The following is a 55,465-nucleotide window of genomic DNA, read 5'->3' as shown; positions in this document are numbered from 1 at the left end:
CGCCGGCCGTAATAACCGATCGCACCCAGCGCATAGCCATAGCCGCCGCCCGGCAGGCCGATCTGGCCGAGCGCGGCCGCCAGCACCATGCCCATCCAGACCGGCTGCTCGCCATGCTCGGCCCGCTGCAGCGCATGCGCCACGACGATCAGCGCGCGCTTGCCGTGCAGCCGCCTGGCCAGCGCCGTGATCGCCTGCGCCGACACGCCGGTGATCGCGGAGGCCCAGGCGGCATCCTTGGGCTGCCCGTCGGTCTCTCCCAGCAAATAGCGTTCGAAGACCGGCCATCCGACGGTATAGCGTTCCAGGAAATCGCGGTCGTGCAGCCCCGCGACGACGAGGCTATGGACCAGCGCCATCATCAGCGCCGTATCGGTGCCGGGGATGCTGGAGAGCCATTCGGCGCCCGCCTCATCGGGCAGATCGCCGCGCAGGGGGCCGACCAGCACGAAGTCGCAGCCGCGCTCATGGGCGCGCTGCATCGCGCCGCGCTCGACATGCTTGCTGCTGCCGCCGCCGGTGACCATGCTGTTCTTCAGCGCCATGCCGCCAAAGGCGAGCACGATCTCGCTATGCTCGGCGATCTGCTCCCAGGAGACGTTGCGCTTCACCAGATCCTCGTAGTCGCCGATGATATGCGGCACGAGGACGGAAGAGGCGCCCGAGGAATAGCTGTTGACCGACTTCACATAGCCGCCGGTCGAGGTGTTCAGGAACCGATGGACCTGGCTTTGCGCATGATGGAAGCGCCCGGCGCTGGACCAGCCATAGGACCCGCCGAAGATCGCGCCCGGGCCGAAATCGTCGCGCACCCGCCTGAGTTCGCCCGCGAGCTTGTCGAGCACGGCGCTCCACGACATCGGCACATATTCGTCGCGGCCGCGGCGCTCATCGGGTCCCGGCCCGTTCTCCAGCCAGCCCCGGCGCACCATAGGCTGCGCGATGCGGGCGCGGTGACGCAGCGCGCCCGGAAAATTCTGGATGATCTCGTTGGGATCGGGATCGCCGGCATGGGGCCTGACCTCCAGCTCGCCATCCTTCATCCGCGCCGAGAACACGCCCCAATGCGAAGTGTGCGGCCGGAAACCCTCTTCCAGCGGAGCCTCGGAGAGCGGGGCGGTCAACGTCGTCATCTCAGTGCTTCCAGCTGCCGGACAGGTGACGGGAGCCTAGGACATCTTCGCTGGGAGAACGAGGGCCGTGGCGAAAGGGGGGAATGCGTCTGGCGGTGGTCTGGGGGCGCCGTTTCTCTGCAGCCACGCCCCCATCTTCCCTTCTCCCACCCATCTCGGGCTTGCCCGAGATGGGCAACCCAAAGTGTCAAAGTCGGCAACAGCCGACTTTGATGCGGGAGAAGGGTTCTCCGCGCCCGTCGCGTCATGGTCGATCGCGTCGACCATCCACGTCTCCCCCGGCCCCACGGGCGCAGGTCCCGAAAGCGCCCCCTCTCTCCATTCGACACGTCACGGGATTGCGATAAGCCGCGCCGGACGTCATTCTTGGTGCCCATATCTGCCGAGGCGAGCATGATACGTGGAGTTCTCCTGGCTTCGACCTTGCTGCTGGCGCCGATGGCGCAGGCTGCGGGTCCCTATGGCAAGGTCGTCGTCGGAAACTGGTCGGGCGGCGCCTTCACCAACGACGCGACAGGCGCCTTCTCGCATTGCGCCGTGAATGCCGCCTACAAGAACGGCACGCGCATGCTCACCTCGATCACGGCCGATTTCAAATGGCTGCTCGGGTTCTCGCACGCCAGCTGGAAGCTCAAGCCGGGCGAGAGGCTGGCGCTGCAGCTCGTCTTCGATCGCACATCGCGCATCGACGTCACCGCGGATGTCAAAACGCCGGTCCTGATGACGATCGCGATGCCCGCGGATTCGCAACTGATCAACGCCTTCCGCCATGGCGGCTATCTGGAGCTGGTCGCGAATGACCGGCGCCTGGCCTTCGCCCTGACCTCGACTTCGGAGATGTTGCCCGCGCTCGTCGAATGCGCCCGCCAGAGCGCCAGCATTCGCGGGCCGGTGACTTCGTCGCCCGGCCAGAACGCGCCTCGGCCATCGGAGGCCGACGCGCAGGCTAGGGCGGAGAAGAAGGCGGTCCTCGAAAAGACCCGCGACCTGATCCGCGCCAAGGCGTTGGCCTGCATCGGGCGGGAGGGCGGCCCGATGCTCCTCACCGACGAGAAGGCCGAGGTCGTTGCCAAGGCTGCGATGATCTTCTGCAAGGCGGATGTCGATGCGCTGGTGCAGGCGACCATCGAGATCATCGAGCTCGACGGCGCACGCCCCGCCGACAGGGAGGCCATCCGCCGCGCCGCCGAGCAGCGCGTTCAGGATGTCGTCATGGCGCAGATCATCCGCTCGCGCGGCGAGATGCTCAATCGCCGGAACCAGCCGTCGCCGGCACCGTCCAGCGGGCCCACACCCTCCGTGTCGCCGACGCTTTAGAGCGTGCTGTCTATACTCGGAAACACACCGTCATCCCGGGCAAGCGAAGCGCAGACCCGGGATCCATCCTAGAGCGTTTTCGAGCGAAGTGGACACCGGTTCGCGTGAAGAAAACGCGTTAAAACAAAGAGCTAGAGCATTTTCGCGATTCGGAGAAACGCGGAAATGCTCTAGAGCGCCAGAGCCCTCCGATGGATCCCAGATCTGCGCCGCTTACGCGGCTTGTCCGGGATGACGCTTGGTTCCGAGAATAGCTCCAGCCGCAAGGTTGGCGCCCCCTACTCCGCCGCCAGCCGCGGCGGCGGCAGCTTGGCCATCGCCTTGGCGCTCGCTTCGCCCGGCGTGGCGTGTTCGTCGATGGCCTCCCAGGCGCTCTCATCCTCGGGCTTGCTGAAGAAGCGGCCGAAGATCCAGCTAGTCAGGCGCGAGAGATCATCCATCACCGCGTAGAAGGACGGCACGAAGACGAGCGAGAGCACGGTCGAGACGATCAGGCCGCCGATCACCGCGATCGCCATCGGCGCGCGGAATTCGCCGCCGTCGCCGACGCCATAGGCCGAGGGCATCATGCCCGCCGCCATCGCGATCGTCGTCATCACGATTGGCCGGGCGCGCTTGCGGCCGGCCTCCAGCAGCGCGGTGCGGCGGTCCTTGCCGCGCGCCATCTCCTCGACCGCGAAATCGACCAGCATGATCGCGTTCTTGGTGACGATGCCCATCAGCATGAGCAGGCCGATATAGACTGGCATCGAGACCGGCTTGTCGGTGGCGAGCAGGGCGATGACCACGCCGCCGAAGGAGAGCGGCAGCGAGAGCAGGATCGTGATCGGCTGGAAGACCGAGCCGAAGAGCAGGATCAGCACGGCCAGCACCAGCATCAGGCCGGTCGCCATCGCGGTGATGAAGCCCTGCACCACCTCGCCCTGGATCTCGGCGTCGCCGGTCGCGGCGATGCGTACGCCATCGGGCAGGCCGACTTGCCTGACGATCTCCTGGAAGGTGTCCTGCGCCGTGCCGAGCTCGAAGCCGCGCTTGAGATCGGCGCCGATCGCGGCCCGGCGGACGCGGTCATAGCGGTCGATCGAGCTCGGCCCCTCGCCGAAGCCGATCTCGGCCACCGCCGTCAGCGGGATCGAGACGCCGTTGGCATTGGTGACGCGCAGGGCCGCGATGTTGCGGATATCGGCGCGGGCGGCTTCGTCGAGCTGGACGCGGATCGGCACCAACCGGTCGCCGGCGTTGAACTTGGCGAGATTGGCCCCGACATCGCCGATGGTGGCGACGCGCACCGCCTCCGAGATCGATTCCGGCGTGACGCCGAGATTGGCGGCCTGTTCGAGCTTGGGCGTGACGCGCAGTTCCGGCCGGCTGAGCGAGCCGGAGGTCGCGACATTGAGATAGCCGTCGATCTTGCGCATGCGGCTTTCGATCCGCGCCACCGCCTCGTCGAGCGCAGCGCCGTCCTTGGACAGGATCGAGAAAGCCATTTCGCGCTCGCCGCGCTCATTGACATACCAGGCGCGGGTGTCGGGCACATCGGCGAGCTTCTGGGCGATGACGACCTTGAGGTCCTTCTGGCGCGCCTTGCGCTCGGCCTTGGGCAGGAGCTTGATCGTCACGGCGGCGCGGCGGACCTCGCGCTGGCCGGTCGGCGAGGAGCCGCCGAGCACGAAGACCTGCGTCACCTCCGGGATCGTGCGCAGGCGGTCGACGATCAGATCGGTCGCGACGCGGGTATCCTCCAGCGTCGAGCCCGGCGGCAGTTCGACCGAGGCGACGACACGCGAGGTGTCCTCGTCGGGAATGAAGCCGGTCGGCAACAGCGCGGTTGCCTTGATCGAGGCGAAGAGGAAGCCGAAGCCGATCAGCAGCGTGACATAGGCCATGTTGAGCGGCAGCTTGCGCCAGCGGCCCGAGCCATCGAAGCGCGGCAATAGCGGGATTTCACGCCGCGCCAGCGTGCCGCGCAGCAGGCCGACATAGGCCCCCATCACGACGCCGTCCTTGGCGTCAGCATGCTTCACCGGCTTCATCAGATAGGCCGCCATCATCGGCGTGATCAGGCGCGCGACCAGCAGCGAGAACAGCACCGCGACCGCGACAGTGAGGCCGAACTGGCGGAAATACTGGCCGGCCACGCCGCCCATGAACGAGACCGGCGCGAAGATCGCCACGATCGTCAGCGTGATCGCGATGACGGCGAGCCCGATCTCGTCGGCCGCCTCCATCGCGGCGCGATAGGGCGATTTGCCCATCTTCATATGCCGGACGATGTTCTCGATCTCGACGATGGCGTCATCGACCAGGATGCCGGTGACCAGCGTGATGCCGAGCAGGCTGACGAGGTTGAGCGAAAAGCCCATCAGCTCCATCGCCCAGAAGGTCGGGATGGCCGAGAGCGGCAGCGCGATCGCGGTGATCAGCGTGGCGCGCCAGTTGCGCAGGAACAGGAAGACGACGAGCACGGCCAGCGCCGCGCCCTCGATCAGCGTCTCCATCGCCGCCTTGTAGTTGCCGTAGGTATAGGCGACGGCGTCGTCGATCGGCTTGATCACGATGTCGGGGTAGCGCTTGTTGAGCTCGGCGATGCGCGCCGCGACGACATCCTTGACCGACAACTCGCTCGACCCCTTCGAGCGGAACACCGCGAAGGAGACGACCGGCCTCTTGTCGAGCCGGCCGAAGGAGCGCGGCTCGGAGTTCGAATCCTCGACGCGGCCGAGTTCCTTCAACCGCACCTCGCGGCCGCCGGTCAGCGTGATCTTGGATTCGGCGAGTTCCGCCACGGTGCGGGCGCTGGCGAGCGTGCGGATCGCCTGCTCCTGCCCGCCGACCTCGCCGCGCCCGCCGGCGAGATCGACATTGGTGGCGCGGATCTGGCGGTTGACCTCGCCCGCCGTGGTGCCCAGCGCCAGCAAGCGGTCGGGATCGAGCGAGATGCGGATCTCGCGATCGACCCCGCCAAAGCGGTCGATCCGGCCGACGCCCTTGAGGCCCTGCAATTCGCGCGCGACGACATCGTCGACATGCCAGGAGATCTGCTCCAGCGTCATGCCCGGCGAAGACGCGCCGAAGGTCATGATCGACTGGCCCTCGACATCGATGCGCTGGATGATCGGCTCATCGATCGTGCGCGGCAGGTCGGCCCTGATCTTGGCGATCGCGTCCTTGACGTCGTTGACGGCGCGGTCGGTGTTGGTTTCGAGCCGGAACTCGATCACCGAAACCGAGGAGCCGTCGGTCAGCGTCGACATCACATGCTTGACGCCGGTGATGTTGGCGACCGCGTCCTCGACGCGCTTGCTGACCTGGCTCTCCAGCTCGGCAGGCGCCGCGCCCGACTGGGTCACCGTGACCGAGACCAGCGGCACGTCGATATTGGGAAAGCGCGTCACCGGCAGCTTCGAGAAGGAGAGCAGCCCGAGCACGCAGAGCACGACGAAGAGCAGGATCGCGGGAACCGGCTTTCGGATCGACCAGGCGGAGAAATTGATATCCACGATCGTCTCCGTCAGTTCGTCGCGACCGGCGTGATGACGTCGCCGTCACGCACGAAGGTGCCGGCCCGCGCCACGACGCTCTCGCCGTCGGCAATGCCGGAGACGATCTCGGCGCGGCCGTCGCCGGCCAGGCCGAGCTGGACCTTCTTGGTCGTCACCTTGCCGTCGCTGACGCTCTGCACCGTCGCGCCCGAGCGGGCATAGGTGATCGCCGACAAGGGCAGCGTCACCGCGTTCTTGCGGCCGGTCTCGATCAAACCGCGCGCAAAGGAGCCGATCGCGACCGGCGGATTGCCCTTGAGCGCGACGCGCACGCGGCCGAGCCGCGACTGCTTGTCGACCTCGGGCGCGATCAGCCGGATCTCGCCTGCCAGGGCCACGCTCGCACCGGCCGGCGTCACCGCGACCGGCTGGCCGAGCTTGAGCCCCGGCAATTCGACCTCGGCGACATCCGCCTGAAGCTCGATCGCGCCATCGGCGATGATGCGGAACAGCGGGTCGGTCGCGGCCATGGCCACCATCGCGCCGAGCCTTGCATAGCGCTTGCTGATGATGCCCGCCGTCGGCGCCCTGATCTCGGTGCGGCCCAGCTTGACCTCGATGTCGCGCCCCTGCGCCTTGGCCAGGGCGAGATCGGCTGTCGAGATCGCCAGCGCCTGCCGGGACGAGTTCAACCGCGCGCTAGCCGAGCGGGCGGCCGCGTCGCGCTGGTCATAAGTCTCGTTGCTGGCATTGCCGCTCTCGCGCAGGGTCTTGGTGCGGTCGAAGGCGTTACGGGCCTGGACGAGATTGGCCTCGGCCTCGACGATCTGGGCGTTCGACTGGGCGATCGCGGCCTCGGCGCGGGCGATCTGCGCGTCGTTCTGGGCCTTCTGCACCTCCAGCGTCGTCCGCGACAGGCGCGCCAGAACCTGCCCGGCCGCGACCTTGTCGCCTTCCTCGGCCACCAACTCGACGACCTGCACGCCGTCGAGTTCCGGCGAGACCAGAACCTCGTCGCGCGCGATCATCGAGCCGGACACGACGACGCTCTGCACGATCTCGCTGATCTTCGCCTTGGTGATCGTGACGGACGGCCCGGCACCAGGCGCCGGCTGAGCCGGAATCTTCGCCTGTGCCTGTGCCTGCGCCTGCAGCGGCGCAGCCCAGCCGAGAGCGAATGCCAGCAGCGAAACGGGGAGAAGACGGGGCATCGGGCGGACCTTCACAGCGGAAGCGGGTTTGATCACGGCAGAAGTGGCAGTCATGGCCGGGCCTCGTCCGGCTCGGGCAGCAGCAGCACCTGCGCCAGCCCGCGCATGGCGGCAAACAGAGTGTCCGCCCCCGCAGCAGCATCGAATTGCGGATCGACGGCGCGCCGGCAGAAGAAGCCGTCGGCCATCATGAAGATCGCCTGCAGGAAGCGGGCATCGTCGAGATTGGCCGGCAATTCGCCGCTCGCTTTGGCCCCAGTGATGGCGGCGACGAGCCCGCCGATCACCGTCTCGTCGATATCGGCGCACATGCTGGCCATTGCGGGATTGCGCGCGGCTTCGGCCCAGATCTGCAGGGCGATGATCGCCTTCTCGCGCGGCTTCTGGATCATATGGCGCCGGCCGAGGTCCTCGAGCTGGTCGAGCACCGCGCCCTTGGCCGGGTCGAGCTGGGTGAAGTCGGCCGCGATCTGGGCCCGGTCGCGCTCGGCCATGCCGGCGATGATCGCGTCCTTGGAGGCGAAATAGCGATAGAGATTGCCCGGGCTCATGCCGGCCTCGACCGCGACGTCATGCATCGTCGCGGCATGGAAGCCAGCGCGCGCGAAGACGCTCTCGGCAGCGTCGAGAATACGGATATGGCGCTCCGTGAGGGAGCCGTCCGGGGGTGGGGCAGCGATTGATGTCACGTTATGTCGATCAAATGAGAATGAACGTTCATTCTCATTTGCCTAACGGCACCCGCAATGTCAAGCCTATTTACATCGACGGCGGCGATGGGCCGGCATCATGCCGTGATCGCCACTGCCGCATACCAGCCATGCCCATGCCCGGCATGGCTTACAATTTGCTTGCCTCGTCCCAATTGGAACCGCATTCTCCGGATATGGCATGGCGATGCGCATATCTTCCTCCCCTGACCGCGCGCCAGCGACCGAAAACCTCGCGATGAACGATCAGTCCCTTCGTTTCCGTGCCGCCCGCCCCACACGCTCGCCGCTCGCAGCCCGACGCACCCCGCCGGCTCCCAAACCGGTCCTCATCGTGCTGCATCAGGAGCATTCGACGCCCGGTCGCGTCGGCCGCCTGCTGCAGGCACGCGGCCATGCGCTCGACATCCGCAAGCCGCGCTATGGCGACCCGCTGCCGCAAACGATGCGCGGCCACGCCGGTGCGGTGATTTTTGGCGGGCCGATGGGGGCCAATGATTCCGACGATTTCATCAAGACCGAGATCGACTGGATCGGCACCTGCCTGAAGGAGGATGCGCCCTTCCTCGGCATCTGCCTCGGCGCCCAGATGATGGCGCGCCATCTCGGGGCCAGGGTCTATACCCATGGCGAGGGTCGCGCCGAAGTGGGCTATTACCGGCTCGACCAGACGCAGGCCGGGCACTGCCATGCGAATGAAGCCGGCTTCGCCTGGCCTGGAACCGTCTATCAATGGCATCGTGACGGCTTCGATTGTCCCAGCGGGGCCGAATGCCTCGCCACCGGCGGCGATTTTCCGGTGCAGGCGATCCGGGCCGGGAGCAAGGTCTACGGCATCCAGTTCCATCCCGAGGTCACCCCGGCGATGATGTGCCGCTGGTCGATCCGCGGCCATGAGCGCACGCTGATGCCCGGCGCGCAGTTGCGCCATCTGCATCTCGAAGGCTGGTATCAATACGACCCCGCCATTCGGGCCTGGCTCGACGGCTTCCTCGACCATTGGCTGAAACAGCCTGCAGAGACGGCGCCAGACCTGCCATGAATCGGAATGTCATCGTCCTCGGCGCCGGCATGGTCGGCGTCTCCTGCGCGCTCGCTTTGCAGAAACGCGGCTTCACCGTGACGCTGCTCGACCGGCGTGCGCCTGGCCAGGAGACCTCCTACGGCAATGCCGGCGTGCTGGCGCGCTCCTCGATCGTGCCGCTGAACAATCCCGGCCTCTGGTCGAAGCTGACGAGCTATCTCGGCAATACCCATCCGGCACTCAATCTCGACTGGCGCCGCGCGCTGACACGGCCCGGCTGGCTGCTGCGCTTCCTCTGGGAAGCGCGGCCCTCGCAGGCCGCCGCCCGCATCGCCGCCTTGGATTCGCTGACGGCAAGCACCGTCGCCCGCCACCGCGAATTGATGGCGGCGGCAGGCGTCTCGCACCGCCTGCGCGAGACCGGTACGCTGAAACTCTGGCGTGGTGAGGACGGCCACGCCGCGGCCCAGGCCGAGCATGATTTCCTGAAGCAGCACGGCATCGCCTCGGAAATCCTCGACCGCCAGGGTATCTCGGCGCTGGAGCCCGCGCTGAAGCCGATCTTCCCGGCCGGTTTGCTGACGCCCTCCAACGCCTCGGTCGATTCGCCCGGCGCCGTGACCGCCGCCTATGCCGCGCTCTTCGCCCAGCGTGGCGGCAGGATCGAGCAGGCCGAAATCCGCACGCTCAAGCGCAACGGCGATGGTTGGCAGGCTGAGACCGACAAGGGGCTCTACGAGGCCGATCTCGCCATCCTCGCGCTCGGGCCCTGGAGCGGCGACCTGCTCGCGCCGCTTGGGCTGAACTCCAGGCTCGATGTCGAGCGCGGCTATCACCGCCATCTGCGGCCCGAGGCTGGTGCCGCCCTGTCGAGACCGGTCTATGATGTCGACGGAGCCTATTTCATGGCGCCGATGGAGCAGGGTTATCGCGTCACCAGCGGCGTCGATCTCAGCCTGCGCGATGCGCCCGACAACCACCGCCAGATCGACCAGGCGACGGCGAGCGCCCGCGAGGCTTTTCCGTTTGAGGAGGTCGTCGGCGAGACCTGGCGCGGCTGCCGGCCGACCCTGCCGGATTCACTGCCGATGATCGGGGAAGCGCCGCGCCATCCCGGCCTCTGGCTCGCCTTCGGCAATCAGCATATCGGCTTCTCCACCGGCCCGATCACGGGCGAGATCATCGCCGCCCTGATCTGCGGCGAGACGCCCCCGGCTGACCCCAAGCCGTTCGCGCCGGGGCGGTATATTCGCTGATCCTGCGTGTCATCCCGCACGCGCTGCGGCACGCAGTGCCGCGACGCAGATGCGGGATCGCGCGACGAGAAGGCGCCTCCTTCTGATGACGGTCCCGTGTCTGCGCGGCGGCATTGCATGCCGCAGCGCGCACGGGATGACACACGTCATCAGACCTGGCGCGCCACCATCATCTTCTTCACTTCCGCAATCGCCTTCGCCGGGTTCAGGCCCTTCGGGCAGGCATTGGCGCAGTTCATGATGGTGTGGCAGCGATAGAGCCGGAAGGGGTCTTCCAGATTGTCGAGGCGCTCGCCGGTCGATTCGTCGCGGCTGTCGATCAGCCAGCGATAGGCCTGCAGCAGGGCGGCCGGGCCGAGATAACGGTCGCCGTTCCACCAATAGCTCGGGCAGGAGGTCGAGCAGCAGGCGCAGAGGATGCACTCATAGAGCCCGTCGAGCTTCTCGCGGTCGTCCTTGGCCTGCTTCCACTCCTTCTCCGGCGCCGGCGTCGTCGTCTTGAGCCAGGGCTCGATCGAAGCGTGCTGGGCGTAGAAGCGGGTCAGGTCAGGGACGAGGTCCTTGATCACAGGCATATGCGGCAGCGGGTAGATCGCGACCTTGCCCGCGCTCTTGCCGTGGCCTGAGCATTCGTCGATGCCGGTGGTGCAGGCGAGGCCGTTCTTGCCGTCCATGTTCATGGCGCAGGAACCGCAGATGCCCTCGCGGCAGGAGCGCCGGAAGGTCAGCGTCGGGTCGATCTTGGACTTGATCCAGATCAGCGCGTCCAGAACCATCGGCCCGCAATCCTCGCGGTCGACGAAATAGGTGTCGGTGCGCGGGTTCTCGCCGGTATCGGGGTTCCAGCGATAGACCTTGAACTCGGTCAGCTTCGCGGCCCCGGCCGGCTTCGGCCAGGCCTTGCCTTCGGTCAGGCGGGAGTTCTGCGGGAGATTGAATTCGGCCATTTTACCAAACAGTCCTCAATACACCCGCGCCTTGGGCTTGATGTACTCGATGTCGTTCGAGAGCGTGTAGGTGTGCACCGGGCGGTCGTCGAGCGTGACGCTGCGCTTCTCGTCGTCGATCCAGGACAGGGTGTGCTTCATCCAGTCCTTGTCGTCGCGGTTCGGATAATCCTCGCGGGCATGCGCGCCGCGGCTCTCCGGACGGTTCAGCGCCGAATCCATGGTGACGACCGCCTGGGTGATCAGATTGTCGAATTCCAGCGTCTCGACGAGATCGGAATTCCAGATCAGCGAACGGTCGGTGGTGGCGATGTCGGTGATGCCGCCCCAGACCTCGTGGATCAGCTTGTGGCCCTCTTCCAGCGTCTCGCCGGTGCGGTAGACCGCGCAGTTGTCCTGCATGGTCTTCTGCATGCGCCCGCGCAGTTCGGCAGTCGAGGTGCCGCCCGAGGCGTTGCGGTACTTGTCCAAGCGGATCAGCGCGAGATCGGCCGAGTTCTTCGGCAGTTCCGGCTGCTTCTCGCCCGCCGTCACGGTCTCGGCGCAGCGCAAGCCCGCGGCGCGGCCGAAGACGACGAGGTCGATCAGCGAGTTGGAGCCAAGACGGTTGGCGCCGTGCACGGAGACGCAGGCCGCCTCGCCGATCGCCATCAGGCCCGGCACCACCGTGTCGGGGTTGCCGTCGACCTTGGTCAGGACCTCGCCGTGGAAGTTCGTCGGGATGCCGCCCATGTTGTAATGCACCGTCGGCAGAACCGGAATCGGCTCGCGCGTCACATCCACGCCTGCGAAGATCTTGGCGCTCTCGGAGATGCCCGGCAGGCGCTCATGCAGGATCTTCGGGTCGAGATGGTCGAGATGCAGGTAGATGTGGTCCTTGTTCTTGCCGACGCCGCGCCCGCCACGGATCTCCATGGTCATCGAGCGTGAGACGACGTCGCGCGAGGCAAGGTCCTTGGCTGAAGGAGCGTAGCGCTCCATGAAGCGCTCGCCCTCGGAATTGGTCAGATAGCCGCCCTCGCCGCGCGCGCCCTCGGTGATCAGGCAGCCCGCGCCATAGATGCCGGTCGGGTGGAACTGCACGAACTCCATGTCCTGCAGGGGCAGGCCGGCGCGCAGCACCATGCCGCCGCCGTCGCCGGTGCAGGTATGGGCCGAGGTCGCCGAGAAATAGGCGCGGCCATAGCCGCCCGTCGCCAGGATCGTCTGCTGCGAACGGAAGCGATGGATCGTGCCGTCATCGAGCTTCAGCGCGATCACGCCACGGCAATGGCCGTCCTCGTCCATGATCAGGTCGATGGCGAAATATTCGATGAAGAACTCGGTGTTGTAGCGCAGCGCCTGGCCGTAGAGCGTGTGCAGCATGGCGTGGCCGGTGCGGTCGGCCGCGGCGCAGGTGCGCTGCGCCGGCGGGCCCTCGCCGAATTCGGTGGTCATGCCGCCGAAGGGGCGCTGATAGATCTTGCCGCTCTCGGTGCGCGAGAACGGCACGCCCCAATGCTCGAGCTCATAGACCGCGGCCGGCGCATTGCGCACGAGATATTCGATGGCGTCCTGGTCGCCGAGCCAGTCCGACCCCTTGACGGTGTCGTACATGTGCCACTGCCAGGTGTCCTTGCCCATATTGCCGAGCGAGGCGGCGACGCCGCCCTGGGCCGCGACGGTATGCGAGCGCGTCGGGAACACTTTTGAGATGCAGGCCGTGCGCAGGCCGGCCTGCGAGCAGCCGACGGTGGCGCGAAGGCCGGCGCCGCCGGCGCCCACCACGACGACGTCGAAGGTATGGTCGGTGATCGGATAGGCCTGACCGGCATAGGTCGCGGTCGAACGGGCTTTGGTGATCGCCATCGGATCAGCCTCCAAACGAGAGCTTCAGCACCGCGAAGACGCAAGCGGCGCCGATCGCGATCGCGAAGAAGGTGTTGGCCATCACGGCGGCGATCTTGAAGCCTTCGCCATGGATGTAATCCTCGATGACGACCTGCATGCCGAGCCGCATATGCACCACGCCCGAGACGACGAAGAGCAGCATCAGGATCGCGACCAGCGGATGCGACAGCGTCGCCATCGCAGCCGGATAGGGCTTGCCGAAGAGCGAGATCACGATGCCGAGGAAGATCACCGTCAGCACGACATTGGCCACCGCCGTGACGCGCTGGAGCCAGAAATGGCCGGTGCCGGATTTGGCGGAACCCAGACCACGAACGCGGCCGAGCGGGGTACGCATGGAGGAGTTGGGCTGCATGATGATGCTCCTCAGCGCAGGGCGTAGGCGAGGATCCAGACGAGCAGAGTGAGCCCGCCCGAAACGACGACGCTGTATTTCGCCATGTTCATCCGGGTCTGCGGCTCATAGCCATAGCCCATGTCCCAGACGAAATGCCTGAGGCCCCCGACCATGTGGTGCAGCAGCGCGAAGGAATAGCCGAACAGCACCAGCCGTCCGAGGATCGAGCCGGCGATCGCCTGGGCGGTCTCGAAGGCGGCAGGCCCCGAAGCGGCAGCGACCAGCCAGGCCGCAATCAGCACGGTGCCGGCATAGAGCGCGCAGCCGGTAACGCGATGCGCGATCGACATCGCCATGGTCCAGGACCAGCGGTAAATCTGCAGATGCGGCGAAAGCGGGCGCGCCGCCTGTTTGACCTCGGCCAAAATCACTCTCCGACTCTGCCGCCCATCAGCGGGCGTTTATCCATTTGGGATCGTTCTAGAGTGATTGGCTCTGTAACGAAACCGGTCCCGCGCTGCAATGCGGCATGCGGGATACGAAGTTACAGAAATCGAAATCTGTAACTTTTTACTCGGCGCGACGCGCCGCGACACTCCTAGCTCTCATTCCGGCGAGCCGCAAAGCCTACGCGCGAAACATGCGCCCACATGGACGCAAGGCCTCAGCGCGGCAGCAACGCCCAATAATCGAAATCGAGGATGATGCCGTCATCATACTGGTCGCCATGCCTGAGCGGAAACTCGCCGCAGGGCCGGTTCTTCGTCGCGATCAGGCGCAGCCGCAGCGCGCCGACATCGCTGCGGCCGGGCAATTCGGCGGCTTCCAGCACCTGGCTCCAGGCGAAGACGGTATCGCCGGCGAAGAGCGGCGAGACATGGCGCCCGCCATTGATCGCGGCGATGTGGAAGGCGTTGCCCAAGCCGTTGAAGGACAGGGCCCGCGCCAGGCTGATGACATGGCCGCCATAGATCAGACGCTTGCCGAAGCGGCTCTCGCGCGCGCCATAAGCGTCGAAATGCACCTTCGCGGTGTTCTGGTAGAGCCGGGTCGCGATCTGATGCTCGGCCTCCTCCACCGTCATGCCGTCGATATGGTCGATCTGCTCGCCGGCCGCATAAGCGCCCCAGCGGGAGGGCGAGCCCGCCAGCGCGTCGTCATAAGCCGCGAGCTCGATCGCCGGGCAGCCCTGGCCGAGCTCCTCCGGCAGCACCGCCTTAGGCAGCTCCGGCACCTGCTCGGCATGGGCCGGCGTACCCGGCTGGCGCTTGCGCACCAGGACCCAGCGCGCATAGCTCAGCACGATCTCGGCCTGCTGGTTGCGTCCGATGGAGCGGACATAGACGATGCCGGCGTCGCCGGCCGAGGTCTGCTTCAGCCCGATCACCTCCGAGGTGGTCGAGAGCGTATCGCCAGGAAAGACCGGCCTCAGGAAGCGCCCATCGGCATAGCCGAGATTGGCGATCGCGTTCAGCGAGATGTCGGGCACCGTCTTGCCGAAGACGATGTGGAAGACGAGCAGATCGTCGATGGGGGCGGTGGGATAGCCCAGCGCCCTGGCGAAGGCATCGGAGGATTGCACCGCGAAACGCGGGCCATAAAGCGCCGTGTAAAGCGAGACGTCGCCGGTCGTGATCGTGCGCGGCGTCGCATGCACGATGGTCTCGCCGAGGTTGAAATCCTCGAAGAAGCGGCCGGGATTGGTTTTCGCGACGGGCTCTGACATGGGGCTCACGCTTGAATGGGCTTGGCCGAGTGTGCGCTGCCGCATGGCGAGCCGTCCAGTCCCAAGCCGTCCGGGTGGGAGGGGTTAGTCTTAGGAGACGGTCATTTCGCCATTCCAGATCTGCGCGGCCATCTTCCCTTCTCCCCTCGCGGGAGAAGGCGGCGCGCAGCGCCGGATGAGGGGGCGCTGTGCCCTTTCCGGCTGGCGTCGCAAGGAAAAACGGCAATCGTCGAGCGCCCCCTCATCCGTCTCGGCTTCGCCGAGCCACCTTCTCCCGCGAGGGGAGAAGGGTTTTCCGCGCCCTTCACCGCTGCCGCAACGCTCGCAAAGGCAAAGGTTTCCACGCCATTGGTTCAGGGCCGACCCCTCACCCCACCAGCGCGCCAAGCTTCCCCAGATCCACATTCGCACCGCAGACCAGCACGCCGAGCCGCTCGCCCGGCGCAGGCTTGTAGGCCCCGCAGAGCAGCGCACCCAGCGCCGCCGCCCCGCCGGGCTCCACCGCCAGCCGGAAATCGCGCCAGAGCGTGCCCTGCGCCTGGGTGATCGCCTCGTCGGGCACCAGCACGACATGGTCGACCGTATCCTTGCAGACCTCATAGACCAGCGGGCCGACATTGCGTGCGCCGAGCGAATCGGCTGCGACCGAGGCGACCTTGACCTCGACCGGCCCCTTCGCCTCCAGCGCCGCCTGCAAGGCGCGCGAGCCGGCGGGTTCGACACCGACGACCTTGACCTTGCTGCCGGCGAACCAGGCGGCGATGCCCGAAATCAAACCGCCGCCGCCGACCGCGACCAGAACGGTGTCGAGATCGGGCTCCTGGAGCTGCCATTCGCGCCCGAGCGTGCCCTGGCCGGCGATGGTTTCCTTCGCTGCGAAGGGATGGATCTTGAGCGCGCCGGTTTCCGCGACGAAACGGTCGCAGGCGGCCTGCGCATCGTCATATTGCGCCCCGCCGATGACGACCTCGGCGCCAAAGCGGCGGATCGTCTCGATCTTGGCCGCAGGCGAGATCTCGGGCACGAAGATCGTCGCCTTGACGCCGCGCTCGCGCGCCGCATAGGCGACCGCCGCTCCGTGATTGCCGCCCGAGGCGGCCGCGACGCCAGCCGTCGGAACCGGCAGCGAGAGCAGGTTGTTGAAGGCGCCGCGCGTCTTGAACGAGCCGGCATGCTGCAGGCATTCGAGCTTCAGCGAGATCGCCGCCGGCGAGCCGAAAGCGCCGGCTCCGAGCCGCATCACCGGCGTGACGCGGGCATGGCCGGCAATGCGTTCTGCAGCCGCCTCGATCATCGGGCGCGGCACGGGGCGATCGGTCATGACGGAATCCTATGAAGGCAGGCGCTCCGGCGCAAAGCTCCAGATCGCGATGGGGAGCCCATGGCTATCGCGTCCCGGTGGATCGGGAAAGGGCGCTCCACGCCCGGCCAGGATGTGCTGGGCGACGACCAAAGCGGCAAGCGCATCGAGAGCGTCATCGGCGCCAGCACCTTTCGGCGGACGGGCCTCGACGATCACGGCCGGCAGCCCTGCCGTGATCAGGAGCGCCCGGCGCTCGGCCATGCCGAGGGGATTGATCACGCCCTTGATCTTCTTGGGCTGCGTCAGCGGCGCGCCGCGCATGGTGCGGAAGGCGAGCTCGGGATGGACTTCGAACAGGCGCTCCCGAAGCGCGGTCTCCGTCCTGAGCAGGGTGTCGATCTCGCGTATCCTGGGAAACAGATGGAAGCCCTGCTTGGAGACCTTTCGTGGCGGCTCGGAGGTTTCGAGCGCCAACCGGCAGGCCTCGCGATAATCCGCGCAATAGACGGCGGACCGCGCCGGAATCGAAAACACCGAGGATTGCCGCTCACCGAGCAGCGGCCTGACGAGACGCTCGGGCCCACGCCCCGCGCCGGCAACCCGGTCCGGCAGCCCGATCGGCATATCCACGGCCAGGAGCGCCGGTGGGTTTTTGCTGGCGAACAGATCGGCCAGATTCGAAACCACGCGCAGCGAGGGGGGCTCTTGGGCGGCGGTGTCGACAAGCGCCGCGATCCAGCCCGCCTTGCAGCCATCCACCCCCGCGATCCACGCCATCCGCGCGCCCTCCCGCATCCGCCTTTTGCAGAACTGACGTTGCATGTGCGTCGCGTCTAGTGTGCAGTGCAGCGAAGAGCGGCGACAATGCCGCCCGAGCTGGATGCGAAACAGCGATAACCGGCCTTTCGCGTGAGTCCCGCGTTAGATTTGAGAGAATGCCATGACCACAATCCGCCCACGCCGCAGCGTCCTCTACATGCCCGGCTCCAATGCCCGCGCGCTGGAGAAGGCCCGTGAGATCGCCGCCGACGCTCTGATCCTCGACCTCGAAGACGCCGTCGCGCCCGACGCCAAGGAGACAGCCCGCGCCCAGGTCTGCGCCGCCGTGAAGGCCGGCGGCTATGGCCGGCGCGAGCTCGTGATCCGCACCAACGGCCTCGACACGCCCTGGTTTGCCGCCGATCTGGCCGCCGCCGCAGAGGCCAGGCCCGACGCCATCCTGATTCCGAAAGTCTCCTCGCCCGAAACCTTGCAGCAGATAGGCACCTTGCTCGACGGCCTTTGGGCCGCCCCCGAGATCCGCATCTGGGCGATGATCGAGACGCCGCTCGCCATCCTCGATGCCGAGCGCATCGCACGCGCAGTGCAGGACCGCCGGACGCGGCTGGCCTGTTTCGTGATGGGCACCAACGATCTCGCCAAGGAGACACGCGCCCGCTTCGTGCCCGGCCGCGCGCCGATGCTGCCCTGGCTGACGACGGCGATCCTCGCCGCCCGCGCCTATGGCATCGACATCATCGACGGCGTCTATAACGACCTCAAGGACGAGGCCGGCTTCACGGCGGAATGCGAGCAGGGCCGCGATCTCGGCTTCGACGGCAAGACGCTGATCCATCCCGGGCAGGTCGCGACCGCCAACGCGGTCTTCGCGCCCGACGACGCCGAGCTCACCCGCGCCAGGACGATCATCGCCGCCTTCGACCAGCCGGAGAACGCCGACAAGGGCGCGATCCAGCTCGACGGCCGCATGGTCGAGCGGCTGCATGCCGAGATGGCCAAGCGCGTGGTGGCGCTGGGTGAGGCGATCGGGGCCTGATCCACACCGTCATGCTCGGGCTCGTCCCGAGCATCCACGTCTTGAACACCAAGCTCGATCAGCGAAGACGCGGATGGTCGCCACAAGGGCGACCATGACGGACGGAGGGATTACTTCTTCGCCGCCTTGGCGCGATCCATCGCCTCGAGGATGAGCTGCTTGGCCTTGGCGGCATCGCCCCAGCCGGTGAGCTTCACCCATTTGCCGGGCTCGAGATCCTTGTAGTGCTCGAAGAAGTGCTGGATCTGGTCGAGCGTGATCTTCGGCAGATCGGTGTAGTTGTGCACGTTCTCGTAGCGCTTGGTCAGCTTGGGCACCGGCACCGCGATGATCTTCTCGTCGCCGCCGGCCTCGTCCTCCATCATCATCACGCCGATCGGCCGCACGGCGATATAGGAGCCGGGGATCAGCGGACGGGTGTTGGCGACCAGCACGTCGCAAGGATCGCCATCCTCGGACAGCGTATGCGGGATGAAGCCGTAATTCCCGGGATAGCGCATCGGCGTATAGAGGAAACGGTCGACGAAGAGCGTACCGGCCTCCTTGTCCATCTCGTATTTGATCGGCTCCCCGCCGATGGCGACTTCGATGACGACGTTGACTTCGTCGGGAGGATTCTTGCCGATGGAAATGGCGTCGAGGCGCATAAGACTTGACCTGTGGCGATGGAAACTGGCGGGTCTTATGCGGGTTTGGACGCAAAAGTCCAAGTCGAGATTAAAAGCCGGGTCCGGCTCAGCTCACCTTGAGGCCGAGTTCGGCCAGCATCTGCCCGGCCTGCTGGCGTGAAATCGTCGCGCCCCGGAACAATGCGGCATCGCCGAGCCGCAAGCCGCCGAGATCCGCGCCGCGCAGATCGGCCCCCTCAAAACGGGCGCCGGTCAGGTTGGCGTCGCGCAGGCTGCAATCCTCCAGCACCGCTTCGCGAAAATCGGCTTTCCTGAGATCGGCCTGGCTGAAATCGAGCCGCTGCAGCCGCATCCTCCGGAAGGAGAAACCCGGCAGCTTCGCGGCAACCAATAGCGTCTCCTCGAAACTCGCGCCCAATGTCTTGGCTTCGGACAGATCCGCTCCCGTCAGCTTGCAGCTCCGGAAAGCCGCGGACGCCAGCAGCGAGCGCCGAAAGCTCGCATTGTTGAAGTCGCCGGCTTGAAAGACCGCTTCGGTCAGGGTGCAGCCGCTGAAATCGGCGAAAGCGCCCCGACAGCCCGACCAGCTGGAGCCGTCGAGGCGAGCGCCCTTGAAGCTGGTCCGGCGCAGCAGGCAGCGCTCAAACGCCCAGCCGATCAGGCTGAGGCCAGCGAGATCGGCGCCCTCGATATCGCAGCCGACGAGCAGCGCGCGCCCTTCCGCCGCCAGCGCCTCGACGGCCGAGCGGGTCAGCGTCACCTCGGCGATCGTTCGCGTGGGGGAGGGTGTGACCATGGCCCCATCCCTAGAATAGGATGCGAAAAAGTGGGAACCGGTTTTTCGCGTCGATCCTGCTCTCATTTGCACCGCGCGCCCGGCACTGGTATCGGGCGCGCTATGAAAATCGATCAGACCAGCTCCCGCGAGACTCGTCCTTGCTGAACCACCTGCGCCCCGACGAGGACCGCTATGCGCGCCGCATGGCCCGCATCGCGCGCTGGGACCGGCCGATAAGCGGCAAAGCCGACCGCCTGCGCGCCTGGGCCAATATGCTGCTGGTCGATCACGGCATCTTCCGGCTCGCCTATCTCAATGCCCATCGCGTCACGCCGCAGCTCTGGCGCGCGGCCCAGCCCGCGCCGGGCCAGATCGCGAAATTCGCTCGCGAAGGTGTCAAGACCATCGTCAATCTGCGCGGCGGGCGCGAGCACGGCTCCTGGCCATTGCAGCGCGAGGCCTGCGAGCGCCACGGCATCGCCCTCGTTGACTTCGTGCTGCGCTCGCGCGGCGCGCCCGAACGCGAGACCATCCTGGGCGCCAAGGCCTTCTTCGCCGGCCTGACGGAGCCTGCGCTGGTGCATTGCAAATCGGGCGCCGACCGCGCCGGCTTCTTCGCGGCGCTCTATCTGCTGATTCATGAGGAGCGGCCGCTTGAGGAAGCGACCCGCCAGCTCTCGCTGCGCTACGGCCATTTCCGTTTCGCCAAGACCGGGATTCTCGACGCTTTCTTCGAGGCTTATCGCCGCGAGGGACACGCCAAAGGTATGTCCTTCCTCGACTGGGTCGCGAAAGACTACGACCCCGAACGGCTGGAGCGCGAATTCAAGCCGGGCTTCCTGTCCTCGCTGATCGCCGACAGGCTGATCCGGCGGGAATAGCCGCGCCCAGAGCGTTGTCGAGCGAACTGGGAACCGGTTTTCGCAAGAGCAAAGCTCTCAACCTTTAAAATCGCTCATCCCCGTGCGACGGCAAATCCGTCCACGCCGAAGCGTGTCCAGGCGAACTGGACATGCGCCAGCATCCGCGCCAGCGAGACCAGGCCGATCGCCCCGAGCAGCGCCAGCGACAAGGTGCCGAACCAGGCCATGACGAGCCCGGCGGCCAGGAGCGCGACCGCGTTGGTGAGGACCTGGCGGCGCGGATAGCGCGAGAGCGAGGCGATCTCGTGCAAGGGCGTGACCAGCGCGATGCCGCCATAGAACAGCGCCATGATCGCGACGGTCTCGCCGACACCTTCCCATTGCGTGCCGTCCAGCAACACGGCATCGGCGCCGAGGGCGACGAGTGCGATGGCGGCAAACAGCCCCGCCGCCGCGGCCATCAGGCCAAGCGTCACGAAACGAACCCAGGATTGCCGGCTCTCGGCGGCGCACCCACGCAGGCTCGACAGCACGAGCGGCACCGAGACCGCGGAGAACATCTGGGTCGGCACCTCGAGCAGGCGCATCGCCAGCGCGACATGGGCTGCCAGCAGCGGGTTGCTTGCATAGGGCAAGGCGAGCAGCGGCGCCACCATGAAGCCGAAGGACAGGAGCGCGGAGGGCAGCAGGAAACGCGGCGCGGTGCGCCAACGGCTCGCCGATTCGCTCAGCTCAAGCCGCGACCAGGCCTCGCGCCGCACCAGACTCGCCAGCGCGGCGCGCCGACGCCAGACCAGATAGCAGGCCGAGACGACATGGCCGATCGCATCCGCAGCGAACAGCGCGATCGAGGTTGCGCCCAGCGGCCAGATCAGCAGGACCATCATGCCAGGCTGGACCAGCGCCTGAACGACATTGCTGTTGCCGATCGCGGCAAAATCCCCTTCCGCCGTTGCTTCCGAAGAGACCAGCCGGATCACCGCCCGCCCGGCGAGCGACACCAGAAACAAGGCCCCATAGGTCGCGACCACCCAGCCGGCCGCACCCGCCACGGCGATGGCCAGCGCGGCAATGGCCAGGAAGGCGACCCCTGCCGCAAGCGCCAGCCGGAACGCCCGCGCAAGCCTGTCCTGGTCGCTGCTCTGGAAGAACACCGCCTCGAAACGCAGCAGCGTCGCGATCGAGATGAAATTGGCGAGCGCCGAAAACAGCGCGAAATCGGCGAAAACCTGCGCCGGGCACAAGGCCGCAGCCGCAAGCAGGCCCCAGACGGAGAGAAAGCGCGCCTGGACGAAGCGCAGGGCCAGCATCAGCCCCGAGGCCAATCCGGCCCGGGAGGCGGCCGAACCCTCGGCCGCGATCTCCTCGGCAGGTGCAACCGGCGCCGACGGCGCGACGCCGACCGGGAACGCCGTCCGCTCGAGGATCAGGTGCGCGGCCATATCCACATCCATGCTCGGGATATCGGACAGGTCATCGCCGCTGGCTTCCCGGAGGTCACGACGAGAGGACGCAGCCGCCAGCGGATCAGTCGGTCTGATCACGGAACACAGCTCTGCCCGAGACACGGTGCGCCTTCATGGTTAACGAATTCTTATGCAGGCGAATGACCACGGAGCATGCCCCAGAGAGAACAGGGCTCTCTGTCAAGTCCATGGCCAAAGAATGGCGAAATTTGACGCTGCGTTAGGCAAAACCAGGCCGTTTTGTTTGGAAAACCTCCAGAAAACGAGCGCCGCCAAGCGAAATTTGGCAAAATCTCCCCTAGCGTCGCCACCGTACAGAAACAGAACGGTCGGGCCTGTCGCCATACCCAGGCCGAGCTCCCAAGCCTCCTTCGCAGCCGGCTCCGATGACCGTTTCAATCGATCCGATCGCGCTCGCCGCCGCGAATCGGCGCGGGAAGGCGGTTCTCGCGCGGGGAGAGCGGACAGACCCAGGCTTCGGAATAGGCGCAGGACGGATAATAGGCGAAATTGAAATCGAGGATCAGCCGGCCGTCCGGCGTCGCGCCGAGATCGGCGCTCTTGATCGTGTCGAGCAGATAGCGACCGCCAGTGAATGTGTCGCAGCCATTGCTGGCATCGCCGAAGGGCAGGAAGGTGCCGCCGCCATAGCCGGCGATCCAGTACAGCGTCAGCTCCCGGCCGAGCGGCCCCGCCAAACCGTCGGTCAGCGCATAGGGAACGAGCGTCATCAGCCCATCCTTGCCGGCCTCGACCGGAATCGTCTCGCGATCGAAGGCAGGTACGAGGCCAACCTCGAACCGCAGGGCCGGATCATAGGGAAAGCAGGCGATGCCGGTGAATTCGGCACGGCCCTTCGCCGTCAAGGGCGATTGCGGATGCTCGCGAAACAGCCTGTCGCGTGCCGCCCGCCACTGCTGCCAGCCGGCCTGCGGCGGCAGCGCCCTCACCGCCGCATAGAGATCGGCGATCTGCCGCCGCCAATCCTGCAGCGTGCTGAAGCGCGTGAAATCAGCAGCCAAAGCCATGGCGCGTGCAGTCATCGCAAATCCTCCCGGCAAATCCTCGCGGGCTTCACGTCTCCTGCAGGCAACGCCGACACGGCGCGCCCGTTCCATGAGACAGCCTTGCGCGAGGTTTAACCCCCTGGCGCTGCCAGAACCTGTCAGCGGCAGGGTGGGGCAGCACTTGGCTCCATGAGGGCTGTCACGAATCCGCGAGGCGGGTGTGAGCGCGCCGCCGAGTCCGCCTTGATCGCGCGGCTCCAATATTTTAAGCTTAAAATATTGGAGCTCTGGAATCGGGACTGAGATCATGTCGGAAGCGCCCCGCAGACTGTCCTATGGCAGCTATCTCCAGGTCGACCGGCTGCTCTCCTGCCAGGAGCCGGAAAGCCTGAAGACCGGCGCGCCGGCACATGACGAGATGCTCTTCATCATCGTCCACCAGGCCTATGAGCTCTGGTTCCGGCAGATCCTGCACGAGCTCGACCGGATCCAGGCTGATTTCGCGGCGCGCACGGTCGCCGACGAGCATCTCGGCCGCATCAATGCCGGGCTCAGCCGGATCCACGAGATCCTGAAGCTGCTGGTCGGGCAGCTCGACGTGCTGGAGACGATGACGCCGGCGGGCTTCCTCGAGTTCCGAGACCTGCTGACGCCGGCCTCCGGCTTCCAATCCGTGCAGTTCCGATTGATCGAGGCGCGGCTCGGCCTGCATGACGACGCCCGCATCCGCATCGACGAGCAGAGCATGCGCGAGCGACTCGCGCCGGAAGACCGCGACAAGCTGAGCGCGGACACAAATCCCTCGCTGCTCTCCCAGCTCGACGCCTGGCTGGCGCGCACGCCCTTCGTGGCGCTGGGCGACTACAGCTTTCGCGAGAGCTACCGGGCCGCGGTGATCGCCGCATTGCAGCGCGACGCCACCAGCATCAGCGCAGACCCCGCCTTGCCCGAGCCGCAGCGGCAGGCCGACGCGGCCGCGATCGAGCAGGCTCTCGCCCGCTTCCGGGCCCTGTTCGAGCCCGACGCCACGACCTCGACCTGGCGGATGTCGGCCCGCGCCATCGAAGCGGCCCTGTTCATCTCGCTCTATCGCGACATGCCGGTGCTGCAACTGCCCTTCCGGCTGCTGCAGGCGCTGATGGACATCGACGAGAGCCTGACGCTCTGGCGCCTGCGCCATGCCTTGATGGTCGAACGCATGATCGGCGTCAGGCCCGGCACCGGCGGCTCATCGGGCTCCGGCTATCTCAAGGCGACGGCGGAGAAGCACCGCATCTTCATCGATCTCTTCCACCTCTCGACCTATCTGCTCGGCCCGCGCGACCTGCCGGCCCTGCCCGACGCCTTGCGGCAGCGCATGGGCTTCAGCTACGGGGCGGCCTGATGGAGCGGACAGGCGACTGGACGCAGCATTTCTCGCGGTTTCGCGGCGCGGCTCCGCAGCGCATCAACCTCGCCGCGCACAGCCATCACGACTGGCCCGACGTCACCTTCGCAGCGCAGGGGATGGCGTGGCTGGATGCGGCACAGCGCGCCGGCGACAAATGGGATGTCGTCTTCGGCGAGGTCATTCCGGCAGTCCAGGCCGGCATCGCCCGGCATCTCGCCTTGCCCGATCCGGCGACGATCGCCTTTGCGCCCAACACGCATGAATTCCTGCGCCGCCTGCTCTCCTGCCTGCCGACGGGCAGACTGCCCCGCATATTGACCACCGGGGCGGAGTTCCACACCGCGCGGCGGCAACTCTCGCGGCTGGCCGAAGAGGGGCTGATCGTGCTGGACGACATCCCGGCCGAACCCTTGGCGAGCCTGCATGAGCGGCTCAAGGCGGCGATCGCAGCCGGCGGGCACGACCTGATCTATCTCAGCCAGGTCCTGTTCAATTCCGGCGCGACCAGCGGCGATCTCGCCGCTCTCGTCGGTGCCGTGCCCTCGCCCGAGACCTTCATCGCCATCGACGGCTATCACGGCTATCTCGCTTTGCCGACAAACCTCTCTGTCATCGTTGACCGAGCCTTCTACATCGCAGGCGGCTATAAATACGCCATGGCCGGCGAGGGCAGCTGCTTCATGCACTGCCCGCCGGGGTACGGCCCACGCCCGCGCGACACCGGCTGGTTTGCAGCCTTCGGGGCGCTCGCAGCGCCGGCCGGCAGCACCGTCGGTTACCCCACCGATGGCGGGCGCTTCCTCGGCGCGACCTTCGACCCCTCCGGCCTCTACCGCATGCGCGCCGTGCTCGACTGGATGCAGGCGGAGGCTCTCGACGCCGCGCGCATCCATGAGCATGCGATTGCCCTGATGCAGCGCTTCCTCGCCGGGCTCGATGCGCTGGACCTTCCCGGGCTCAGCCGCGACGCGATCATCACGCCGCTGCATGACCCCGCCGGTCACGGCAATTTCCTGGCCTTCAGGACGCCCGCCGCCGGCGCGTTTGAGGCCGCATTGGCGAAGCTCGATATCGCCACCGACCATCGCGGCAACGTGCTGCGTTTCGGCTTCGGCCTGGCGCTGTCGGAGAGCGACATCGACACCGCTCTGGAGCGAATGAAGGCGTTGCGGGGCTGAAGCAGGTCGGTCTCCCGTCAAACCGCGGCGTCATCACGACAACCGCGGCAGTTCACCCGCGATTCATCCTGAATCCAGGCTTCACCATATCGTTCAACCGCTGATTCACCGGCGCCGCGCGAGATCTCCCGCAACCTGGATTACGGGAGGTTCAATCGTGACCAGACGCCATACTCCGATCGCCCTGCTCTTCGCCGCGGCGATGCCGCTGCTCTTCGTCGCCTTCGCCGGCCGGCCGGCGCTGGCACGCGAACTCGTCGAGGCGCCCGATGCGCGCTACCTGCCCGGCACGATCGTGATCCGCACGGCCGAGCGCCGGCTCTATTTCGTCAACGCGCCGGGCACCGCGATCCGCTACCAGATCGCCGTCGGCAAGGCCGGCAAGCAATGGCGCGGCGTCAAATATGTCGAGGAATTGCAGGTCGATCCGGCCTGGAGCCCGCCCGCCTCGGTCAAGCGCGACAACCCGAACCTGCCCGACGTCATCCCCGGCGGCTCGCCGCGCAACCCGATGGGCGCGCGCGTCATCGGGCTCGGGCCGGGCGGCGAGTATGCGATCCACGGCACCAATATGCCCAGGACGATCGGCACCTTCGCCTCCTATGGCTGCTTTCGCATGCATAACGAGGATGTCGTCGATCTCTACCAGCGTGTCCGCATGGGCACGCCTGTCGTCGTCCTGCCCTGACACGCCTTACAGCGCGACCGGCGAGAGCAGCGGCTTGCCCGCGAAATAGGCCTCCAGATTGCCGACCAGCAGATCCTGCTGGGCAAGCTGCGCCGATTCCGCATTGGCGGCGATATGCGGCGTCAGCACGACGTTCTCGAGCACCTTGAGCCGGTCAGGCACCTGCGGCTCGTGCTCATAGACATCCAGCGCCGCGCCCGCGATCAGCTTCGTCTCCAGGGCCACGCACAGGGCCTCCTCATCGACCGCGATGCCGCGCGAGATGTTGATGAGATGGCCCTCCGGCCCCAGCGCGCGCAGCACCTGCGCGTTGATGGCGTGGCGGGTCTCGCTACTGGCGCGCACCGCGACGATCAGCACATCGGCCCAGTTCGCGAGCCCGAGCAGGCTGTCGTGATAGAGATAGGGCAGCTCCGGCCGCTGCGAGCGGTTGTGATAGCCGATCGTCATGTCGAAGGCGGCCGCGCGGCTGGCGATGCGGGCGCCGATGGCTCCCAGCCCGTAGATCCCGAGCTTGCGACCGGCCAAACCCGGCACATTGGGCATGCGCTCGACCGAATTGCCCTGCCAGCGCCCGGCCCGCACGAAACGCTCGGCGGCACCGATCTGGCGAGCGGAGGCCAGCAGCAGGCCCATGGCGAATTCGGCGACGCTCGTCGCATTGGCGTCGGCGGCGTTGCACAGCTTGATGCCGCGCGCCTTCGCACAGGCCTGGTCCACGCCCTCGATGCCGGTGCCGTAGCAGGAGATCAACCCGAGCTTCGGCAGCGCATCGATCAGCGCGGCGTCGGTCTTCAGCGATCCCATGGTGAGCAGCGCCTGCGCGGCCTCGGCGCCCTCCGGCAGGGCGTCAGGCATGGAACGCTCCATTGGGCCCAGCAGCACATAGCGCTCCTGCAGGCGCTCGACGAGGCGCGCGGGCATGCGCGGCGCCATCAGGATCGTCGGCTTCATCGGTCTGCAATCTCCGGTTCATGCGCCGAGTTCATGCGCATTGCATCGCAGCATTCCGGGGGCCGCACCTCAACCCGTCCTGGAGCGACAACGGACATATCGCCCACGCAGAGCGAGAGACCCCTGATTGATGCGGCGCAATATGGAAAAAGCCCTTCCACGGCTTTTTCGCCCCTCGCCTGCGACAAAAAAGCGCGTTAACGTTTGCCCGCTCGACATCAGACACACGCCAAGCGCGCAAGCGCCGGGCTCAGAAGGGGCTACAGATGGATCATCTCGCTGACGTCAAGAAATTCGCCAAGAAGCCGCTGAATGAGGCGGCATTTGCCGGAATGTCGAAATCCTACGCCCTCGTGATGGGCAAGGCCGATACGCGCTACGTCGCCTGCTCCGACCCCGCCGAGCTGGATCGCGTTCGCGAGAATTTCCTGAAGAAGAAGCTCGGCCTGAAGACCGCCGATCTCGATGCCTCGATCAAGGCGGCATGCGAGCACATGAAGGCCGACAAGACCAAGTCGCGCCTGACCTTCTACTATCTGCTGGCCGAGCATTACGGAAAGCTGGATCTCTTCGTGAAGAAGTGAAAAGACGGCAGTCGGAATTGGGCAGTCGGCAGTCGTGACACCCGACTGCCTATTGCCCACTGCCTACTGCCGATACAAATCCTCACGCGTCAATGGCAGGCCTGAAGCGCCCTTGCGGCGCTTGGAGACCAGCGTCTGGTTGACCAGTGCGCCGCCGCGCTCGAATGCCAGCGAGCAGCCGGCGAGATAAAGCAGCCACATCCGGGTGCGCTCGGGGCCGATCTCGGCCTCGGCCTCGGCCTTGCGGGCCTCCAGCCGCTCCCACCAGAGCCGCGTCGTGCGCTGGTAGTGCTCGCGCCAGCCCTCGACATCATGCACCTCGAAGCCGTTTCGCTCGAGATTGGCGATCGACATGCCGAGATGGTCGAGCTCGCCGCCGGGGAAGATGTAGCGCACCAGAGCGCGGTATTCCGCCGGCATCTTGTTGAAGGCCTTCTCGGTCTTTTTGGCGCGGCGCGAGATCGTGTGGTGCAGATACAAGCCGCGCGGGCGCAAGAGCCGGTTCACCGCCTTGAAATAGGCCGGGTGGTTGGCGATGCCGACATGCTCGAACATGCCGATCGACGAGATCTTGTCGAACTCGCCCTCCATCTGGGTGAAATCCTTGAGATGGAGCGTGACCTTCCCCTCGAGGCCGAGCCGCGCCACCTTCTCGCGCGCCAGGGCCAGCTGCTCCTCGGCCAGCGTCACGCCATGCGCCTCGACGCCATAATGCTGCGCGGCATGGCAGATCAGCGCGCCCCAGCCGCAGCCGATATCGAGCAGGCGGTCGCCGGGTTTCAGCCGCAGCTTGCGGCAGATCATGTCGAGCTTGTCGCGCTGGGCACGGTCGAGATCGCCATGATCCTCCGTGAAATAGGCGCAGGTGTAGACCATCTCCTCATCGAGGAAGAGCCGGTAGAAGGCGTTCGAGACGTCGTAGTGATAGGCGATATTGGCCTTGTTGGTGGCGGGCGCGCCATCGCGGGCGATCTCGTCGCCCTTGATATGGGCCACGGCGCTCGGCGCTTCGCCCGGCGCAAACAGGAAGCGGCGGACGACATCGAAGGCGGCCGCCTTCGAAATGCCGCGCGCCAACCGCCCGACCTTGCCCTCCGGCCGCGCCGCCGCGAGATCGAAGATCGAGCCGTTGAGCAGTAAAATCCGGTCGGTGACGTGGAGGTTCAGTAGCGTGTCGAGCTTGGGCTTGCGCAGCAGTGCAGCGACGACGCCGGGGTCGCGGATGGCGATGCCCAGCCCGCTCTCCGGCCAGTCAGCCGGCACATGCGAGCCGTCCCAGAGCCGGAAGCCGAGCTTGAGCCCGAGCTTCTGATGCGCCTCGGTCAAAAGCCGCCGCAACGCGGCGAGGCGCTTGTCGTCGCTGTTCATCCGAGAAATCCGTGACATATGGGCTTCGTCTTTGGCCGCAGCGGCGCGAATTGGCAACCATGCGTCGTGGGGACGCTGTCCGGTACGTCCTCAGAAATCACTCGCGATCCCCTTCACCTCCCAATCATTGTAGCGCGCCGGCTCCAAGCCGCCGCGGCCATTGATCTCCTTGTCCCCCGCGACTTCGGCCGCATGGGCGTCGATCTCGGCGCGCCGCGCCTCGGCTTCGGCAAGGGCGCGCTGCGCCGCCGGCGAAAGCGGCTTGGCAGGCGCGGCTTCCTGCGCGGTGGCGGGGAGCTGCTCGACGGGCTTTTCGGTCATTGGCGGCATCATCTCTTGCAGGCATCATCTCTTGCAGGATCGGCATCCACTTCACCACATAAGGCAGGAATCCGCATCGCGGGAGGGGCACCGCGCCTCTGGCTCGCATGATCGGCAAGGGAGTCATGATGAACTACGTCCGCACCTTCATGCTGATGGCTGGCCTCACCGCGCTTTTTGCTGTGGTCGGCTATCTGCTGGGCGGCCCGGGCGGCATGCTGGTGGCGCTCGCCATCGCGGCTGCGACCAATCTCTTCAGCTACTGGAATTCCGACAGGCTGGCGCTCGCCGCCCATAATGCGCAGGAGGTCGATGAAGCGAGCGCGCCCGAGCTCTATGGCATGGTCCGCGACCTCGCCGCCCGCGCCAACATGCCGATGCCGCGCGTTTATCTGATCCAGGAGGACCAGCCCAACGCCTTCGCCACCGGCCGCAATCCGCAGAACGCCGCCGTCGCCGCGACGACGGGCATCCTGCGCACGCTCACCTATGAGGAGCTGGCCGGCGTGATGGCGCATGAGCTCGCCCACATCAAGAACCACGACACGCTGACCATGACGATCACCGCGACCATGGCCGGCGCGATCTCCTCGCTCACCACCTTCGGCATGTTCTTCGGCTCGCGCGAGAACCGCCCCGGGCTCATCGTCCAGATCCTGATTTCGGTGCTCGCGCCGCTGGCCGCCATGGTGATCCAGATGGCGATCTCGCGTTCGCGCGAATACGAGGCCGACCGGCTCGGCGGCGAAATCGCCGGCAATCCGGTCTGGCTGGCGGACGCTCTGGCCAAGATCGCGGGCGGCGTCGCACATATTCCCAACGAGACGGCGGAGGCGAAGCCTGCTACGGCGCACATGTTCATCATCAATCCCCTGAGCGGACGCGGCATGGATTCTCTGTTTTCGACCCACCCCGACACCGGCAATCGCATCGCCGCACTGACGGAGCAGGCCCGCGTCATGGGTGTCGGCACAATGGGCGTCGGCGCCCCCAGTGGCTTCACCAGCCAGGCCAGCCAGAGCCCCTGGAACAGCGATCGCACACCCGGTCCCTGGGGCTGACATGGTCAAGCAAGCAGATCTGAACCCGGAACTGAACGAGACCACGGCGCAAACAAGCGAGCCCGTGCCGGGCCTGCCGGCGCGCCGCCTTGCTGCGACGCTGATCGACGAGGTGCTCAAGGCCCGGCTCGCGCTGGACGAGACCTATGAGCGGCTCGCGCCGACATTCGGGCTCGATGCCGCCGATGCCGCGCTGGCGCGCGCCATCGCGATCACCGCCTTCCGCCGCCTCGGCACGATCCAGCATGCGATCAATGCCAGGCTCGAACGCGGCAGCCCGCGCAATTCGGGCCCCTTCGAGCCGATCCTCGTCGCCGCGGCAGCCCAGATCCTCTTCCTCGACGTGCCCGACCATGCCGCCGTCGACCTTGCCATCCGCCATCTCCATGAGGATGCGCGCTCCTCGCGCTATGTCTCGCTCGGCAACGCTCTGCTGCGCCGGCTCGCCCGCGAACGCGACGCCATCCTCAGCGAGGCGCTCGACCCCTTCCTCGACACGCCGGAATGGCTCGCCGAGAGCTGGATCGAGAGCTATGGCGAGGAGACCGCCGCCGCCATCGCCGCCAGCCATCGCGACGAGCCGCCGCTCGACATCAGCGTCAAGGACGACGCGGCCGGCTGGGCCGGGAAGCTCGACGGACTCCTGCTGCCGACCGGCTCGGTTCGTCTGCGCGAACGCCAGAGCATCACCGGCCTGCCCGGCTTCGACGAAGGCGCCTGGTGGGTGCAGGACGCCGCAGCCGCCCTGCCGGTTCGCCTGCTGGCGCCCAAGCCCGGCGAGCGCATCGCCGACCTCTGCGCCGCGCCTGGCGGCAAGACCGCCCAGCTCGCCGCGGCAGGCGCCCATGTCACCGCCGTCGATCGTTCGGGGCCACGCCTGCGCCGCCTCAGGGCCAATCTGGAGCGGCTCGGGCTCTCCGCCGAGATCGTCACCAAGGACGCGGCACTCTGGCAGGCGGAGCCCTTCGACGCCGTTCTGCTCGATGCACCCTGCAGCGCCACCGGCACGATCCGCCGCCATCCCGACGTCGCCTGGACCAAGACGCCGGAAGACCGCGACAAGCTCTCCGCATTGCAGGCGCGCCTGCTGGAAGCCGCCGCGCGCCTGACCAAGCCCGGCGGACGCCTGATCTACTGCACCTGCTCGCTCGAACCGCAGGAAGGCGAACAGCAGATCGAGGTTTTCCTGGCGGAGAATCCTGATTTCGAGCGCTCGCCCATCACAACCGACGAGATCGGCGGTGTGGAAGGTGCGATCGACCGCCATGGCGATCTGCGGACCCTGCCGCATCAGCTGGAACATGACGGTCCACGTTTGTCGGGATGGGCGGGATTTTACGCATGCCGCCTGATCAGGCGAGAGCCGGATGACATCAAATAGATGCGCCAAGCGATTCTATTTATTGCCTGAATCCGCCTCTTATCAAAAGCTTAGAGCATAATGTCGGCCGAAGACCGGTTTCCACTTTTCGGCATCATGCTCTATGACGAAGCCGAGATTCGCATGGTGGGACGCCATGCGCGGGGACGGGGCGTGCGTGGGCATTGAGCGGCTGGTCTGAGCGACGAGGACTTGCCCGGGCTGCGATCGGACGGGCGGCGCGGCGGACCCGTGGCCACCTCGTCGGCGTGGCACGCAAGGCTTGGCCGTTCGGCAGAGCCCCCGCGACGCGGCTTTTGTTTGCGCCGCATGATTTGCGCACCGCCGACCCGACGACGGCAGGCGACATCTATTCCGGCTATTACGCCTTCGCCGGCCGCACCTTGCGCACCCATGGCGAATCGCCCTTCGATAGCGCACCGCCAAGCGATGCCTGGGCCGAGGCGCTGCACGGCTTCGGCTGGCTGCGTCATATGCGCTCCGCCGACACCGCGATTGCACGCGCCAATGCGCGCGCTTTGGTCGAGGACTTCATTGCCAGGAGGCGCGACCGCAACGAGGTCTCGCGCCGCCCCCATGTCGCGGCCAGGCGATTGATCTCTTTCCTGTCGCATTCGCCCCTGCTGCTCGAAGGCGCCGACCACGCCTTCTATGAGCGCTTCCTGCGCCATATCTCACGCCTGACCGACCGGCTGACTTTGGCCCTGGCCGGCGCGGTCGACGGGGTTGCCAGGCTGCAATGCCTGACCGCGGTCTCCTTCGCCACGATCTGCCTGGATGGGCAGGATGCGCGCCGCCGACGCTATGATCTGGCGCTGTCTGACGAACTCGACCACCAGATTCTGCCCGATGGCGGCCATCTCAGCCGCAACCCCCGGCAATTGATCGAGCTTCTGCTCGATCTCCTGCCGCTGCGCGAGACCTTCGCGGCGCGCGGGCTGGAGCCGCCGCGCGGCGTGCTGATGGCGATCGAGCGGATGATGCCGCATCTCAGGCTATTCCGGCATGGCGACGGTGCGCTCGCTTTGTTCAACGGCATGGGCACGACTCCGCCCGATCTGATGGCGACGCTTGCCGCCTATGACGACGCCCGCGCCCGGCCTATCGAGCAGGCGGCCTATTCCGGCTACAGCCGGCTGTCGGGAGACCGCAGCATCGTCGTGGTCGATGCCGGCGCGGCGCCACGCGGCGCGCAGTCGATCGAGGCGCATGCCGGCTGTCTCGCCTTCGAGTTCTCCAGCGGCGGCCAGCGCATCGTCGTCAATTGCGGCACCAGCCGCTTCGGCCCGCCGGAATTGCGCCTTGCCATGCGCAGCACCGCGGCGCATTCGACGCTTACGCTCGATGAGCGCTCCAGCGCGACCTTTGGGTTGGTGCTCGGCGAACCGCGGATCATCGCCGGCCCGCAGGATGTGCGGGTCGCGCGCCAGGACACGGCAGCCGGCCCGGAATGGGTCGCAAGCCATGACGGCTATCGCCGCAGCCTGGGCGCCGTGCATACGCGCCGGTTGATGCTCGCCAAGGACGGCGCATCGCTCACCGGCGAAGACGAGATCGCCTTGTCCACCGAGCGCGAAACGCTGCCGGCAGTGGCGCGCTTCCATCTTCACCCCGGCGTCAAGCCGAGCCTGATCCGCGAGGGCGAAGGTGCGCTGCTGGCGCTGCCCTCCGGCGAGGTCTGGGCCTTCGACGCCGGCGGCCTGCGCGTGACGATCGAGGAGAGCATCTTCCTCGCTTCGGCCGATGGCGGGCGCCGCAGCGAACAGCTCTGCATCGATTTCGATGCGGTCGCGACGCCGCAGATCATCTGGCGTTTCAGCCGCGTCAGCGCCGCCCCGCCGCGCAGCGCGCGCCTCCGCAGCGAGCCGGCTCCGGTCGAATTGCCGCTGGAGCCACCGGCCGAAGCCTGAGCCTTCACAGCAACGAACTTTGCTTTGCGCGCTGCAGCATGATAGCTCGCGCGCAACAGTTTTTAAGCCAGCACCGGACTTAACCCAGATGCCGACAGAGCTTCGCCGCGTCGAACGCGCCCTCCTTTCCGTCTCCGACAAAAGCGGGCTGATCGATTTCGCCCGCGCCCTGAACCGCCTCGGCATCGCCCTGGTCTCGACCGGTGGCACCGCCAAGGCGATCGCCGAAGCCGGCCTGCCCGTGACGGATGTCTCGGACCTGACCGGCTTTCCCGAGATGATGGACGGGCGCGTCAAGACCCTGCACCCGAAGGTGCATGGCGGCCTGCTCGCCATTCGTTCGCATCCCGAGCACCAGGCCTCGATGCTCGGCCACGGCATCGCGCCGATCGACCTGCTCGTCGTCAATCTCTACCCCTTCGAGGCGACGGTGGCGGCGGGCAAGCCTTATGACGACTGCATCGAGAACATCGATATCGGCGGGCCGGCGATGATCCGCGCCGCCGCCAAGAACCACAACGACGTCGCTGTGGTGGTCGAGCCGGCCGATTACGCCGCCGTGCTGAGCGATCTCGAGGCGCATAAGGGCGCGACCACGCTGACGCTGCGCCGCAAGCTCGCCCAGAAGGCCTATGCCCGCACCGGCGCTTATGACGCGGCGATCTCGAACTGGTTCGCCAATGAGCTCGGCGACACCGCGCCGGCCTATCGTGCGCTCGGCGGCGCGCTCGCCGAGACGATGCGCTATGGCGAGAACCCGCATCAATGGGCGGCATTCTACCGCACCCCGGAACAACGTCCCGGCGTCGCGACCGCACGCCAGCTCCAGGGCAAGCAGCTCTCCTACAACAACATCAACGACACCGACGCCGCCTTCGAATGCGTCTCGGAATTCGACCCGGCGATCTCGGCCGCCTGCGCCATCATCAAGCACGCCAACCCTTGCGGCGTCGCGACCGGCGCCACGCTCGGTGAGGCCTATGCCCGCGCCCTGGCCTGCGACCCCGTCTCGGCCTTTGGCGGGATCATCGCCTTCAATCGCAAGCTGGACGGGGCGACCGCCCGCGAGATCGTCAAGATCCTCACCGAAGTGATCATCGCGCCCGACGCCGATGAGGAGGCGATCGCGGTCATCGCCGGGAAGAAAAACCTGCGCCTGCTGGTAACCGGCGGCTTGTCGAACCCGCGGGCCACCGGCCTGTCCCTGCGCACCGTCTCGGGCGGCTTCCTCGCCCAGGCCCGCGACAACGCCGTCGTCGACGACATGGAGCTCAAGGTCGTCACCAAGCGCCAGCCGAGCGAGGCCGAACTCGCCGATCTGCGCTTCGCCTTCCGCGTCGCCAAGCATGTCAAGTCGAACGCCATCGTCTACGTCAAGGACGGCGCGACCGTCGGCATCGGCGCCGGCCAGATGAGCCGGGTCGATTCCTCGCGTATCGCGGCCTGGAAGGCCGGCGAGGCCGCCAAGGCGCTGGGTTCGACCGAGAGCCTGGCCAAGGGCTCGGTCGTCGCGTCGGACGCCTTCTTCCCCTTCGCCGACGGCCTACTGGCGGCTGCCGAGGCCGGCGCGACGGCGGTGATCCAGCCCGGCGGCTCATTGCGCGATGACGAGGTCATCAAGGCCGCCGATGAGGCCGGCCTCGCCATGGTCTTCACCGGACACCGCCACTTCCGGCACTGAGGCGGCACACCTGCTTCTCCCTCCGCGTCATTCCGGGACGACCGAAGGTCGTCTCGGGATGACGGTGCGTTCTTGCCGAGGGGTCGACGTTTTCCCCAACAGGGCCTTACTCTACCGCGAGGGGATGAGGGCGGCATGACACAGGACCATGGGGGGCGGACGCTGCTGCGCGAACGCGTCGCGCATCAGCACAACAAAGTCTCGTTCGTCGAGCTGTTCTTCGATCTCGTCTTCGTCTTCGCGATCACCCAGATCTCGCACACGCTGCTGGAGCATTTTTCGCCGCTCGGCCTCGCCCAGGCGGTGCTGCTGCTCGGCGCGGTCTGGTGGGTCTGGGTCTATACGAGCTGGGTGACCAACTGGCTCGACCCCGAGACGACGCCGGTGCGGTTGATGCTGTTCGCATTGATGTTCGCCGGCCTGATTCTCTCGATCTCCCTGCCGGAAGCCTTCGAGGGGCGCGGCCTGATCTTCGCCTGCGCCTATGTGGCGATGCAGCTCGGGCGCAGCACCTTCACTATGCTGAGCCTGAGAACCCATAGCCCGGCGAATTTCCGTAATTTTCAGCGCATCACGCTCTGGCTCGCCCTGTCCGGGCTGTTCTGGATCGCGGGCGGCTTGGCGCATGGCGAGATGCGCTTCGGCCTCTGGGCGCTGGCGCTGGCCATCGAATATGCCGGCCCCGCGCTCGGCTTCCGCGTTCCCGGCCTCGGCCGTTCGACGACCAGCGACTGGAATGTCGAGGGGGCCCATCTGGCCGAGCGCTGCGCGCTGTTCATCATCATCGCGCTCGGGGAATCCATCCTGGTGACCGGCGCGACCGCGGCGAAGCTCGCCGCCACCCCGGCCAACATGTTGGCCTTCGCCAACGCCTTTCTGAGCTCGATCGCGATGTGGTGGATCTATTTCCATATCGGCGCCGAGCGCGGCAGCGAGCGGATAGCTCATTCCGACGACCCCGGGGCGATCGCCCGCATCGCCTACACCTATATCCATCTGCTGCTGGTCGCGGGCATCATCCTGGTCGCCGTCGGCGACGAGTTCGTGCTCGCCCATCCCGGCGGGCACACCGAAGCGAAGGTCACTATTGCCGTCATCGGCGGGCCCGGCTTCTATTTGCTCGGCAATCTGCTGTTCAAGAAGGTCACCGCCGGCTGGTATCCGCTCTCGCATATCGTCGGGCTCGGCCTGCTCGCTTTGCTGACGCTGTTCCCGGGCGTTCTGCCGCCGCTGGCCTTCAGCCTCACGGCAACAGCCATTCTCGTGCTCGTCGCGGCCTGGGAAGCACTGTCCCTGCGACCGAAGGAGGCCTGAGTCCATGCATACCATCAAGGTCATTGCCGGCGGCTTCGCCTTGCTCGGCTTCCTGCTCTTCCTGGCGCCGCGGCTCGGTATCGCTGGGGGCAATCCGATCGCCTTCGCGGTCAAGCTGTTCATCCCGCTCTGGCTTGTCGCCGCACTGGTCAATCTCTGGATCGGCGTCAGTCGTGCCGGCTACAGCGTGATGGAGGAGTTGCCGATCGGGCTCGTCGTCTTCGGCGTACCGGCGCTGGCGGCTCTGGTCATCGCCTGGATGTTCGGTAGGATGATGGGATGAGCCTCGCTTCCGTCCGCGCCTTCTTTTCCGAACACGCCCCCGACATCGCCATCATCGAGACGCCGCAGAGCAGTGCGACGGTCGCACTCGCGGCGGCGGCGCATGGCGTCGAGCCGGCCCGTATCGCCAAGACCTTGTCGCTGCGCATCGGCGAGCGCGTCGTGCTCGTCGTCGCGCGCGGCGACGCCAGGCTCGACAACAAGAAGGTCAAGGCAGCGCTCGGCGGCAAGCCGCGCATGCTCGAGGCCGAGGAGGTCGCGGCGATTACCGGCCATCCCGTCGGCGGCGTCTGCCCCTTCGGCCTGGCGACGCCGCTACCGGTCTATTGCGACCTCTCGCTCAAGGCCTTCGACGAGGTCGTGCCGGCGGCGGGCTCGCCGCAGAGCGCCCTGCGGATCAATCCGGAACGGATGGCGGCCCTGACCCAGGCGCAATGGGTCGATGTCTGCCAGGACATCGCTTGAGGCCAAGTGTCTAGAGGCTAAGCATCCTGAGGCCGAGCGTCAGTCCTTCGCACTGAGGCGCTCGATCAGCGCCATGGCGGCAGCGGGATTGCGGACCTTGTCGCCGCTGATGACATAGAGAAAGACATCGCGCGGCCCAGCCGTTGGCCCCGCCGGCATGACCGCCTGCAGATCCGTCGGCGCCCCGCCGCCGGCCCAGTCGCGTGCCCGCTTCGCCCAGGCGTCGAGATCGCTCTCGGAATAGCCCTTCGGCTGCGCCTCTTTCGTGCCCATGATCCGGGCATAGACGAAGGGCGCGGTCACATCCGCGATCTGGGTGTAATCGGCATCGCCCGCCACCACCACGGCGACCTTGTATTCCCTGAGAAGGGCGATGAAATCGGGCGAGCGGAAGCTGTCATGCCTGACCTCGACCGCATGCCGGATCACCTGGCCGTCGACCTCATGCGGCAAAAGCTTCAGGAAAGCCTCGAAATCGGCCGGATCGAAACGCTTCGTCGGCATGAACTGCCAGTTGATCGGCCCGAGCTTCTCCTTCAGCTCGAGCACGCCGCCGGTGATGAATTTCTCGATCGAGGGCGCAGCTTCGGCGAGGATTCGCCGGTTGGTGATATAGCGCGAGCCCTTGAGCGAGAAGACGAAGCCGTCAGGCGTTTCCGCACGCCATTTGGCAAAGCTCTCGGGCTTCTGCGAGCCGTAATAAGTGCCGTTGATCTCGATCGAGGTCAGCTTGCTGCCGGCATATTCGAGCTCGCGCTTCTGCGACAGGCCATCGGGATAGAACGCGCCGCGCCAGGGCTCGAACACCCAGCCGCCGGTGCCGATATGGATCTTGCCTGAAGTGGGAGCCATATCTTGATTGGAAGCCATGTCTCGTCCTCGCGATTGCGAGCGGCGCACCAGGAAGGCCGCGCGGGCTCGTCGGCGTGGATTATTCCCACTTAGCGCGGTGGGAGCCACCCGTTTCCGCGCCGTATGGCGCGCGTTCTTGCAATGGCGGAGGAGAGTGCCGGGTTGTGTCAGGAGCGCGACCGGGCTGGCGCTTTGAAAAAATTCTCAAGGCCTTCAGCCAAATGTGTCACATCAACGATCATTGGCGGCGCGAGCCCTGCCCGTGCTGGACGCCTGCAGCATTTTCGAGCGAAGTGGACACCGGTTCGCGTAAAGAAAATGCGATAAAACAAGAAGATAGAGCATCTCCGCGTTTCTCCGAAACGCGGAGATGCTCTGGATAGTTGGATAGCGGCCTCGTTCATGCGCGAAATCGTCGATCGCTTCAGGCTCTGCGCCGTCATACCGAGCCGCAATCACTACCAGGCGTTGGGCGGCATCGTCGGCGTCTTGGCCGCGCGGGGCATTCCGGTCTTCATCGTCGATGACGGCAGCGAGGCCGCTGCTGCGCAGGCCATCTCCGCACTGCATGATCCGGCGGGGGGGATTGAGACCATCCGCTTGCCGCAGAACCGGGGCAAGGGCGGGGCGCTCGTCGTCGCGATGAAAGCAGCTGCCGTTGCGGACTATACTCATGCCTTGCAGATCGATGCCGACGGCCAGCACGATCTGCAGAGCCTGGATGCCCTGCTCGCCGCAGCGCAGGCTAGGCCGGAGGCGCTGGTATCGGGCGTTCCCGTGTATGACCGGTCGATTCCGCGCGGGCGAGCGATCGGCCGCTGGCTGACCCATGTCTGGGTCTGGATCGAGACCCTGTCGCTGAAGATCAAGGACAGCATGTGCGGCTTCCGCGTCTATCCGCTCGCCGCCGCGTTGACGGTCCTCCGGGAGGAGCATGTCGGGCGCTATATGGATTTCGACACTGAAATCATGGTGCGCATGCATTGGCGCGGCACGCCGGTCGTGCAACTCCCGGTCCGCGTAACTTATCCACCTGGAAACACTTCGAATTTTCGGCTGCTTCAGGACAACTGGCTGATCACGCGGATGCATACGCGGCTGTTCTTCGGCATGCTCCGGCGGCTTCCCTCGCTCTTGGGACGACGCCTCCTAACCAAAGCTGAAGTGAGCCATTGGGCGGCGTTAGGGGAGCGCGGTACCTATTGGGGCCTGCAGTTCTTGCTCGCCGTTTATCGCCTCTGTGGCAGGCGAGCCTGTCTGCTCGCGATGCGCCCGGTCGTGCTCTATTTCGTCCTGGCCGGAGCGGAGCAACGCAAGGCGTCGCACGATTTCCTCGCGCGTGTCCGCGCCCTGCAGGGCAAGCCGGCACCGAGTTGGCGCGATGGCTTCCGTCACCATTACGACTTCGCCACCAAAGCGCTCGATACCTTCGTCGGCTGGGCGCACCCAAAGGATATCGGGCCGGTGGAGATCGTCGGCGGCGAGGCGGCTTCGCTCCATCTCGGCGGGCGACGCGGCGCCTTGCTGATCGTCTCGCATCTCGGAAATGCGGAAATCGCCCGCGCCGCGTTGGCTCGGCTCGTGGGCCGGCCCGTGCATGTGTTGATGCACACCGTTCAGGCGAGGCGCTACAATGCGATCCTGCGCTCGGTCGCGCCCGATGCCGGGGCCGACGTCATCGAGGTGACGGATATCGGCGTCGACACGGCGATCGCACTGTCGGAAAGGATCGACAGGGGCGAATGGCTGGTGATCGCCGGCGATCGCATTCCCGTCATGAGCCACGGCAGGGTGAGCGAGGCGATGTTCCTGGGGCAATCCGCCCCATTCTCGCAGGGCCCCTATATCCTGGCCGCGCTGCTCGGCTGCCCTGTCCTGACATTGTTCTGCCTGCGAGAGGGCGAAGGGCACCGTGCCTATTTCGAAGGGTTCGCCGACGAGGTGGTTCTGCCGCGCAAGTCCAGGGCCGAAGCGCTGGCGGGTTATGCCTCGCTCTATGCCCAGCGGCTCGAGCGCTATTGCCTGCAGCAGCCCATGCAGTGGTACAATTTCTACGACTTCTGGGCTGCGCCGTCCTCCGACGGACAGTGACAGCTAGGAAAAGCCAGCCGCACCCATTGTGCGGCCGGCGGTGAGGGCGGAGCCGGTTGGTCTGGCTGTTCCTATCGCCCGAGCTTGACGACGGTACCTGTCAGGCGCACCGCGGTTTTGACGTTGCCGATGCCGCACAGATATTGCGTCGTGCTCTTCATCGGGGCGTCGCCATGTACGCTGAAGATGTTGACCACAGCGTCGCCGCCTTCGCGGGCCGCCCTCTTCTGTAATTGCTCCAAGGCCTCGGCAAAGGCGTAGTGGCAGCCGGATTTCGTCGCCGGCTCATCGCGTCCGGCGCTGCCATGGCGCTGACTGCTCCATTCGCCGATTTTCTGCGCGACCCGCGGATGCCTCTGGTCGCCGAAATACACCTTCACCTCGCGGCTCAACGCCAAGACCTCCGGCGAATTCAGGGCTTCACCGAGCGGTTGCACGGAGCGGTCGTTGCGCGCCATCGCGGTCGCTGAAACAAGCGATATCGCGCCAGCTAAAAGAATTCGGCTCAGGCTCTTCATACTTCCCCCTGTGTCAGGCTAGTCGAAATATCAAAGACGTGTTGATTCCACCGAAGGCAAAATTATTGCTCATCAGGTAATTGGTCTCAAGACTGCGCCCCTCCGTCATAATGTAATCAAGCGGCGAACAGCGCGGGTCGACCGAGGTGAGATTGGCCGTCGGCACGAAGCTCCGCTCGCGCATCATCTCGATGCCGAGCCATGCCTCAAGTGCGCCGCAGGCGCCCAGCGTGTGGCCGAAATAGCTCTTGAGCGAATGGATGGGCATGCCGTCGCCGAACACCGCATGGGTCGCCTGGCTCTCGGCGATGTCTCCGGCTTCCGTCGCCGTGCCATGGCCGCTGACGAACCCGATCTCGGATGCAGGCAGGCCCGCATCCTCAAGCGCAAGGCGCAAGGCGATTTCCATGGTGGCAGCCTGTGGATGCGTGGCGTGGTGACCGTCGCAATTCGTGCCGAAGCCGACGATCTCGCTGTGGATAGGGGCCCCGCGCGCCAGGGCATGGTCCCGGTCCTCGAGAATCAAGGTTGCGGCGCCTTCCCCGATCACCAGCCCATCGCGGGCGACGTCATAGGGGCGCGGCGTCAGCTCGGGGTTGCCATTATTGGTCGAGGTCGCAAACAGCGTGTCGAAGACCGCAACGTCGGAGATATCGAGCTCGTCAGCGCCGCCAGCGACCATCACATCGGCCTTGCCGCTCTGGATCGTCTCACAGGCATAGCCGATGGCCATGCTGCCTGAGGTGCAGGCCGTCGACGTCGGGATGATGCGGCCGGTGAGGCCGAAGAACAGCGCGATGTTGACTGCAGCCGTGTGGCTCATCACCTGGACATAACTCGTGGCGTTGAGCGTTCTTGAGACACCATCCCTCATCAGCTCGGCGAAGCTGAGGATCGGCGCGATCGAGCCGAAGGACGAGCCATAGGCGATGCCGCAACGCCCGCCCTTGAGTACGGCCTCGCCCAGCAGGCCGGCCTGATCGAGCGCTTGTTCCGTCGCAGACACCGCCAAGCGTGAGACGCGGCCCATGGTGCGCAGCTGCTTGCGGCTGTAGCGCTGCTCCACCGTGAAGTCGATGATCGGCGCGGCGAGCTTGGAGTTGATCCCGGTATAGCGATCCCAGTCCATGCGCCGGATGGCTGTGTTCCCGGCATGGAGCTCGGCGCGGATGCGGGGCCAGTCGCTGCCGAGCGCGGTGACGCCGCCCATGCCGGTGACGACGACGCGGCGTTTCAAAGCATGCCCCCATTCACCGAGATCACCTGTCGGGTGATGTAGGCAGCTTCCTGCGAGCAGAGGAACGACACCAGGCCGGCGACCTCTTCGGGTTGCCCGACCCGTCGCATCGGCACGGTCTTGAGCGCTTCGTCGAGAAAGGACTGGTCGAGCATCTGCGTGTCGATCAGCCCCGGTGCGACGCAGTTCACGGTGATGTTGCGTTTGGCGAGCTCGACCGCTAGCGCCTTGGTCGCGCCGATGATGCCCGCCTTCGCCGCGCTGTAGTTGACCTGGCCGCGATTGCCCATGATGCCGGATACCGACGAGATCGTGACGATGCGCCCGCCTTTGCGCGCGCTCACCATCGGCATCACGATCGGCTTCAAAACATTGTAGAAGCCGCCGAGATTGGTATCGAGCACGCTATCCCAATCGTCGTCGCTCAAGGCGGGGAATGCATTGTCGCGCGCGATGCCTGCATTCAGTATGGCGCCGAAATAGGGGCCGTGCTCGGCCATGTCGGCTTCGAGCGCTGCTTGCGTGGTTTCACGCTCGGAGGTGTCGAAGGAGATCAGCCGGCTCTGGCCGCCGCCGCCGGCGATCTCGGCCATCGTGCCCTCAGCGCCGCTGCGGTCCCTGGCGAAATGGACGAGTACGGTGAAACCATCGCGCGCCAGACGGACGGCGATCGCCCGGCCGATACCCTTGCTCGCGCCTGTGACAAGCAGTGTGCGGCTCATGCGCCGCGCTCCGCTGCCTGGTCCTGGATCAAGCCGAGATGATCGTCGGGCTGGTAGACGGTCAGCTGCGCCTTTGCCAGTTCGGGCCCGCCCCGCCGATGAACCGCACAATCAAACTGACCCATCCCCGCGTCGCGGTAGACCGGCTTGGCAGTGATGCTGAGCGCTTCGCCCTCGGCAAACCAATCGAGAGCCGCGGAGAAATTGCGCGTGCCGAGCAGGAAGCCGATCTTGACCGGTTGCCGCGCCCGCACTGCGCCGACACCGACAAAGGCGGCACAGCTCTGAGCCATCCATTCCATCGCGATATGAGCGGCAATACCTTTGCCCTCGACGAAGAATGGGCAGGACGGACGTACAGTCAGCTGTGTCCGGATTTCCTGCTCGCTCCAATCTTCGATGCTGTCGATCAGGATCATCGGCGCGCGGTGTGGCAAGACCGAGTCGAGTGGATAAAATTCTTGGCTCATGACGGCGCCCTCCCCAGGATAATCGCTACATTGCTGCCGCCAAAAGCGAAAGAATTACTGAGCATGGCGGCGCGATTGTCCTCGGAGAAAGTCTCTCCCAGGCGATTTAGATGCAATTCCGGGATATCTTCATCTTTGGCTCCGTCCCAGAGATGAGGTGGCAATAGCCGTGTTGGATTATAGTGCCGTGAAAGCGTCAGCCAGAGGAACGCGGCTTCGCAGGCGCCTGCGGCACCTAATGTGTGTCCGGTCATCGCCTTGGTCGAGCTACACGGCGTCTGCGCGCCGAAGATCTGGTGGACGGCTCTGCCTTCCATGGAATCGTTCAGCGGCGTCCCCGTGCCGTGCAGATTGACATATGCGATGCCCTGGGCCGCGCAACCGGCGTCCTCAAGCGCTGCCCGCATGGCCATCGCGGCGCCGAGCCCTTGCGGATCGGGCGCGCTGATGTGGTGGGCGTCCGACGTCTCGCCGATGCCCATGAAGACGACCTCGGCGGCATCCCGTTCCAGCAGGAACACGGCTGCCGCCTCGCCGATCGTGATGCCGTCGCGGTTCCGGCTGAATGGATTGGCTGCCGTGGCGGAGACAGCGCCGAGCGCGGCAAAGCCGCTCGGTGTCATCCGGCATAGACTGTCGGCTCCGCCGACGATGGCCGCGTCGACCAGTCCGGCCCGGATCAACCGGCGTCCCACGGCAAAGACTTTCGCACTCGATGAGCAGGCCGTGGCGATTGTGTAGGCCGGGCCGGTGAGGCCGAGATAGGCCTTGGCGAACTCGCTGAGGCCGCCGACCTCCTGCTGAACATAGTCGAACGTCCGGGGCCACTGCCCGGTCTTCAGGCGCTGCGCATAGGCTGCCTCGCCCTCGGCCAGGCCTGACGTGCTGGTGCCTAGGATGATGGCGACGCGCCCGGCCCCGTAGCGGGTAATCGCGCGGTCGAGGTCGGGACGCATCTGCTCGAGAGCAACAGCAAGCATCCGGTTGTTGCGACAGTCCCATCTCGCCAGTCCGGGCGGTAAAGCTGGGGTGTCGCCTCTGGCTTCGGCGACCAGAACCTTGCGCTTGGGAATGAGGTCGTCGCGTGTCCGCAGGCTCGTCTGGTCGCCCTTGAAGAGATTTTCGGCTGTTTCCGCCTTGCCGTTCCCGATGGGCGTCATCAGCCCCATGGCGGAAATGCCGAGATAGGCCGTCACCGCGTCACTTCCGCGGATTCGATGTCGACCTCGTAGCCCCAGGCGAGGTTGGAATAGCGCACCGTGCCACTGAGGCGCTTCGGCGACTTCAGGTTATACGAGGCGCGTAGCACGTCCTTGTCGTGGCAGCGCAGGACGCGCGAGTTCTTGCCCAGCTCGAGCGTGCAGCCCGAATCCGCGAGCGCGGCTTTCAATGCGGTGGGTTGGCCATAGAGGACCATCATGTCGGCGAAGATCGCGTCGGCGCGAATGCCGGGCGGTAGCCAGTCCGCAAGTTGGGACTCAAGCTTGCCGTCGCGCCAGACAAGCGTCACAGCGCGCCGCCCCAACGAATCGAGCAGGATCGCCCGGAACTCGTCCTTGCTCATGGCGAGCTGCGCTTCGAGATTGATCGGTTGATTGCCGAAGCGCATGCTCAGCACTTGCGTGACTTGGTGCCGATACTCGAATTCAGCCGGCGCGATCGCTCGAATCGGCAGATGTGGGCCAATCAGCATGCCGGCCTCGCCCGTCGCCGCAGTATTCTTATCGGATACACAGCCCCCCAGCGTCAGAAGCAGGCCACCGATCAGCCAGTTGCCCCAAGATTGCATCAAGCCCCCCCTTTTATTATTGGGCCGCTTATAGCACATGGCTCGCGGGCTTCTAGCGCTTCTCTGCTCGCATGGGAGCGGATTTTTAGCCGAAAGCTACATAATATCAACAGCTTAACAGGCGCGACTCCGACCGGATCGGCGCGCTATCCGGCGTCGCGCGGGACCTGTTGCCGGGCTGCCACAGGGGCAATCAGGGCGGCGAGGGACACGCCCAGCAGGATCGTGAGCCCAAAGCCGGCGACGGCCGGCGTGTTCGAAAGGGCGAGAACTCCGAATGAGAGGACCGTCGCCAGCGCCGCCATCCAGACGGCCAGCAACGTGATGGGCTGATTCTCCGTTCCGGCTTCCGCGCAGAAGACCGAGTAGTCCATCGTGAAGGACAGCAGCAGCACCATCGCCATGGCGTTAAAGAAGGTGAACGGGTACCCGAATAAGGCCAGCGCACAAGGCACGACCGCGAGGGCGGTGAGGGATGGCGCCAGCGCCCGCACGGCGCCCGGCAAGCCGTAACGCCAAATGGCGAGCGCGAAGATGACCGCGACCGACAACGCGAGCAGGGCGAGCGCGCGAACGCGATAGAGGCCGAGCAGGGTGCTGAGATCGGCCGTCGGATCGGCGAATTTGACTCCGGCCATCGTGGCGACATCGCGCCTGACACCTTCGGTGCTGGAGACGCCCTGCAGGGTGACGACGTGCAGGCCGGGTGCGAGCACGAGTTCGTTGAGGAAGGGAACCGCGCGGCTCTCCAGCGCGGCCGAGAGCCGGAGCACTCCCTCTGGCGCCATGGTCACGTCTTCGGCCTGCAGGCCGATGGCCTCCAGCGTCTGCGCGAGGAATGGCTCGGTGAGCTTCTCGAGCTGGAGCGTGCGGTTGGCTTCCTGTCGCGCCGAGGAGGGCACATAGGCCGCCGGCGCCTGCGCGGCCCTGATCACGCCGGACTTCTGCCATTCGCCGAGCATGGTTGCGATCTGCTCTTCGATCAGCAGGGCGCGCTCATCGCTCTCGGCCTCGATCAGCAGGTATTGCGTGGTGAGGTTGAGACCGGTGAGGGCAGCGATGACGCCTTGCTCCGCCGAGAGCGAAGCGTCGAGCGGCTGCAGTTTCCGGACGTCGTCATCGAAGCTGATACGCCCGAAGCCGGTCACGACGATCAAGACGAGGAAGCCGCAAAAGCCGACGCGGAGCCTGCGCCATTTCGCGTCGGTCCAGAACAGCGAGCAACAGGCGATGAACTGAAGCACCTGCGGCGCATGTGGGGGCGCTTTGCGCGCCTGCAGCAAGGGCAACCACAGCACGGTCGTCAGATAGGAGCCGATCAAGCCGACGGCCGAGAAGATCGCGATCTGGCGTAAACCTGGGAACGGCGCCAGCGCCAGCGCGCCGTAGCCGAGAACGGCGATCAGCAGGGCCATGGACAAGCCAGGCAAAATCTCGCGCAGGCGTTGCCCCGGCGGCTTCTCCCCGTCCGCGAAGGCCGTCGCAGTATAGTAGAAGCCATAGTCGGCGGCGATGCCGACGAGGCCGACGCCGAACAGAAATACCGCGACGTGGACCTGTTGGAAGACCAGCAGACAGGCGCTCAGGCCGCAGATCACGCCGACGGCGATGACCAGGAGATTGTGCAACAGCGGCCGCACGCCACGGAACGCGAGCAGCACGAGCAGCATGATGCCGGCCAGCGAAAGGCCGGCCAGCCAAGTGGATTCCGCGATTGCCTTGCGCGCCCCGGCCTCCGCGAAAAACACCGCGCCCAGGCGCCGGATGATCGGGCGGTCGGGCGCATCCAGGGCGGCTTCGTAGCGATTTATGGTCGAGGTGATCGTCTCCTGGACCTTGAGGTCGAAAGGGTCCGCGACAAGCTTGGCCGGCAGGAGGATATGCGTACCTGCCTCATCCCGCCGCGACAGCAGCCCGTCATCCAATGTCAGCATGGTGGCCGGGAAGGGCAGGCTGAGGAGGAAGGATGGCAGTAGCAGGAAGGGATCAGCCTTGAGCAGGCGCCCATCGGCAAACGCGCCCGGGCCGGCGATCTGCGCCAGCGCACGCTCCGCGAGCTCCTGGCCCCGATCGGCGAGCAAGGCGTCCCGGTCCTTCGGCGACAGCAGGCCGGCGCGATAGGGGAAATAGAGCAAGCCGAGCTTCTTGAGTTGGTCGGGGCTGAAGTCCTCGCCAATCGATCCGACGAGCCTCGTATCCTCGAGCGCCTTCGCCAGCTCGGTGGCGCGCGCTCGCGCCTGCGCTGCATCCTTGTGGCTGACCAGGATGACGAAGCGCCGCGCGAGCGACCGAGAAATCAGGTCGTTGGCCTTCTGCCGGGCCGGATCCTGCAGTTCCAACGGCAGCAGCGCCGTCAGGTCGGTGCGCAGCGGGTCACTCTTCTGGAAGCTGGCAACAACGAAGGCGCCCGCGGTGATCACCACGAGCAGCCAGAGCAGGCCGGCATGGGCGCGCTTCAGGGCTGTGCCCTCGTCAGGAATTCCTGTTCTTCCTGGGTCGGCGGGCCTTGCTCCAGCTTCTGGCTGGAGAAGGTCAACACGTCGCGGTCGTCATTGGGCTTCACCACTTCCACTTCGTCGAGGAGCCTTTGGCCGCGCGCATAGATCGCCTTGATCGGCAAGTTGGGATCATCGGCCCGGAGGCTTTCGAGACGAATGGACCAGGCTTGTCCCTTCTGCTGGCGTGTCAGGGCAAAGGCGCCCTGCATCGTCTCCCAGTTGCCGGTCAGCGCCGCTCCGAACATCGTATAGAGCTTCGACATGATCGGAAGCCTGCTGGCGGCAAGGCGCAGGGTTTCCTTGCCCTTCACATCCTGGACCAGGCCAGCCTGCGTCATGATCGTCGTCGTCGCGAAGGGCTTTGTCGTCGTCCAGATCAATCCCCTGCCGGCGACGAGCGTGAACACGCCCGAGCTTCTGACGGGGTTGGCGAGGCCATTGAGATAGCGCTTCTGCTCGAAATGCCCGCGCAGAACCTGCCCGTCCTGCAGCGTCACCGTCTGCGCGCGCAGTGGCGCCGCTGCGAGCAGGACCATGAAGAAGCAAAGCACGGCAGAGGCGAAGGGCTCGTATGAACTAAGGCTTTTCATGGAGGGCCCTCACCTTCGCAATGAAATCGGGCGGGCAATCAAGGCGCAGTTCGCCAGTCTCGGCATGAACGCAGAGCTGGATGGTTTGCGCCTTGGTCAGCAGCTCCCCGCTCGCCCCGTCGCTGATGCGGTAGCCGATCTTGATCCGGTTCTCATATTCGAGCAGCGTCGCCCGGATCACGAGCCGCTGGGCGAGCCGCGCTGGCTTGACGTATTTGATCTGCATATCGACGACCGGCCAGACATAGCCCGAGGTCGCCATCTGCGGATAGTTGTAGTCGAGCCTGTCGAGCAGCGCGCCGCGGGCCAATTCGAGAAAGCGCGGATAGTTGCCGTGCCAGACGACTTGCATCGGGTCCAGGTCGTAGAACTGAACGTCGGTTTGGGCGTCGGCAAAGAGCTGCATCTTAAGGACCATCCGCCATTTTCAACCGGATGGAGCCGGATGAAAGCATCTCGCCGGTGTCTGAATAGTCGAAGCGCAAGTAATCGTTCTTGCTGAGCAGCGTCAGGGTGACCTGCCTCCCCGGCAGAAAGAGCCGACGATACTTCACCTGGAAATGCGTCCCGGCTTCGAGCTGGAGCTGCAGGTAATCTGCGGCCAGCCGGATCGCCCAGTCGATCTGAACGACGCCGGGCACAATCGGCGTGCCGGGAAAATGCCCTTCGAGACAGGGGAGGTCATGCGGGACCGACAGATCGATCTGCACGCCGCCGGGAATGGCGCGCGTGGCTGAAATCTCAGGCCCGGTTTTGCCAAGCGACTGAATCATTGAACCTTATTCATCGAACAGTTTTTCGACGTCATGCTGGCTGACCTTGCCGAGGGCGCCACGCGGCAACCGCTCGACGAAACGCCAATGCCGGGGCAAGCTGGCAGCTTCAAGATGAGTTGCCAGGGCGGCGCGTATGCGGCGGTTAAATCGGAAAGCGCCATTGTTGGCAAGGAAGTTCGCCCCCATGCCGCTCGGAACGATGCAGGCCGCCAGTCGCGCCGGATCGCCGCGCACGACAACGGCAGCGTCCCTGACCTCGTCCAGTTCGCGCAGCCGCGCCTCGACCTCGCCGAGGCTGACCCGCTTGGCCTCGATCTTGACGACACGGTCCTGCCTCTCCATCAGATCGAAGCCCACCGCGCCGCGCGGGCGCACATGATCGGCGAGTTGCGCCAGCCCGCCGGGAATATGCTGGGCTCTGGCCTCAGCCCGTCCGGAAGGATCGAGGGTGAGCTGCACATGGGGCAATGGCCGCCATGCCGCAGCGAGCTGGTCATGTTGCCGGTAGGCGAGGACGCCGGTCTCCGTGGATCCGTATATCTCCGTCACCGTGCAGCCGAGGAGCGACTGCGCCTGGCGCGCCGCATCATCGTCAAGCCGGGAGCCCGCGCTGAGGATGCAGCTCGGCTGCCTTGCCGACGGCAGCGCTGCGAAACCGTCGAGGCGGTGGAGATGGGCCGGGCTGGTGACGAAGACGGCGCCTGCTTCGAGCTGCGCCAGGGCCTGTTCCAGGAATTCCGGCGTTTCGTCGACGAAGGGCAGGCCTGATAGCAGCGGCCAGATCACCCGGAAGGCCAGGCCATAGGCATGGTGATGCGGAACCGTTCCGCAAACCGACCGGAAATGCGGTTGCCGCGCTGCGAACAGCGCCGAAATGGCCTCCGCCTCGACGATGAGGTGGTGCAGTTGCTTGTCTACCCGCTTCGGTGTGCTGGTCGAGCCAGACGTGAAGAAGCTGACGGGCGAGGCAAGGTCGAGGCCGGGCCACGCCAGATCCCAGGGAGCCTCGGCCTGGACGAGACCATATTGCGCGCCGGGGAAAATGCGTTCGCGGTCCCTGACGATGAGCCCGGCCTGGTCGCCCAGTTGTTCCAGATTCGCAGGCAGGTCGTTCGCGGCGACGATCACGTGCTTACGGCAGGCAGCAAGGGCGAAGAGCCCGATGGCGAACCAGTACAGGCTGGTCGTGCACAGGATCGCGGCCGTTTCGGGCAGCTGCCTGAGCAGCCCGATATTGGCGTTGAGATCTGCAATGAAGTGCCGTCGGGTTAGCGCCGAGGAGCCGGTACGATAGGCAACGGGCCGATCCGGCTGGTGCGACCAGACTTCGGGAATGGCGAGGAGACGGTCCGCGCTCATGCTAGCTCTCGCGAATCCGGCGGAACAACCACTCGCCACCCAGCAGGGTACCGGAGAGGAGATAGTTGATCAGGCTGGTCCACAGCAGCCAGAGTTCCATGTGCCGGCCGAAGGCAAGTGCTGCGGCGATCAGCCCGTTCGCCAGCAGCCAGACGGTCCACAGCAGCGTGACATGGGCGCAATAGGTCTTGGCAGCATCGGGCAGATCCGGCTGCCGGAGGCGCGCGAAGCGCTCGATCAGGCTCGGCCGGCGCCATAGCGACAGGCCGAACGCAGAGGCAAAGGCAAAGCTGATCAGGCTGGGATAGGCCAGGGCGGCGAGCTGCCGATCGGCAAGGCTTACCACGATGAGAGCTCCGCCGACGATCAGGAGGGTCGACGGGCCCATGGTGAGCGGGCCGGGCTGCGCGAACACATAGCGGATGGCGATCAGGGCCAATGTCGCCAGGATAAAGATCGCGGGCGAGACAGTGGCATGGCCGAAATAAGCCAGCAGCGGATATGCCAGGCCCAACGCAATCAGGAGTGCGCGTATGGCGGGGGCTGCCGGCACGTCGCTTACTGCCTCAGGCTTGCGCTCTCGCCATCGCAACGATCCGATCGACCACGTCGGCCACCGTACGGACCGCTTTGAAGTCTTCCGGCCTGAACTTCTGCTGCGTGAGATCCTGCAGCTTCACGATCAGGTCGACCGCGTCAATGGAGTCGAGGTCGAGATCCTCGTAGAGCCTCGCCTCAGGGCTGACTTTGTCGGCGGGAACTTCAAAACTCTCGATGAGATACGAAGCGATCTGCTGGTAAATTTCATCACGCGACATGACGTTCGATGTCTTTCTGCTGTGAACGAACGAACTGTGCGAGACTTTGAACGGTCCTGAAATGCAGCTTGATGTCGTCCGTGACGGTTTCGATGGTGAGGCCGAACGCTTTGCGCAGAGCGACGCCGAGCTCAAGCGCATCGATGGAATCCAGGCCAAGGCCTTCGCCGAAGAGCAGTTCGTCACTGGCGATATCAGCAGGGTTGAGGTCTTCAAGCTTGAGGCTTTCGACGATCAGCCTTTTGATACGTGTTTCCAGCTCATCCATCCGCCAGCTTGCCTTCGTAGTAAGCTTTGATCATTCGTACCAACTTGCGGGCGGCGAGCGGCCGTTCATGGTCGTTCAGCATGTGGCCGACTGATATCATTTCGCCGACATCAACACAAAACACCGGTCGGTACGATGGGATGGCATACCATTTCTGGCCCTTCAAGAGGGTCGGCGGCGTGCAGGTGATGGTAATAGGTTGAATGTCGATCCCGAGCAGGAGGGCGATATTGGCGAAGCCGCGGTGCAATTGCATCGGCTCGCCCGGCGTGGTGCGGGTGCCCTCTGGAAAAATGATGAGGCAGGCCTCGTCCTCGATGCTCTGGCGGCAGGCCTCCAGCAATTGCTCGGAAGGTAAGGCGTTGCTGATATAGCCGGTGCCTCGCACCAGGCGGCCAAGATAGGGGCTTTCCCAGAGGGATTGCTTGACGATGCACTGGGCGCGCGGGATCAGCGCCATCAGGATCACCACGTCCAGCAGGGACGGATGATTGGCAATTACCATCCTGCCCGGCGCGGCGCGCAATCTCTCCAGGCCTTTGAAGTCGAAGGATGCCAGCCGCATGAAGCGCATGGTGCCGATATAGGTTCGGAAGAGCAGGTGAATGATGTGCTGATTGCGCTCGCGCCGCAGCCGGGCGTCGCGCGTCGCCAGGCCGACGATCGGAAAAGTCAGAGCCGCGACGACAGCGCCGCCGCCAAACAAGGCGGCGAAAAAGAAGCCGGTCGCCAGGAGGCGGTAGAGGCGGTCAAACCGGCTCAGCATGCCGCCAGGTCCAGTCCCAGTGTTCGCCATGCGAGACCGCTTGCCGGCTCCCCGAGAGGAGGAACTTCAGAAAGTCCAAGGCCGCCGAAGGGGATGGCTCCTGGGGCCGGCTCGCGGGCTGCTGTATGAGCAGGATGTCGTCGCCGTCCATGCGGGGCGCGGTCAAGCCGAGCACGACGACGCAGGGCAGAGCCTCTTCGGGACCGGCTTGCCCGGCGAACTCATAAGGCAGCTTCTCGTCGGCATAGAGCAGAAGAATTGGGGTTTGCGGATGTTCAGCCAAGCAGGCGGCAGCCTCAAGCAGGCCGCAGGCGAAGGATTCCGTGCCAGCAGCCAGCGCAATGTGGCCCTCGCGGTTCTGCGTGTGAATCGACAAGAGACCGGCAAGCCCGTGATGGACGGACATGCTGAATTCGGCGGGCGAGAGCTCGTCCTCTTGAGCCAGGGCCAGGAGGGTCTGGTGCGCGCGGCTGAATTCGCCGTGGCGGGACGCCTGGACGTAGCGGGCCCGTCCGACCATATCGGTGAAGCCCAAGGCGCCTGCGAGCAGGGCCTGCCCCATCGGCGTCGCACGCCGGCGCAGGGACATCGGCAACGCGACCGGCGCGACATACGCCTCCTGGCGGCATGGGCTCGCCCAATCCCGCCATTGCTCGGGAGAGCTGAGTCCCGAGGTCCAGGCGAACCAGTTTTGCACCGCAAATCTCAGGAGGGCCTCGCTTGGCATCAGGGGGCGGTTCTCTGGGCCGTTCGGGAACTCGTGGACAGGGTTCGATCGCCCGGTGGAATTGCCGAACGATCCCTCTTAACTTGGCATCCCTCCGCCTGCCATCCCGTTTCGAGCGCATGTTCGATATCCCCGCCTTTTCCCTGCCCGTCGACCTCCCCGATCTGCCCGGGCCGCGTGCGCGGATCGGCTTGGCCGTGCTGGCCGAGGAGAGCGATATGGCAAGGGAACTCCTCGACGGCTGGTCGCATCCCGAAGAGCGGGCTTTTGCGCCGGTTTCGCGCTGTGCCAGAGCGCTGCTGCGCGCCATGCTGAGGCAAGAGGTCGTGGATTGTCGGGACCGGCCGATTTTGCGCGATCCGGGCGGCCGGCCCGTTTTCGAAGCACGCGCTGGAGAGATCTTGCCAGCCATCTCGATCTCGCATGCGGACGGCTTCGTCGCCGCAGCCCATGGCTTCGTTCCGCGCCTTGGGCTCGATATCGAATGCAGCGGCAAGCAGCGCGACATCCAGGGAATTGCGGAGCTGGCCTTCGGCCCGGCCGAGCGGCGGCAGGTCGCGCAATCCGGCTCCGACGCGTTCTATCGGATCTGGACGGGGCGTGAGGCCCTGGCCAAAGCAACCAGTCACGCACTCCTGCAGGTCACGGACCGCCGCGACTATTTCACCGCCATGTCGGACGGCCCGACGCATGTGCATGTCGATGGGGAGGTCTGGACGATCGCGCATGCCCGGCCCTGGGACGATATGTGTCTCGCCGTCGCCTGGCAGGAATAAACCTTACAGATCCATGACCGCATGCGCGGCGTGCAGGCCGGAGAGGACGGCCGCTTCGACTCCGGGACCCGTTGCAGTTCCGGCACCGGCCAAGAACAATCCGGGTACTGGGGATTTGACCGCGGGGCACCATTGACCGCGCGCCGCGCCGTAGATGCTGCCATTCTCCGAGCGGATATAGTGACGGAAGGTCGGCGGTGCGGCCACCTCGTAATGCACGATATGCCGCTCGAGATCGGCGACGACGACGCTTGCCGCGCCAATCAGCCTTCGCGCATGGGCCTCTCTCGCTTTCTGGTATTGCGGCGCACTGAGGTCGAACCAGGGACCCGCCTCGTCCTCATGCAGCAAGTGCAGCAGACACAGGGCGGCATGGCCCGGTGGCGCCAGGCTGGGGTCGATGGCGCTCGGATTGCTGAGGCCGAAGATCAGACCGTGTTGCTCGACGAACACGCGTGCCGGCAGGTCAGGTATCCTGTCCAGGCCGAAATTGATCAAGATGGCGGAGGGGCCACGCTTCAATCGCGCCAATCTTTGCCGGTAGCGGGGCGGCAAGTCATAAGCGCCGAGCAGCGCGTCATGGCTGGCGGCGATGTCGGCATTGCTGATGACGACGGGCGCGCGGGCGATCTGGCCCGGTGACAATTCCACGCCCGCGATCTGCCCATCGCGAAGAACGAAACGCGTCGCCTGGGTCTTGAGGCGGATCTCGCCGCCATGGTGCCGGATCGAGCGGCAGAGCAAATCCGGCAGCTTCTGGGCGCCGCCGGCCGGGTAGAAGCCACCCGCAACATAATAGCCGAACAGTGGAACCATGTCGTTGACACCGATCGCGGCCGGATCGTCGGTGACGTATTCCGACAGAAGGTTGAAAATGCTCAGCAACGTTGGATCGCTCAGATGGCGCCGCAGAAGCGCGCCATAGGATTGGCCCGTTGCTTGCGCGGCATGCGGGAAGCGGCAATGCCACTGCGCTTGCTCGGCCGCCGGCAACTGCGTGATCGCGCGGTAGCGCGCCGATCTCATCCCCGCATAGAGATCGTCGTAGATTGATCTGATCTCGCCGAGAAGCGCGCTTACGCCGGAGGCCTCCTCGGGGAAGCGTGCGCAGAGAACGCATTCCAGCTCGTCCCAATTTCGCGGCAGGTCGATTGTGATGTCATTGATGACATAGCGATGCTGCACCGGCAGCCAGTGCAGCGCATCCTGTTCGCCCAGTCGGGTGAGAAGCTGGTGCAGCGGCGCCCCCGCGCCGAGGCCGCTGATATCCTGTACCCCGGCGTCGAAGACGAAGCGCCGGGCGATACGGTTCTTGTCACGCGGCTTGCGGACCCAAGACGTCATGCAGCCGCCGGGGCGGTCATGGCTTTCGACGACCAGAACCTTGCGGCCTTCGCGCGCGAGCAGGGCCGCAGCGGCAAGCCCGGCCATCCCAGCGCCTACGACGATGACATCGAAAGAACGGCTGTTGCAGTGCGCCAAACGCGTGATTGCCCGATGCCCATATGGGCTGCTCATCCAAAGCCGTCTCTATAGGAAGGACATTGCGCAGCACAAGCCGGTCAATGTGAGAGGCATGCGCCCGAGAGGCGACTGGCCTGGTGCGCGGCGCGCCTGTCCGCTCCCAGCAACCGCATAACGAGCTTCTGCGCGGACGCAGGGATGTGACCGAGAAAGGCGAGCCGAAAACGCGAAAAGCCGCCCTTTTGGGGCGGCTTGGACAGGGATTGGTTTGA

At 65.8% G+C, this 55,465-nt stretch carries 54 protein-coding genes (1 of these 54 cut by a window edge); 18 read left to right on the top strand and 36 right to left on the bottom strand.

The features are described 5' to 3' along the window. A protein-coding gene (locus ACSQ3P_RS17555) for a molybdopterin guanine dinucleotide-containing S/N-oxide reductase (protein WP_436166811.1) crosses the window boundary here: on the bottom strand, window positions 1-1,133 show its 5' end (the start). 1,201 nt of this gene lie to the left of the window's left edge; only the first 1,133 of its 2,334 coding nucleotides appear in the window; its start codon is at window positions 1,131-1,133; the stop codon falls past the left edge of the window. Window positions 1,134-1,526: 393 nt separating this feature from the next. Between ACSQ3P_RS17555 and ACSQ3P_RS17550 the strand changes: the two genes are divergently transcribed. Further along, a complete protein-coding gene (locus ACSQ3P_RS17550) occupies window positions 1,527-2,450 on the top strand; it encodes a hypothetical protein (RefSeq protein WP_436166810.1) in 924 nt (307 codons plus the stop codon). 278 nt (window positions 2,451-2,728) lie between these two features. Here ACSQ3P_RS17550 and ACSQ3P_RS17545 read toward each other — a convergent pair whose 3' ends face one another. The 3 genes from ACSQ3P_RS17545 to ACSQ3P_RS17535 are packed head-to-tail and all read right to left on the bottom strand — an operon-like array spanning window position 2,729 to window position 7,832. Then, on the bottom strand, window positions 2,729-5,950 hold the full coding sequence (locus tag ACSQ3P_RS17545; protein ID WP_436166809.1) for an efflux RND transporter permease subunit: 3,222 nt from the start codon (window positions 5,948-5,950) through the stop codon (window positions 2,729-2,731). Window positions 5,951-5,961: 11 nt separating this feature from the next. Next, the gene (locus ACSQ3P_RS17540) at window positions 5,962-7,143 is read right to left on the bottom strand and encodes an efflux RND transporter periplasmic adaptor subunit (RefSeq protein ID WP_436166808.1); all 1,182 of its coding nucleotides are present in this window, start codon (window positions 7,141-7,143) and stop codon (window positions 5,962-5,964) included. Window positions 7,144-7,193: 50 nt separating this feature from the next. Then, on the bottom strand, window positions 7,194-7,832 hold the full coding sequence (locus tag ACSQ3P_RS17535) for a TetR/AcrR family transcriptional regulator (RefSeq protein ID WP_436166807.1): 639 nt from the start codon (window positions 7,830-7,832) through the stop codon (window positions 7,194-7,196). Window positions 7,833-8,091: 259 nt separating this feature from the next. Here ACSQ3P_RS17535 and ACSQ3P_RS17530 point away from each other — a divergent pair, with 259 nt between their 5' ends. Together ACSQ3P_RS17530 and ACSQ3P_RS17525 are read left to right on the top strand one after the other, a co-directional pair. Continuing rightward, the gene (locus tag ACSQ3P_RS17530; RefSeq protein ID WP_436166806.1) at window positions 8,092-8,895 is read left to right on the top strand and encodes a glutamine amidotransferase; all 804 of its coding nucleotides are present in this window, start codon (window positions 8,092-8,094) and stop codon (window positions 8,893-8,895) included. Further along, window positions 8,892-10,133, top strand: a complete 1,242-nt coding sequence (locus tag ACSQ3P_RS17525) for an NAD(P)/FAD-dependent oxidoreductase (RefSeq protein WP_436166805.1) — start codon at window positions 8,892-8,894, stop codon at window positions 10,131-10,133. The genes ACSQ3P_RS17530 and ACSQ3P_RS17525 overlap by 4 nt, the downstream gene beginning before the upstream one ends. A gap of 149 nt (window positions 10,134-10,282) precedes the next feature. On the opposite strand, the gene ACSQ3P_RS17520 is transcribed toward ACSQ3P_RS17525, so the two are convergent. The 7 genes from ACSQ3P_RS17520 to ACSQ3P_RS17490 form a co-directional block, all read right to left on the bottom strand. After that, window positions 10,283-11,080, bottom strand: a complete 798-nt coding sequence (locus ACSQ3P_RS17520) for a succinate dehydrogenase iron-sulfur subunit (protein WP_103721379.1) — start codon at window positions 11,078-11,080, stop codon at window positions 10,283-10,285. A gap of 15 nt (window positions 11,081-11,095) precedes the next feature. Next, a complete protein-coding gene (gene sdhA, locus ACSQ3P_RS17515; RefSeq protein ID WP_069688984.1) occupies window positions 11,096-12,928 on the bottom strand; it encodes a succinate dehydrogenase flavoprotein subunit in 1,833 nt (610 codons plus the stop codon). A gap of 4 nt (window positions 12,929-12,932) precedes the next feature. Further along, on the bottom strand, window positions 12,933-13,325 hold the full coding sequence (gene sdhD, locus ACSQ3P_RS17510; RefSeq protein ID WP_436166804.1) for a succinate dehydrogenase, hydrophobic membrane anchor protein: 393 nt from the start codon (window positions 13,323-13,325) through the stop codon (window positions 12,933-12,935). A gap of 11 nt (window positions 13,326-13,336) precedes the next feature. Further along, window positions 13,337-13,732: a succinate dehydrogenase, cytochrome b556 subunit gene (gene sdhC, locus ACSQ3P_RS17505; protein WP_092172348.1), complete on the bottom strand. Its 396-nt coding sequence runs from the start codon at window positions 13,730-13,732 to the stop codon at window positions 13,337-13,339. Window positions 13,733-13,971: 239 nt separating this feature from the next. After that, window positions 13,972-15,033, bottom strand: coding sequence for a MaoC family dehydratase (locus tag ACSQ3P_RS17500; protein WP_436166803.1), 1,062 nt, complete (start codon window positions 15,031-15,033; stop codon window positions 13,972-13,974). 367 nt (window positions 15,034-15,400) lie between these two features. Next, window positions 15,401-16,354: a threonine/serine dehydratase gene (locus ACSQ3P_RS17495; RefSeq protein WP_436166802.1), complete on the bottom strand. Its 954-nt coding sequence runs from the start codon at window positions 16,352-16,354 to the stop codon at window positions 15,401-15,403. A 9-nt stretch (window positions 16,355-16,363) separates the two neighbouring features. Then, complete coding sequence (locus ACSQ3P_RS17490) at window positions 16,364-17,113, bottom strand: DUF429 domain-containing protein (protein ID WP_436166801.1); 750 nt, start codon at window positions 17,111-17,113, stop codon at window positions 16,364-16,366. 163 nt (window positions 17,114-17,276) lie between these two features. On the opposite strand from ACSQ3P_RS17490, the gene ACSQ3P_RS17485 reads away from it, so the two are divergent. Continuing rightward, window positions 17,277-18,152: an HpcH/HpaI aldolase/citrate lyase family protein gene (locus ACSQ3P_RS17485; protein WP_436166800.1), complete on the top strand. Its 876-nt coding sequence runs from the start codon at window positions 17,277-17,279 to the stop codon at window positions 18,150-18,152. A gap of 110 nt (window positions 18,153-18,262) precedes the next feature. Here the strand turns inward: ACSQ3P_RS17485 and ppa are convergent, their stop codons facing one another. Continuing rightward, window positions 18,263-18,799, bottom strand: coding sequence for an inorganic diphosphatase (ppa, locus tag ACSQ3P_RS17480; protein WP_436166799.1), 537 nt, complete (start codon window positions 18,797-18,799; stop codon window positions 18,263-18,265). An 88-nt stretch (window positions 18,800-18,887) separates the two neighbouring features. Then, window positions 18,888-19,577, bottom strand: coding sequence for a pentapeptide repeat-containing protein (locus ACSQ3P_RS17475; protein ID WP_436166798.1), 690 nt, complete (start codon window positions 19,575-19,577; stop codon window positions 18,888-18,890). A 140-nt stretch (window positions 19,578-19,717) separates the two neighbouring features. Here ACSQ3P_RS17475 and ACSQ3P_RS17470 point away from each other — a divergent pair, with 140 nt between their 5' ends. Continuing rightward, the gene (locus ACSQ3P_RS17470) at window positions 19,718-20,440 is read left to right on the top strand and encodes a fused DSP-PTPase phosphatase/NAD kinase-like protein (RefSeq protein ID WP_436166797.1); all 723 of its coding nucleotides are present in this window, start codon (window positions 19,718-19,720) and stop codon (window positions 20,438-20,440) included. Window positions 20,441-20,514: 74 nt separating this feature from the next. Here ACSQ3P_RS17470 and ACSQ3P_RS17465 read toward each other — a convergent pair whose 3' ends face one another. Both ACSQ3P_RS17465 and ACSQ3P_RS17460 read right to left on the bottom strand, forming a co-directional pair. Then, window positions 20,515-21,864 carry a hypothetical protein gene (locus tag ACSQ3P_RS17465; RefSeq protein ID WP_436166796.1) on the bottom strand — a complete coding sequence of 450 codons (1,350 nt, stop codon included), beginning with the start codon at window positions 21,862-21,864 and terminating at the stop codon, window positions 20,515-20,517. A gap of 419 nt (window positions 21,865-22,283) precedes the next feature. Then, window positions 22,284-22,931 carry a DUF1684 domain-containing protein gene (locus ACSQ3P_RS17460; protein WP_436166795.1) on the bottom strand — a complete coding sequence of 216 codons (648 nt, stop codon included), beginning with the start codon at window positions 22,929-22,931 and terminating at the stop codon, window positions 22,284-22,286. Window positions 22,932-23,202: 271 nt separating this feature from the next. On the opposite strand from ACSQ3P_RS17460, the gene ACSQ3P_RS17455 reads away from it, so the two are divergent. The 3 genes from ACSQ3P_RS17455 to ACSQ3P_RS17445 all read left to right on the top strand — a co-directional run bounded on the left by ACSQ3P_RS17455 (window position 23,203) and on the right by ACSQ3P_RS17445 (window position 26,151). Then, window positions 23,203-24,279, top strand: a complete 1,077-nt coding sequence (locus ACSQ3P_RS17455; protein WP_436166794.1) for a tryptophan 2,3-dioxygenase family protein — start codon at window positions 23,203-23,205, stop codon at window positions 24,277-24,279. Next, the gene (locus ACSQ3P_RS17450; protein WP_436166793.1) at window positions 24,279-25,463 is read left to right on the top strand and encodes an aminotransferase class V-fold PLP-dependent enzyme; all 1,185 of its coding nucleotides are present in this window, start codon (window positions 24,279-24,281) and stop codon (window positions 25,461-25,463) included. The genes ACSQ3P_RS17455 and ACSQ3P_RS17450 overlap by 1 nt, the downstream gene beginning before the upstream one ends. Window positions 25,464-25,665: 202 nt before the next feature. Further along, entirely contained in the window at window positions 25,666-26,151 is a 486-nt protein-coding gene (locus ACSQ3P_RS17445; RefSeq protein ID WP_436167181.1) for a L,D-transpeptidase, read from the top strand. Window positions 26,152-26,157: 6 nt separating this feature from the next. Here the strand turns inward: ACSQ3P_RS17445 and ACSQ3P_RS17440 are convergent, their stop codons facing one another. Next, on the bottom strand, window positions 26,158-27,105 hold the full coding sequence (locus ACSQ3P_RS17440) for a 2-hydroxyacid dehydrogenase (RefSeq protein ID WP_436166792.1): 948 nt from the start codon (window positions 27,103-27,105) through the stop codon (window positions 26,158-26,160). 266 nt (window positions 27,106-27,371) lie between these two features. On the opposite strand from ACSQ3P_RS17440, the gene ACSQ3P_RS17435 reads away from it, so the two are divergent. Further along, the gene (locus ACSQ3P_RS17435) at window positions 27,372-27,689 is read left to right on the top strand and encodes a DUF2853 family protein (protein ID WP_069688997.1); all 318 of its coding nucleotides are present in this window, start codon (window positions 27,372-27,374) and stop codon (window positions 27,687-27,689) included. 63 nt (window positions 27,690-27,752) lie between these two features. Here the strand turns inward: ACSQ3P_RS17435 and ACSQ3P_RS17430 are convergent, their stop codons facing one another. Further along, the gene (locus ACSQ3P_RS17430) at window positions 27,753-29,057 is read right to left on the bottom strand and encodes a class I SAM-dependent methyltransferase (protein WP_436166791.1); all 1,305 of its coding nucleotides are present in this window, start codon (window positions 29,055-29,057) and stop codon (window positions 27,753-27,755) included. Between the two features lie 90 nt (window positions 29,058-29,147). Then, the gene (locus tag ACSQ3P_RS17425; RefSeq protein ID WP_436166790.1) at window positions 29,148-29,378 is read right to left on the bottom strand and encodes a DUF1674 domain-containing protein; all 231 of its coding nucleotides are present in this window, start codon (window positions 29,376-29,378) and stop codon (window positions 29,148-29,150) included. A gap of 128 nt (window positions 29,379-29,506) precedes the next feature. Here ACSQ3P_RS17425 and htpX point away from each other — a divergent pair, with 128 nt between their 5' ends. From htpX to ACSQ3P_RS17390, 7 genes are all read left to right on the top strand, one after another. Next, window positions 29,507-30,439, top strand: coding sequence for a zinc metalloprotease HtpX (htpX, locus tag ACSQ3P_RS17420; protein WP_436166789.1), 933 nt, complete (start codon window positions 29,507-29,509; stop codon window positions 30,437-30,439). A 1-nt stretch (window position 30,440) separates the two neighbouring features. Then, on the top strand, window positions 30,441-31,820 hold the full coding sequence (locus ACSQ3P_RS17415; protein ID WP_436166788.1) for an RsmB/NOP family class I SAM-dependent RNA methyltransferase: 1,380 nt from the start codon (window positions 30,441-30,443) through the stop codon (window positions 31,818-31,820). A gap of 248 nt (window positions 31,821-32,068) precedes the next feature. Then, on the top strand, window positions 32,069-33,730 hold the full coding sequence (locus ACSQ3P_RS17410) for a heparinase II/III family protein (protein WP_436166787.1): 1,662 nt from the start codon (window positions 32,069-32,071) through the stop codon (window positions 33,728-33,730). Window positions 33,731-33,818: 88 nt separating this feature from the next. Beyond that, window positions 33,819-35,411: a bifunctional phosphoribosylaminoimidazolecarboxamide formyltransferase/IMP cyclohydrolase gene (gene purH / locus ACSQ3P_RS17405; RefSeq protein WP_436166786.1), complete on the top strand. Its 1,593-nt coding sequence runs from the start codon at window positions 33,819-33,821 to the stop codon at window positions 35,409-35,411. 135 nt (window positions 35,412-35,546) lie between these two features. Then, on the top strand, window positions 35,547-36,725 hold the full coding sequence (locus ACSQ3P_RS17400; protein WP_436166785.1) for a low temperature requirement protein A: 1,179 nt from the start codon (window positions 35,547-35,549) through the stop codon (window positions 36,723-36,725). A gap of 4 nt (window positions 36,726-36,729) precedes the next feature. After that, on the top strand, window positions 36,730-37,008 hold the full coding sequence (locus ACSQ3P_RS17395; RefSeq protein WP_436166784.1) for a hypothetical protein: 279 nt from the start codon (window positions 36,730-36,732) through the stop codon (window positions 37,006-37,008). Beyond that, window positions 37,005-37,472, top strand: a complete 468-nt coding sequence (locus ACSQ3P_RS17390; protein WP_436166783.1) for a YbaK/EbsC family protein — start codon at window positions 37,005-37,007, stop codon at window positions 37,470-37,472. Before ACSQ3P_RS17395 ends, ACSQ3P_RS17390 begins: the two co-directional genes overlap by 4 nt. A 39-nt stretch (window positions 37,473-37,511) precedes the next feature. On the opposite strand, the gene ACSQ3P_RS17385 is transcribed toward ACSQ3P_RS17390, so the two are convergent. Continuing rightward, a complete protein-coding gene (locus ACSQ3P_RS17385; RefSeq protein ID WP_436166782.1) occupies window positions 37,512-38,342 on the bottom strand; it encodes a DUF72 domain-containing protein in 831 nt (276 codons plus the stop codon). Window positions 38,343-38,726: 384 nt separating this feature from the next. Between ACSQ3P_RS17385 and ACSQ3P_RS17380 the strand changes: the two genes are divergently transcribed. Beyond that, window positions 38,727-40,415 carry a glycosyltransferase gene (locus ACSQ3P_RS17380; protein ID WP_436166781.1) on the top strand — a complete coding sequence of 563 codons (1,689 nt, stop codon included), beginning with the start codon at window positions 38,727-38,729 and terminating at the stop codon, window positions 40,413-40,415. 71 nt (window positions 40,416-40,486) lie between these two features. On the opposite strand, the gene ACSQ3P_RS17375 is transcribed toward ACSQ3P_RS17380, so the two are convergent. The 16 genes from ACSQ3P_RS17375 to ACSQ3P_RS17300 form a co-directional block, all read right to left on the bottom strand. After that, on the bottom strand, window positions 40,487-40,933 hold the full coding sequence (locus ACSQ3P_RS17375; protein WP_436166780.1) for a hypothetical protein: 447 nt from the start codon (window positions 40,931-40,933) through the stop codon (window positions 40,487-40,489). A gap of 13 nt (window positions 40,934-40,946) precedes the next feature. Further along, on the bottom strand, window positions 40,947-42,170 hold the full coding sequence (locus ACSQ3P_RS17370) for a beta-ketoacyl-ACP synthase (RefSeq protein WP_436166779.1): 1,224 nt from the start codon (window positions 42,168-42,170) through the stop codon (window positions 40,947-40,949). After that, window positions 42,167-42,892, bottom strand: a complete 726-nt coding sequence (locus ACSQ3P_RS17365) for a 3-ketoacyl-ACP reductase FabG2 (RefSeq protein ID WP_436166778.1) — start codon at window positions 42,890-42,892, stop codon at window positions 42,167-42,169. Before ACSQ3P_RS17365 ends, ACSQ3P_RS17370 begins: the two co-directional genes overlap by 4 nt. After that, window positions 42,889-43,362 (bottom strand): ApeP family dehydratase, encoded by a 474-nt coding sequence (locus ACSQ3P_RS17360; protein ID WP_436166777.1) that lies wholly within the window; start codon window positions 43,360-43,362, stop codon window positions 42,889-42,891. Before ACSQ3P_RS17360 ends, ACSQ3P_RS17365 begins: the two co-directional genes overlap by 4 nt. Beyond that, window positions 43,359-44,558, bottom strand: a complete 1,200-nt coding sequence (locus ACSQ3P_RS17355) for a beta-ketoacyl-[acyl-carrier-protein] synthase family protein (RefSeq protein ID WP_436166776.1) — start codon at window positions 44,556-44,558, stop codon at window positions 43,359-43,361. Before ACSQ3P_RS17355 ends, ACSQ3P_RS17360 begins: the two co-directional genes overlap by 4 nt. Beyond that, entirely contained in the window at window positions 44,555-45,151 is a 597-nt protein-coding gene (locus ACSQ3P_RS17350) for a DUF3261 domain-containing protein (RefSeq protein WP_436166775.1), read from the bottom strand. The genes ACSQ3P_RS17355 and ACSQ3P_RS17350 overlap by 4 nt, the downstream gene beginning before the upstream one ends. A 146-nt stretch (window positions 45,152-45,297) precedes the next feature. Further along, window positions 45,298-47,571, bottom strand: coding sequence for an MMPL family transporter (locus ACSQ3P_RS17345; protein ID WP_436166774.1), 2,274 nt, complete (start codon window positions 47,569-47,571; stop codon window positions 45,298-45,300). Between the two features lie 35 nt (window positions 47,572-47,606). After that, entirely contained in the window at window positions 47,607-48,239 is a 633-nt protein-coding gene (locus tag ACSQ3P_RS17340; RefSeq protein WP_436166773.1) for a LolA-related protein, read from the bottom strand. Next, window positions 48,226-48,645, bottom strand: a complete 420-nt coding sequence (locus ACSQ3P_RS17335) for an acyl-CoA thioesterase (RefSeq protein ID WP_436166772.1) — start codon at window positions 48,643-48,645, stop codon at window positions 48,226-48,228. Before ACSQ3P_RS17335 ends, ACSQ3P_RS17340 begins: the two co-directional genes overlap by 14 nt. A 1-nt stretch (window position 48,646) precedes the next feature. Next, window positions 48,647-48,949, bottom strand: coding sequence for an ApeI family dehydratase (locus tag ACSQ3P_RS17330; RefSeq protein WP_436166771.1), 303 nt, complete (start codon window positions 48,947-48,949; stop codon window positions 48,647-48,649). A gap of 69 nt (window positions 48,950-49,018) precedes the next feature. After that, complete coding sequence (locus ACSQ3P_RS17325) at window positions 49,019-50,374, bottom strand: AMP-binding protein (RefSeq protein ID WP_436166770.1); 1,356 nt, start codon at window positions 50,372-50,374, stop codon at window positions 49,019-49,021. A 1-nt stretch (window position 50,375) separates the two neighbouring features. Continuing rightward, window positions 50,376-50,813, bottom strand: a complete 438-nt coding sequence (locus ACSQ3P_RS17320) for a hypothetical protein (RefSeq protein ID WP_436166769.1) — start codon at window positions 50,811-50,813, stop codon at window positions 50,376-50,378. Window positions 50,814-50,940: 127 nt separating this feature from the next. Beyond that, on the bottom strand, window positions 50,941-51,192 hold the full coding sequence (locus tag ACSQ3P_RS17315) for an acyl carrier protein (RefSeq protein WP_436166768.1): 252 nt from the start codon (window positions 51,190-51,192) through the stop codon (window positions 50,941-50,943). After that, window positions 51,182-51,460 carry a phosphopantetheine-binding protein gene (locus ACSQ3P_RS17310; RefSeq protein ID WP_436166767.1) on the bottom strand — a complete coding sequence of 93 codons (279 nt, stop codon included), beginning with the start codon at window positions 51,458-51,460 and terminating at the stop codon, window positions 51,182-51,184. Before ACSQ3P_RS17310 ends, ACSQ3P_RS17315 begins: the two co-directional genes overlap by 11 nt. Then, window positions 51,453-52,226: a lysophospholipid acyltransferase family protein gene (locus ACSQ3P_RS17305; protein WP_436166766.1), complete on the bottom strand. Its 774-nt coding sequence runs from the start codon at window positions 52,224-52,226 to the stop codon at window positions 51,453-51,455. Before ACSQ3P_RS17305 ends, ACSQ3P_RS17310 begins: the two co-directional genes overlap by 8 nt. Continuing rightward, a complete protein-coding gene (locus ACSQ3P_RS17300; RefSeq protein ID WP_436166765.1) occupies window positions 52,210-52,923 on the bottom strand; it encodes a beta-ketoacyl synthase chain length factor in 714 nt (237 codons plus the stop codon). The genes ACSQ3P_RS17305 and ACSQ3P_RS17300 overlap by 17 nt, the downstream gene beginning before the upstream one ends. A 23-nt stretch (window positions 52,924-52,946) precedes the next feature. Here ACSQ3P_RS17300 and ACSQ3P_RS17295 point away from each other — a divergent pair, with 23 nt between their 5' ends. Then, a complete protein-coding gene (locus ACSQ3P_RS17295) occupies window positions 52,947-53,729 on the top strand; it encodes a 4'-phosphopantetheinyl transferase family protein (RefSeq protein ID WP_436166764.1) in 783 nt (260 codons plus the stop codon). 3 nt (window positions 53,730-53,732) lie between these two features. Here the strand turns inward: ACSQ3P_RS17295 and ACSQ3P_RS17290 are convergent, their stop codons facing one another. Continuing rightward, a complete protein-coding gene (locus ACSQ3P_RS17290; RefSeq protein ID WP_436166763.1) occupies window positions 53,733-55,247 on the bottom strand; it encodes a phytoene desaturase family protein in 1,515 nt (504 codons plus the stop codon). Between the last annotated feature and the right edge of the window lie 218 nt (window positions 55,248-55,465).

The sequence above is a fragment of the Allobosea sp. LjRoot9 genome, from assembly GCF_964252745.1.
GTDB lineage: Bacteria > Pseudomonadota > Alphaproteobacteria > Rhizobiales > Beijerinckiaceae > Allobosea.
This window is presented reverse-complemented; position numbering and strand designations above follow the sequence as displayed.

What these genes read in the sequence shown, in the direction of transcription:
- ACSQ3P_RS17550 (WP_436166810.1), top strand. Translation starts at nt 1,527, where the DNA reads ATGATACGTGGAGTTCTCCTGGCTTCGACCTTGCTGCTGGCGCCGATG.
- ACSQ3P_RS17540 (WP_436166808.1), bottom strand. Translation starts at nt 7,143, where the DNA reads ATGCCCCGTCTTCTCCCCGTTTCGCTGCTGGCATTCGCTCTCGGCTGG.
- ACSQ3P_RS17530 (WP_436166806.1), top strand. Translation starts at nt 8,092, where the DNA reads ATGAACGATCAGTCCCTTCGTTTCCGTGCCGCCCGCCCCACACGCTCG.
- ACSQ3P_RS17525 (WP_436166805.1), top strand. Translation starts at nt 8,892, where the DNA reads ATGAATCGGAATGTCATCGTCCTCGGCGCCGGCATGGTCGGCGTCTCC.
- ACSQ3P_RS17520 (WP_103721379.1), bottom strand. Translation starts at nt 11,080, where the DNA reads ATGGCCGAATTCAATCTCCCGCAGAACTCCCGCCTGACCGAAGGCAAG.
- sdhA (WP_069688984.1), bottom strand. Translation starts at nt 12,928, where the DNA reads ATGGCGATCACCAAAGCCCGTTCGACCGCGACCTATGCCGGTCAGGCC.
- sdhD (WP_436166804.1), bottom strand. Translation starts at nt 13,325, where the DNA reads ATGCAGCCCAACTCCTCCATGCGTACCCCGCTCGGCCGCGTTCGTGGT.
- ACSQ3P_RS17500 (WP_436166803.1), bottom strand. Translation starts at nt 15,033, where the DNA reads ATGTCAGAGCCCGTCGCGAAAACCAATCCCGGCCGCTTCTTCGAGGAT.
- ACSQ3P_RS17495 (WP_436166802.1), bottom strand. Translation starts at nt 16,354, where the DNA reads ATGACCGATCGCCCCGTGCCGCGCCCGATGATCGAGGCGGCTGCAGAA.
- ACSQ3P_RS17490 (WP_436166801.1), bottom strand. Translation starts at nt 17,113, where the DNA reads ATGGCGTGGATCGCGGGGGTGGATGGCTGCAAGGCGGGCTGGATCGCG.
- ACSQ3P_RS17485 (WP_436166800.1), top strand. Translation starts at nt 17,277, where the DNA reads ATGACCACAATCCGCCCACGCCGCAGCGTCCTCTACATGCCCGGCTCC.
- ppa (WP_436166799.1), bottom strand. Translation starts at nt 18,799, where the DNA reads ATGCGCCTCGACGCCATTTCCATCGGCAAGAATCCTCCCGACGAAGTC.
- ACSQ3P_RS17475 (WP_436166798.1), bottom strand. Translation starts at nt 19,577, where the DNA reads ATGGTCACACCCTCCCCCACGCGAACGATCGCCGAGGTGACGCTGACC.
- ACSQ3P_RS17465 (WP_436166796.1), bottom strand. Translation starts at nt 21,864, where the DNA reads ATGGCCGCGCACCTGATCCTCGAGCGGACGGCGTTCCCGGTCGGCGTC.
- ACSQ3P_RS17460 (WP_436166795.1), bottom strand. Translation starts at nt 22,931, where the DNA reads ATGACTGCACGCGCCATGGCTTTGGCTGCTGATTTCACGCGCTTCAGC.
- ACSQ3P_RS17455 (WP_436166794.1), top strand. Translation starts at nt 23,203, where the DNA reads ATGTCGGAAGCGCCCCGCAGACTGTCCTATGGCAGCTATCTCCAGGTC.
- ACSQ3P_RS17450 (WP_436166793.1), top strand. Translation starts at nt 24,279, where the DNA reads ATGGAGCGGACAGGCGACTGGACGCAGCATTTCTCGCGGTTTCGCGGC.
- ACSQ3P_RS17445 (WP_436167181.1), top strand. Translation starts at nt 25,666, where the DNA reads ATGCCGCTGCTCTTCGTCGCCTTCGCCGGCCGGCCGGCGCTGGCACGC.
- ACSQ3P_RS17440 (WP_436166792.1), bottom strand. Translation starts at nt 27,105, where the DNA reads ATGAAGCCGACGATCCTGATGGCGCCGCGCATGCCCGCGCGCCTCGTC.
- ACSQ3P_RS17435 (WP_069688997.1), top strand. Translation starts at nt 27,372, where the DNA reads ATGGATCATCTCGCTGACGTCAAGAAATTCGCCAAGAAGCCGCTGAAT.
- ACSQ3P_RS17430 (WP_436166791.1), bottom strand. Translation starts at nt 29,057, where the DNA reads ATGAACAGCGACGACAAGCGCCTCGCCGCGTTGCGGCGGCTTTTGACC.
- ACSQ3P_RS17425 (WP_436166790.1), bottom strand. Translation starts at nt 29,378, where the DNA reads ATGACCGAAAAGCCCGTCGAGCAGCTCCCCGCCACCGCGCAGGAAGCC.
- htpX (WP_436166789.1), top strand. Translation starts at nt 29,507, where the DNA reads ATGAACTACGTCCGCACCTTCATGCTGATGGCTGGCCTCACCGCGCTT.
- ACSQ3P_RS17415 (WP_436166788.1), top strand. Translation starts at nt 30,441, where the DNA reads ATGGTCAAGCAAGCAGATCTGAACCCGGAACTGAACGAGACCACGGCG.
- purH (WP_436166786.1), top strand. Translation starts at nt 33,819, where the DNA reads ATGCCGACAGAGCTTCGCCGCGTCGAACGCGCCCTCCTTTCCGTCTCC.
- ACSQ3P_RS17400 (WP_436166785.1), top strand. Translation starts at nt 35,547, where the DNA reads ATGACACAGGACCATGGGGGGCGGACGCTGCTGCGCGAACGCGTCGCG.
- ACSQ3P_RS17395 (WP_436166784.1), top strand. Translation starts at nt 36,730, where the DNA reads ATGCATACCATCAAGGTCATTGCCGGCGGCTTCGCCTTGCTCGGCTTC.
- ACSQ3P_RS17390 (WP_436166783.1), top strand. Translation starts at nt 37,005, where the DNA reads ATGAGCCTCGCTTCCGTCCGCGCCTTCTTTTCCGAACACGCCCCCGAC.
- ACSQ3P_RS17385 (WP_436166782.1), bottom strand. Translation starts at nt 38,342, where the DNA reads ATGGCTTCCAATCAAGATATGGCTCCCACTTCAGGCAAGATCCATATC.
- ACSQ3P_RS17380 (WP_436166781.1), top strand. Translation starts at nt 38,727, where the DNA reads ATGCGCGAAATCGTCGATCGCTTCAGGCTCTGCGCCGTCATACCGAGC.
- ACSQ3P_RS17375 (WP_436166780.1), bottom strand. Translation starts at nt 40,933, where the DNA reads ATGAAGAGCCTGAGCCGAATTCTTTTAGCTGGCGCGATATCGCTTGTT.
- ACSQ3P_RS17365 (WP_436166778.1), bottom strand. Translation starts at nt 42,892, where the DNA reads ATGAGCCGCACACTGCTTGTCACAGGCGCGAGCAAGGGTATCGGCCGG.
- ACSQ3P_RS17360 (WP_436166777.1), bottom strand. Translation starts at nt 43,362, where the DNA reads ATGAGCCAAGAATTTTATCCACTCGACTCGGTCTTGCCACACCGCGCG.
- ACSQ3P_RS17350 (WP_436166775.1), bottom strand. Translation starts at nt 45,151, where the DNA reads ATGCAATCTTGGGGCAACTGGCTGATCGGTGGCCTGCTTCTGACGCTG.
- ACSQ3P_RS17340 (WP_436166773.1), bottom strand. Translation starts at nt 48,239, where the DNA reads ATGAAAAGCCTTAGTTCATACGAGCCCTTCGCCTCTGCCGTGCTTTGC.
- ACSQ3P_RS17335 (WP_436166772.1), bottom strand. Translation starts at nt 48,645, where the DNA reads ATGCAGCTCTTTGCCGACGCCCAAACCGACGTTCAGTTCTACGACCTG.
- ACSQ3P_RS17325 (WP_436166770.1), bottom strand. Translation starts at nt 50,374, where the DNA reads ATGAGCGCGGACCGTCTCCTCGCCATTCCCGAAGTCTGGTCGCACCAG.
- ACSQ3P_RS17315 (WP_436166768.1), bottom strand. Translation starts at nt 51,192, where the DNA reads ATGTCGCGTGATGAAATTTACCAGCAGATCGCTTCGTATCTCATCGAG.
- ACSQ3P_RS17310 (WP_436166767.1), bottom strand. Translation starts at nt 51,460, where the DNA reads ATGGATGAGCTGGAAACACGTATCAAAAGGCTGATCGTCGAAAGCCTC.
- ACSQ3P_RS17305 (WP_436166766.1), bottom strand. Translation starts at nt 52,226, where the DNA reads ATGCTGAGCCGGTTTGACCGCCTCTACCGCCTCCTGGCGACCGGCTTC.
- ACSQ3P_RS17290 (WP_436166763.1), bottom strand. Translation starts at nt 55,247, where the DNA reads ATGAGCAGCCCATATGGGCATCGGGCAATCACGCGTTTGGCGCACTGC.